This window comes from Streptomyces sp. UF-297, assembly GCF_058245575.1.
Window position 1 is genome coordinate 1 of record NZ_JBSIBZ010000059.1, and the last position, 55,533, is coordinate 55,533.

At 71.5% G+C, this 55,533-nt stretch carries 54 protein-coding genes and 1 pseudogene (1 of these 55 only partly in view); 28 read left to right on the forward strand and 27 right to left on the reverse strand.

What is annotated here, in order from left to right; all coding sequences use genetic code 11:
- Positions 1–394 (forward strand): alpha-isopropylmalate synthase regulatory domain-containing protein (locus AC4IJH_RS28135; RefSeq protein ID WP_490854688.1); only part of this gene is annotated, 394 nt, incomplete at its 5' end.
- A 20-nt stretch (positions 395–414) separates the two neighbouring features.
- Here the strand turns inward: AC4IJH_RS28135 and AC4IJH_RS28140 are convergent.
- Positions 415–1,635, reverse strand: coding sequence for an amidohydrolase family protein (locus AC4IJH_RS28140; RefSeq protein WP_490854689.1), 1,221 nt, complete (start codon positions 1,633–1,635; stop codon positions 415–417).
- Positions 1,636–1,856: 221 nt separating this feature from the next.
- On the opposite strand from AC4IJH_RS28140, the gene afsR reads away from it, so the two are divergent.
- From afsR to AC4IJH_RS28155, 3 genes are all read left to right on the forward strand, one after another.
- Complete coding sequence (afsR, locus tag AC4IJH_RS28145; protein ID WP_490854690.1) at positions 1,857–4,790, forward strand: SARP-family global regulator AfsR; 2,934 nt, start codon at positions 1,857–1,859, stop codon at positions 4,788–4,790.
- 211 nt (positions 4,791–5,001) lie between these two features.
- Positions 5,002–5,196 carry a hypothetical protein gene (locus tag AC4IJH_RS28150; RefSeq protein WP_490854691.1) on the forward strand — a complete coding sequence of 65 codons (195 nt, stop codon included), beginning with the start codon at positions 5,002–5,004 and terminating at the stop codon, positions 5,194–5,196.
- A 246-nt stretch (positions 5,197–5,442) separates the two neighbouring features.
- Entirely contained in the window at positions 5,443–5,781 is a 339-nt protein-coding gene (locus AC4IJH_RS28155) for a laminin G (RefSeq protein WP_490854692.1), read from the forward strand.
- A gap of 104 nt (positions 5,782–5,885) precedes the next feature.
- Here AC4IJH_RS28155 and AC4IJH_RS28160 read toward each other — a convergent pair whose 3' ends face one another.
- The gene (locus AC4IJH_RS28160) at positions 5,886–6,314 is read right to left on the reverse strand and encodes a pyridoxamine 5'-phosphate oxidase family protein (protein ID WP_490854693.1); all 429 of its coding nucleotides are present in this window, start codon (positions 6,312–6,314) and stop codon (positions 5,886–5,888) included.
- 172 nt (positions 6,315–6,486) lie between these two features.
- Between AC4IJH_RS28160 and AC4IJH_RS28165 the strand changes: the two genes are divergently transcribed.
- Positions 6,487–8,184 carry a class I adenylate-forming enzyme family protein gene (locus AC4IJH_RS28165; RefSeq protein ID WP_490854694.1) on the forward strand — a complete coding sequence of 566 codons (1,698 nt, stop codon included), beginning with the start codon at positions 6,487–6,489 and terminating at the stop codon, positions 8,182–8,184.
- A gap of 23 nt (positions 8,185–8,207) precedes the next feature.
- Here AC4IJH_RS28165 and AC4IJH_RS28170 read toward each other — a convergent pair whose 3' ends face one another.
- A complete protein-coding gene (locus AC4IJH_RS28170; protein WP_490854695.1) occupies positions 8,208–8,696 on the reverse strand; it encodes a MarR family winged helix-turn-helix transcriptional regulator in 489 nt (162 codons plus the stop codon).
- Between the two features lie 197 nt (positions 8,697–8,893).
- On the opposite strand from AC4IJH_RS28170, the gene AC4IJH_RS28175 reads away from it, so the two are divergent.
- Positions 8,894–9,724 carry a TIGR03619 family F420-dependent LLM class oxidoreductase gene (locus tag AC4IJH_RS28175; protein WP_490854696.1) on the forward strand — a complete coding sequence of 277 codons (831 nt, stop codon included), beginning with the start codon at positions 8,894–8,896 and terminating at the stop codon, positions 9,722–9,724.
- 28 nt (positions 9,725–9,752) lie between these two features.
- Here AC4IJH_RS28175 and AC4IJH_RS28180 read toward each other — a convergent pair whose 3' ends face one another.
- Complete coding sequence (locus AC4IJH_RS28180; protein WP_490854697.1) at positions 9,753–11,558, reverse strand: FadD3 family acyl-CoA ligase; 1,806 nt, start codon at positions 11,556–11,558, stop codon at positions 9,753–9,755.
- A gap of 73 nt (positions 11,559–11,631) precedes the next feature.
- Between AC4IJH_RS28180 and AC4IJH_RS28185 the strand changes: the two genes are divergently transcribed.
- Genes AC4IJH_RS28185 through AC4IJH_RS28195 form a run of 3 tightly spaced genes read left to right on the forward strand, consistent with a single transcriptional unit; the run spans position 11,632 to position 14,063 of the window.
- Positions 11,632–12,783 carry a lipid-transfer protein gene (locus AC4IJH_RS28185; protein WP_490854698.1) on the forward strand — a complete coding sequence of 384 codons (1,152 nt, stop codon included), beginning with the start codon at positions 11,632–11,634 and terminating at the stop codon, positions 12,781–12,783.
- 6 nt (positions 12,784–12,789) lie between these two features.
- Positions 12,790–13,254: a Zn-ribbon domain-containing OB-fold protein gene (locus tag AC4IJH_RS28190; RefSeq protein WP_490854699.1), complete on the forward strand. Its 465-nt coding sequence runs from the start codon at positions 12,790–12,792 to the stop codon at positions 13,252–13,254.
- Positions 13,251–14,063 carry an enoyl-CoA hydratase/isomerase family protein gene (locus AC4IJH_RS28195; RefSeq protein WP_490854700.1) on the forward strand — a complete coding sequence of 271 codons (813 nt, stop codon included), beginning with the start codon at positions 13,251–13,253 and terminating at the stop codon, positions 14,061–14,063. Before AC4IJH_RS28190 ends, AC4IJH_RS28195 begins: the two co-directional genes overlap by 4 nt.
- A gap of 31 nt (positions 14,064–14,094) precedes the next feature.
- On the opposite strand, the gene AC4IJH_RS28200 is transcribed toward AC4IJH_RS28195, so the two are convergent.
- The gene (locus tag AC4IJH_RS28200; RefSeq protein WP_490854701.1) at positions 14,095–14,715 is read right to left on the reverse strand and encodes a hypothetical protein; all 621 of its coding nucleotides are present in this window, start codon (positions 14,713–14,715) and stop codon (positions 14,095–14,097) included.
- Between the two features lie 223 nt (positions 14,716–14,938).
- Here AC4IJH_RS28200 and AC4IJH_RS28205 point away from each other — a divergent pair, with 223 nt between their 5' ends.
- The gene (locus AC4IJH_RS28205; protein ID WP_490854702.1) at positions 14,939–15,580 is read left to right on the forward strand and encodes a hypothetical protein; all 642 of its coding nucleotides are present in this window, start codon (positions 14,939–14,941) and stop codon (positions 15,578–15,580) included.
- 150 nt (positions 15,581–15,730) lie between these two features.
- Here AC4IJH_RS28205 and AC4IJH_RS28210 read toward each other — a convergent pair whose 3' ends face one another.
- Positions 15,731–18,511, reverse strand: coding sequence for an outer membrane protein assembly factor BamB family protein (locus tag AC4IJH_RS28210; RefSeq protein WP_490854703.1), 2,781 nt, complete (start codon positions 18,509–18,511; stop codon positions 15,731–15,733).
- Between the two features lie 865 nt (positions 18,512–19,376).
- Here AC4IJH_RS28210 and AC4IJH_RS28215 point away from each other — a divergent pair.
- Complete coding sequence (locus AC4IJH_RS28215) at positions 19,377–20,024, forward strand: TetR family transcriptional regulator (protein WP_490854704.1); 648 nt, start codon at positions 19,377–19,379, stop codon at positions 20,022–20,024.
- Positions 20,025–20,232: 208 nt separating this feature from the next.
- Here the strand turns inward: AC4IJH_RS28215 and AC4IJH_RS28220 are convergent, their stop codons facing one another.
- Entirely contained in the window at positions 20,233–20,706 is a 474-nt protein-coding gene (locus AC4IJH_RS28220) for a nitroreductase family deazaflavin-dependent oxidoreductase (protein ID WP_490854705.1), read from the reverse strand.
- Complete coding sequence (locus AC4IJH_RS28225) at positions 20,703–21,914, reverse strand: acyl-CoA dehydrogenase family protein (protein WP_490854706.1); 1,212 nt, start codon at positions 21,912–21,914, stop codon at positions 20,703–20,705. The genes AC4IJH_RS28220 and AC4IJH_RS28225 overlap by 4 nt, the downstream gene beginning before the upstream one ends.
- Before the next feature lie 198 nt (positions 21,915–22,112).
- Here AC4IJH_RS28225 and AC4IJH_RS28230 point away from each other — a divergent pair, with 198 nt between their 5' ends.
- A complete protein-coding gene (locus AC4IJH_RS28230) occupies positions 22,113–22,292 on the forward strand; it encodes a hypothetical protein (RefSeq protein ID WP_490854707.1) in 180 nt (59 codons plus the stop codon).
- A 34-nt stretch (positions 22,293–22,326) separates the two neighbouring features.
- Here the strand turns inward: AC4IJH_RS28230 and AC4IJH_RS28235 are convergent, their stop codons facing one another.
- Positions 22,327–23,355 (reverse strand): winged helix-turn-helix domain-containing protein, encoded by a 1,029-nt coding sequence (locus AC4IJH_RS28235; protein WP_490854708.1) that lies wholly within the window; start codon positions 23,353–23,355, stop codon positions 22,327–22,329.
- Positions 23,356–23,476: 121 nt separating this feature from the next.
- On the opposite strand from AC4IJH_RS28235, the gene AC4IJH_RS28240 reads away from it, so the two are divergent.
- Complete coding sequence (locus AC4IJH_RS28240; RefSeq protein WP_490854709.1) at positions 23,477–24,715, forward strand: thiolase C-terminal domain-containing protein; 1,239 nt, start codon at positions 23,477–23,479, stop codon at positions 24,713–24,715.
- A 94-nt stretch (positions 24,716–24,809) separates the two neighbouring features.
- Here the strand turns inward: AC4IJH_RS28240 and AC4IJH_RS28245 are convergent, their stop codons facing one another.
- Complete coding sequence (locus tag AC4IJH_RS28245; protein ID WP_490854710.1) at positions 24,810–25,361, reverse strand: MarR family winged helix-turn-helix transcriptional regulator; 552 nt, start codon at positions 25,359–25,361, stop codon at positions 24,810–24,812.
- Between the two features lie 121 nt (positions 25,362–25,482).
- Here AC4IJH_RS28245 and AC4IJH_RS28250 point away from each other — a divergent pair, with 121 nt between their 5' ends.
- Positions 25,483–25,983 (forward strand): cupin domain-containing protein, encoded by a 501-nt coding sequence (locus tag AC4IJH_RS28250; RefSeq protein ID WP_490854711.1) that lies wholly within the window; start codon positions 25,483–25,485, stop codon positions 25,981–25,983.
- A gap of 113 nt (positions 25,984–26,096) precedes the next feature.
- Here AC4IJH_RS28250 and AC4IJH_RS28255 read toward each other — a convergent pair whose 3' ends face one another.
- The 3 genes from AC4IJH_RS28255 to AC4IJH_RS28265 form a co-directional block, all read right to left on the reverse strand.
- Positions 26,097–26,864, reverse strand: a complete 768-nt coding sequence (locus AC4IJH_RS28255) for a GNAT family N-acetyltransferase (RefSeq protein ID WP_490854746.1) — start codon at positions 26,862–26,864, stop codon at positions 26,097–26,099.
- A 197-nt stretch (positions 26,865–27,061) separates the two neighbouring features.
- A complete protein-coding gene (locus AC4IJH_RS28260; protein WP_490854712.1) occupies positions 27,062–27,757 on the reverse strand; it encodes an antibiotic biosynthesis monooxygenase in 696 nt (231 codons plus the stop codon).
- 154 nt (positions 27,758–27,911) lie between these two features.
- Positions 27,912–29,033 (reverse strand): questin oxidase family protein, encoded by a 1,122-nt coding sequence (locus tag AC4IJH_RS28265; protein ID WP_490854713.1) that lies wholly within the window; start codon positions 29,031–29,033, stop codon positions 27,912–27,914.
- Positions 29,034–29,112: 79 nt separating this feature from the next.
- On the opposite strand from AC4IJH_RS28265, the gene AC4IJH_RS28270 reads away from it, so the two are divergent.
- The 3 genes from AC4IJH_RS28270 to AC4IJH_RS28280 all read left to right on the forward strand — a co-directional run bounded on the left by AC4IJH_RS28270 (position 29,113) and on the right by AC4IJH_RS28280 (position 32,920).
- Positions 29,113–29,640, forward strand: coding sequence for a MarR family winged helix-turn-helix transcriptional regulator (locus AC4IJH_RS28270; protein WP_490854714.1), 528 nt, complete (start codon positions 29,113–29,115; stop codon positions 29,638–29,640).
- 231 nt (positions 29,641–29,871) lie between these two features.
- Entirely contained in the window at positions 29,872–31,110 is a 1,239-nt protein-coding gene (locus AC4IJH_RS28275) for a sensor histidine kinase (protein ID WP_490854715.1), read from the forward strand.
- A 268-nt stretch (positions 31,111–31,378) separates the two neighbouring features.
- Positions 31,379–32,920 carry a carotenoid oxygenase family protein gene (locus AC4IJH_RS28280; RefSeq protein WP_490854716.1) on the forward strand — a complete coding sequence of 514 codons (1,542 nt, stop codon included), beginning with the start codon at positions 31,379–31,381 and terminating at the stop codon, positions 32,918–32,920.
- 34 nt (positions 32,921–32,954) lie between these two features.
- Here AC4IJH_RS28280 and AC4IJH_RS28285 read toward each other — a convergent pair whose 3' ends face one another.
- Positions 32,955–33,146 carry a DUF397 domain-containing protein gene (locus tag AC4IJH_RS28285; RefSeq protein WP_490854717.1) on the reverse strand — a complete coding sequence of 64 codons (192 nt, stop codon included), beginning with the start codon at positions 33,144–33,146 and terminating at the stop codon, positions 32,955–32,957.
- Positions 33,143–33,958, reverse strand: coding sequence for a helix-turn-helix domain-containing protein (locus AC4IJH_RS28290; protein WP_490854718.1), 816 nt, complete (start codon positions 33,956–33,958; stop codon positions 33,143–33,145). The genes AC4IJH_RS28285 and AC4IJH_RS28290 overlap by 4 nt, the downstream gene beginning before the upstream one ends.
- Before the next feature lie 82 nt (positions 33,959–34,040).
- Between AC4IJH_RS28290 and AC4IJH_RS28295 the strand changes: the two genes are divergently transcribed.
- From AC4IJH_RS28295 to AC4IJH_RS28310, 4 genes are all read left to right on the forward strand, one after another.
- Entirely contained in the window at positions 34,041–34,337 is a 297-nt protein-coding gene (locus tag AC4IJH_RS28295) for a hypothetical protein (protein WP_490854719.1), read from the forward strand.
- Positions 34,338–34,462: 125 nt separating this feature from the next.
- Positions 34,463–34,888, forward strand: a complete 426-nt coding sequence (locus AC4IJH_RS28300; protein ID WP_490854720.1) for an RICIN domain-containing protein — start codon at positions 34,463–34,465, stop codon at positions 34,886–34,888.
- 124 nt (positions 34,889–35,012) lie between these two features.
- Complete coding sequence (locus AC4IJH_RS28305; RefSeq protein ID WP_490854721.1) at positions 35,013–35,228, forward strand: hypothetical protein; 216 nt, start codon at positions 35,013–35,015, stop codon at positions 35,226–35,228.
- A 76-nt stretch (positions 35,229–35,304) separates the two neighbouring features.
- Positions 35,305–35,877: a dihydrofolate reductase family protein gene (locus tag AC4IJH_RS28310; protein ID WP_490854722.1), complete on the forward strand. Its 573-nt coding sequence runs from the start codon at positions 35,305–35,307 to the stop codon at positions 35,875–35,877.
- A 64-nt stretch (positions 35,878–35,941) separates the two neighbouring features.
- Here AC4IJH_RS28310 and AC4IJH_RS28315 read toward each other — a convergent pair whose 3' ends face one another.
- A complete protein-coding gene (locus tag AC4IJH_RS28315; protein ID WP_490854723.1) occupies positions 35,942–36,847 on the reverse strand; it encodes an alpha/beta fold hydrolase in 906 nt (301 codons plus the stop codon).
- A gap of 156 nt (positions 36,848–37,003) precedes the next feature.
- On the opposite strand from AC4IJH_RS28315, the gene AC4IJH_RS28320 reads away from it, so the two are divergent.
- The 3 genes from AC4IJH_RS28320 (at position 37,004) to AC4IJH_RS28330 (ending at position 39,852) form a co-directional block, all read left to right on the forward strand.
- The gene (locus tag AC4IJH_RS28320; RefSeq protein WP_490854724.1) at positions 37,004–38,269 is read left to right on the forward strand and encodes an FAD-dependent monooxygenase; all 1,266 of its coding nucleotides are present in this window, start codon (positions 37,004–37,006) and stop codon (positions 38,267–38,269) included.
- Between the two features lie 92 nt (positions 38,270–38,361).
- Positions 38,362–39,048 carry a pyridoxine/pyridoxamine 5'-phosphate oxidase gene (locus AC4IJH_RS28325; RefSeq protein WP_490854725.1) on the forward strand — a complete coding sequence of 229 codons (687 nt, stop codon included), beginning with the start codon at positions 38,362–38,364 and terminating at the stop codon, positions 39,046–39,048.
- Positions 39,049–39,093: 45 nt separating this feature from the next.
- A complete protein-coding gene (locus AC4IJH_RS28330) occupies positions 39,094–39,852 on the forward strand; it encodes a class I SAM-dependent methyltransferase (protein ID WP_490854726.1) in 759 nt (252 codons plus the stop codon).
- Here the strand turns inward: AC4IJH_RS28330 and AC4IJH_RS28335 are convergent.
- The 4 genes from AC4IJH_RS28335 to AC4IJH_RS28350 form a co-directional block, all read right to left on the reverse strand.
- Positions 39,836–40,249 carry a cupin domain-containing protein gene (locus AC4IJH_RS28335; protein ID WP_490854727.1) on the reverse strand — a complete coding sequence of 138 codons (414 nt, stop codon included), beginning with the start codon at positions 40,247–40,249 and terminating at the stop codon, positions 39,836–39,838. The two genes, AC4IJH_RS28330 and AC4IJH_RS28335, sit on opposite strands and share 17 nt — an antisense overlap.
- Before the next feature lie 55 nt (positions 40,250–40,304).
- A complete protein-coding gene (locus AC4IJH_RS28340) occupies positions 40,305–43,085 on the reverse strand; it encodes a trypsin-like peptidase domain-containing protein (RefSeq protein WP_490854728.1) in 2,781 nt (926 codons plus the stop codon).
- A 15-nt stretch (positions 43,086–43,100) separates the two neighbouring features.
- Positions 43,101–43,406 carry a CU044_2847 family protein gene (locus tag AC4IJH_RS28345; RefSeq protein WP_490854729.1) on the reverse strand — a complete coding sequence of 102 codons (306 nt, stop codon included), beginning with the start codon at positions 43,404–43,406 and terminating at the stop codon, positions 43,101–43,103.
- A gap of 161 nt (positions 43,407–43,567) precedes the next feature.
- Entirely contained in the window at positions 43,568–44,302 is a 735-nt protein-coding gene (locus tag AC4IJH_RS28350; protein ID WP_490854730.1) for an SDR family NAD(P)-dependent oxidoreductase, read from the reverse strand.
- A 278-nt stretch (positions 44,303–44,580) separates the two neighbouring features.
- Here AC4IJH_RS28350 and AC4IJH_RS28355 point away from each other — a divergent pair, with 278 nt between their 5' ends.
- Positions 44,581–45,249, forward strand: a complete 669-nt coding sequence (locus AC4IJH_RS28355; protein ID WP_490854731.1) for a hypothetical protein — start codon at positions 44,581–44,583, stop codon at positions 45,247–45,249.
- Between the two features lie 125 nt (positions 45,250–45,374).
- Here AC4IJH_RS28355 and AC4IJH_RS28360 read toward each other — a convergent pair whose 3' ends face one another.
- Together AC4IJH_RS28360 and AC4IJH_RS28365 are read right to left on the reverse strand one after the other, a co-directional pair.
- Positions 45,375–46,370: a hypothetical protein gene (locus AC4IJH_RS28360; protein WP_490854732.1), complete on the reverse strand. Its 996-nt coding sequence runs from the start codon at positions 46,368–46,370 to the stop codon at positions 45,375–45,377.
- Between the two features lie 9 nt (positions 46,371–46,379).
- Entirely contained in the window at positions 46,380–46,835 is a 456-nt protein-coding gene (locus AC4IJH_RS28365) for a Zn-ribbon domain-containing OB-fold protein (RefSeq protein WP_490854733.1), read from the reverse strand.
- Between the two features lie 144 nt (positions 46,836–46,979).
- On the opposite strand from AC4IJH_RS28365, the gene AC4IJH_RS28370 reads away from it, so the two are divergent.
- Positions 46,980–48,167 (forward strand): flavin-containing monooxygenase, encoded by a 1,188-nt coding sequence (locus tag AC4IJH_RS28370; protein ID WP_490854734.1) that lies wholly within the window; start codon positions 46,980–46,982, stop codon positions 48,165–48,167.
- A 194-nt stretch (positions 48,168–48,361) separates the two neighbouring features.
- On the opposite strand, the gene AC4IJH_RS28375 is transcribed toward AC4IJH_RS28370, so the two are convergent.
- The 4 genes and pseudogenes from AC4IJH_RS28375 to AC4IJH_RS28390 all read right to left on the reverse strand — a co-directional run bounded on the left by AC4IJH_RS28375 (position 48,362) and on the right by AC4IJH_RS28390 (position 51,205).
- Positions 48,362–48,805 (reverse strand): HIT family protein, encoded by a 444-nt coding sequence (locus AC4IJH_RS28375; RefSeq protein WP_490854735.1) that lies wholly within the window; start codon positions 48,803–48,805, stop codon positions 48,362–48,364.
- A 213-nt stretch (positions 48,806–49,018) separates the two neighbouring features.
- Positions 49,019–49,875 (reverse strand): annotated as a pseudogene (locus AC4IJH_RS28380) (IS5 family transposase).
- A 14-nt stretch (positions 49,876–49,889) separates the two neighbouring features.
- Complete coding sequence (locus AC4IJH_RS28385; RefSeq protein WP_490854736.1) at positions 49,890–50,300, reverse strand: RacP protein; 411 nt, start codon at positions 50,298–50,300, stop codon at positions 49,890–49,892.
- 2 nt (positions 50,301–50,302) lie between these two features.
- Positions 50,303–51,205, reverse strand: coding sequence for a DUF6192 family protein (locus AC4IJH_RS28390; RefSeq protein ID WP_490854737.1), 903 nt, complete (start codon positions 51,203–51,205; stop codon positions 50,303–50,305).
- 422 nt (positions 51,206–51,627) lie between these two features.
- Here AC4IJH_RS28390 and AC4IJH_RS28395 point away from each other — a divergent pair, with 422 nt between their 5' ends.
- On the forward strand, positions 51,628–53,907 hold the full coding sequence (locus tag AC4IJH_RS28395) for an acetate--CoA ligase family protein (protein WP_490854738.1): 2,280 nt from the start codon (positions 51,628–51,630) through the stop codon (positions 53,905–53,907).
- Between the two features lie 211 nt (positions 53,908–54,118).
- Positions 54,119–54,997 (forward strand): enoyl-CoA hydratase/isomerase family protein, encoded by an 879-nt coding sequence (locus AC4IJH_RS28400; RefSeq protein WP_490854739.1) that lies wholly within the window; start codon positions 54,119–54,121, stop codon positions 54,995–54,997.
- Positions 54,998–55,431: 434 nt separating this feature from the next.
- Here AC4IJH_RS28400 and AC4IJH_RS28405 read toward each other — a convergent pair whose 3' ends face one another.
- A protein-coding gene (locus AC4IJH_RS28405) for a hypothetical protein (RefSeq protein WP_490854740.1) crosses the window boundary here: on the reverse strand, positions 55,432–55,533 show its 3' end. 519 nt of this gene lie beyond the right edge of the window; 102 of the gene's 621 nt are visible here — the last part of the coding sequence; the start codon falls outside the window, past its right edge — the gene reads right to left on this strand; its stop codon occupies positions 55,432–55,434.

Here is a 55,533-nt window from a genome sequence, read left to right on the forward strand (position 1 = left end):
GCGGATCATCCAGGACAAGACCGATGCCGAGGGCGGCGAGGTCACCCCCGCCGACATCTGGACCGTCTTCCAGGACGCCTATGTCGCCCCCGCCCAGGACTCCGGCGCGCTCACCCTCGATACGGTCCTGGACGGGGCCGAGGCGGTGCCGTCCGGCACCGGCAACGGCCCGCTGTCCGCGTTCGTCGACGCGCTGCACGCCCGCGGCGTGGACGTACGCATCCTGGACTACGTCGAGCACACCCTCAGCGAGGGTGCCGACGCCCGTGCCGCCGCCTATGTCGAATGCGGCGTCGGGGAGCGGGCGTTGTGGGGCGTGGGCATCGACACCAGTACGGCGCGGGCCGCGCTGAAGGCGGTGCTCTCAGCAGTGAACCGCGCTCGCCGCGCCTGAGCCCGCACACCCCGCGGCGCTCACGCCCCCGCCCACAGCCCGTCCTGCGTCAGCCCCAGCAGCTCGATGGCGTTGCCGCGTACGATCCGCTCGACCACCTCCGGCGCGAGATGCCCCATCTGCGCCTGGCCCACCTCCCGGGACTTGGGCCAGGTGGAGTCGGAGTGCGGGTAGTCGGTCTCGTACAGGACGTTGCCGACGCCGATGGCGTCGAGGTTGCGCAGCCCGAAGGCGTCGTCGAAGAAGCAGCCGTAGACGTGCTCGGCGAACAGTTCGGAGGGCGGGCGCAGCACCTTGTCGGCGACGCCGCCCCAGCCGCGGTTCTCCTCCCACACCACGTCCGCGCGTTCCAGGACGTAGGGGATCCAACCGATCTGGCCCTCCGCGTACATCACGCGCAGGTTCGCGAAGCGGTCGAACTTGCCGCTCAGGAGCCAGTCGACCATCGAGAAGCAGCAGTTGGCGAAGGTGATGGTGGAGCCGACGGCGGGCGGGGCGTCCGCCGAGGTGGAGGGCATCTTGCTGGAGGAGCCGATGTGCATGGCGACGACCGTGCCGGTCTCGTCGCAGGCCCGCAGGAAGGGGTCCCAGTAGTCGGTGTGGATGCTGGGCAGGCCCAGGTGCGGCGGGATCTCGCTGAAGCACACGGCCCGTACGCCACGGGCCGCGTTCCGGCGAACTTCCTGAGCCGCCAACTCCGCATCCCACAGCGGAATCAAGCCAAGTGGAATCAGGCGTCCTGCCGCGGCCGGTCCGCACCACTCCTCCACCATCCAGTCGTTGTACGCGCGCACCCCCAGCAGACCCAGTTCGCGGTCCTTGGCCTCGGTGAAGGTCTGCCCGCAAAAGCGCGGGAAAGTGGGAAAGCACAGCGCCGACTGAACGTGGTTCACATCCATGTCCGCGAGGCGGTCGGGCACGCTGAAGGATCCGGGGCGCATCTGCTCATAGGTGATGCCCTCCAGCCTGATGTCGTCGCGCGCGTATCCGACGGCCGTGTCCAGCCGGGTCAGCGGTCGGTGCAGGTCCTCGTACACCCACCAGTCCGCTATGGGGCCGTCCTCGCCCCGCTCCCCCATCTTGGGAGCGAATTTGCCGCCCACGAAGGTCATTTCGCGCACCGGTGCCCGCACGATGCGCGGGCCGGTGTCCTGGTACTTCGACGGGAGGCGGTCCCGCCAGACGTTGGGCGGTTCAACCGTGTGGTCGTCCACCGAGATTATCTTCGGGAAGCTCTCCATCCCCACAAGGTAGCGTCGATCTGACGATCCGTCAGCTAGTGGCTTTCCGGAAGCCTGCGCCGGGAGCGGGCGAGGCCGGGCAAAGGGTTCAGAACCCTCGCTCTCGCGCGTCGTAAATCCCTGCGGAGGGCCTGTGCAGAGTCCGGACCCCTACTGACGCAAGGGCTTGCAACAAGGCAGACTGGCCGTTGCGAACGGAATGCACAGGGCAGGGGGACACCATGGACGACGGTCCGAGGCCGGAGCAGGGACGGCTCCGCTTCACCGTGCTCGGTCCCGTACGGGCCTGGCACGGCGCGACACCGCTCGCGACCGGTTCTCCGCAGCAGCGTGCGCTGCTGGCCGCGCTGCTGCTGCGGGGTGGACGTACGGCCACAGCGCCCGAGCTGGTGGACGCGCTGTGGGGAGACGAGCCGCCGCACGCCGCCCTCGCGGCGCTGCGCACCTATGCCTCGCGGTTGCGCAAGGCGCTGGGTCCCGATGCGGAGACCCTGGCCAGCGAGTCCGGCGGCTACGCCATCCGCCCCATCGGTCCCCAGGCGCTGGACCTGGATGTGGAACGCGCCGAGCAGTACGCGGCCGAAGCCGAAAAGGCCAAGGCCTCCGGAGACCGCTGCCGCGCCCGCGAACTGCTGGACGCCGCCCTGGACCTGTGGGACGGCGAGCCGCTGGCCGGGCTGCCCGGTCCGTACTGCGAGACCCAGCGCACCCGCCTGGAGGAGTGGCGGCTCTCCCTCATCGAGACCCGCCTCGAACTGGACCTGGAAGTCGGCTGCCACGCGGAGGCGGTCTCGGAACTGACCGCGCTGACCGCCGCCCACCCGCTGCGCGAGCGCCTGCGCGAGCTGCTGATGCTGGCCCTGTACCGCAGTGGACGCCAGGCCGAGGCGCTGGCCGTGTACGCCGACACCCGGCGGCTGCTCGCCGACGAACTGGGCGTGGACCCCTGCGCGTCGCTGACCGACCTGCACCAGCGCATCCTGTGCGCGGACGCCGAGCTGGACGCCCCGGTGACCGAACACCTCTCGGCCGCCGAGCCCGTGGTCGTACGGCCGCAGCAGCTGCCCGCCACCGTCGCCGACTTCACCGGGCGGGCCTCCTTCGTCTCCGAGCTGAGCGATCAACTCGCCACCGCCGAGGGCAGCGTGATGGCGGTCTCCGCCGTCGCCGGCATCGGCGGCGTGGGCAAGACCACCCTCGCCGTGCACGTCGCGCACGCCGCTCACCACCACTTCCCCGACGGGCAGCTCTACATCGACCTCCAGGGCGCGGGCTACAACCCCGCCGAGCCGGAGGCCGTGCTCGGCGCCTTCCTGCGGGCCCTGGGCACCCCGGACGCCGCCATTCCCGACGGGGTGGAGGAACGCTCCGCCCTGTACCGCTCCACCCTCGCGGGCCGCCGCATCCTGGCACTGCTCGACAACGCCCGCGACGCCGCCCAGGTGCGGCCGCTGCTGCCCGGGGCGGAGGGCTGCGCCGCCCTGATCACCAGCCGTGCGCGCATGGTCGACCTGGCCGGTGCCCACCTGGTCGACCTCGACGTGATGAGCCCCGAAGAGGCCCTCGCGCTGTTCACCCGCATCGTCGGGGAGGAGCGGGTGGGCGCCGAGCGCGAGGCCTCCATGGACGTGGTGGCCGCCTGCGGCTTCCTGCCCCTCGCGATCCGTATCGCCGCCTCCCGCCTGGCGGCCCGCCGCACCTGGACCGTCTCCGTCCTCGCCGACAAGCTCGCCGACGAGCGCCGCCGCCTGGACGAACTGCGCGCCGGCGACCTCGCGGTGAAGGCCACCTTCGAGCTGGGGTACGGCCAGCTGGAGCCCCACCAGGCGCGCGCCTTCCGCCTGTTGGGCCTGGCCGACGGCCCGGACATCTCGCTCGCCGCCGCGGCGGCCCTGCTCGACCTGGACACCGAGGAGGCCGAGGAGCTGCTGGAGTCCATCGTGGACACCTCGCTCCTGGAGTCCGCGGCCCCCGGCCGCTACCGCCTCCACGACCTCGTACGCCTCTACGCCCGCTCCTGCGCCGAACGCGACGAGCAGCCGGCCGAGTGCGACGCCGCCCAGTCCCGCCTCCTGGACTTCTACCTGGCCACCGCCGCCCAGATGTACCGCCTGGAGCGCCCCGGCGACCAGTTGGTCGACCACATGGAACAGCCCAGCTACCCGGGCCTGACCTTCGCCGACCGCGCGGAGGCCCTGAACTGGCTGTTCAGCGAGACCAGGTGCCTGATCGCCTGCGCACGCCAGAACGCCGGTCCGCACACGCTGCGCCGCGCCGTCGATCTGCTGCTGCTCACCCGGGACATGGCCGAGTCCGGTGCCAACGACCGCCAGTACCAGCAGGCCAATCTCGATCTGCTCAGCGCGGCACGCCGGTCGGGGGACCAGCACGCCGAAGGGCGTATCCACTGGGCGCTGGTCCTCATCGACATCCGATCGGGCCGGCTCGACGAGGCCGATGAGCACGCCAAGCTCGCCACGCTGCTCGGGCACGCGGCCGAGGACGAGTTCTCCATCGCCAACGGTCTGAACGAGCGCGGCATCATCGCCGGCATCCAGCATCGTCACGAGGAAGAAGAGGCCTATCTGGAACAGGCGCTGGCTGCCTTCCGTGAGAGCGGCAACATGCAGTCCGAGGCGTCCGTGATGGGCAACCTCTCGCGCACGTACCTGGACACCGGTCGTGTGGAGCGCGCGGTCCAGCTCGCCGAGCAGGCCGTCGTCTGCTACCGGCGCAGCGGTGCGACGCGTCGCATGGCCAACGGCAACTACATCCTGGGAATCGCCCTCACCCACGCGAACCGCCTGGCCGAGGCCGCACAGCGGCTCAACGAAGCGCTGGCCATCTTCCGCAACAGCCGCCAGCGCTTCTGGGAGGGCATGACCTATCTCCGGCTGGCCGAACTCGACTTGGCCGCCCGCCGCCCGGCCAGCGCGGCCAACTACGCCGAGCAGGCCCTCAGCTCACTGCGCGGCATCAGTGGTGACTGGTGGCGCGCGGACGCCCTGTCCACGCTCGGTCGCGCATTGAGCGAAATCGGGCACACTGGGCGCGCGAAGGTGTGCCAGCAGGAGGTCGCGGCCATCCGAGAGCGCCTCGGATCGGCCGAGAGCAGCGGCGTACGCAATCTGCTCACCCCTGCCGCGGTCGCATAACCGCAGGTCGGCAACGGGTTCTCAGGCGTTTATCGATCGTTCATCGCCACCCGTCACTCTCTTACTTACCGAACCGCCGCCTCGGGGGGCAAGCGGCTCGGTGACGTGGCCCCACCGTTAAGGTGTTCGGCCCTGGTCCACCCGTCCGGCGGCCCACGGGGGAGTCGCCGGCCGGATGGGCCACAAGCGCCCACACACAGGAGTTGATCACGTGACCACCGAGAACAAGCCCAAGGGTCTTGGCGACAAGGACGTCCTCAAGCCGCTGGACAGCACCCGGCCGATCATCGGGGACGGCATAGCCGCGGCCGCTGCGGACAGCACGCGCCCCAGCCCGGGCAGCGATGGCGTCATCGAGACGAAGGACAGCACTCGACCGATCGCTGACCCCAAGAAGAAGAAGTAACCGCATACGTAAGGCCCGCTGATCCAGGGGGACCCGGGGGAAGTACGGGGGAGTACGGGGGACCGGGGGATCAGCGGGGAACCGGGGGATCGCAGGGGCCGGTTTCGATGGCAGGGAGGGGACGCCATCGAAGCCGGTCCCTGCGGCGCATTTCGGCTGAAAGGGGTCCGTAATGGGCCCCTTAGCGTTAACTTTCCCAGGGAGTAAGGAAATCCCTTCCCTCGAAAAGGAGTTCAGATGTCCCGCGTGAAGAAAGCATTCCTCAGCCTCGCCATCGCGGCCGCAGCCGCCGGTGGCGCGGCCGCCCCCGCTCTGGCCGACAGCCGCGGACCGAACCCGGGCGATGGCACCCGCCCCATCACCGCCTTTGACGGCACCCGCCCGATAGCCGCGGGCGACGGCACCCGCCCCATAGCCCAAAGCGATGGCACGCGTCCCATAGTCGAGGGCGACGGAACGCGCCCCATCACCAAGGGCGACGGAACGCGTCCCGTGACGCAAAGCGACGGCACGCGCCCCGTGGCCGCGAGCGACGGCACTCGGCCGGTCGTCGGCTTCGACGGCACCCGCCCCGCCCTTCCGTAACTCCCGCAGAACGGGACCGCATTGCGGCAGTCCCGAGATCCACCCCTCTCGGGGGCCAGGTCATCACCGACCCGGCCCCCGGTCTGCGTTATGGCCGTGCCGACTCACACCGTCCCGAGATCCGCGGAGTACCAGCGCCGGGGGCGGAGGCGGATCGTGACGGCCTCCTCCAACTCGCTCTGCATGTGCTCCACGTACGCGGCGACCTTCTCCTTGGGCAGGTAGCGGGAGGCGACGAAGGTCAGTTCGTCCTCCGTCATGGGCTCGATGGAGGTGACCTCACCCTCCACCGAGACATAGCGGACGGTGGGTTCCAGGCGGTCCACCATCAGGGAGAAGCGGCCTGCGGCGGCGATCAGGCGGCCCTTGGGTGAGTTGCGTTCGGTGGTGATCCACAGTTCGCCGCCGGGCTCGTAGACGTACCAGATGGGCAGGGTGAGCGGGCCGCGGTCGGGCTGGTCCGAGGCCACGGACAGGGCTCCGATGTGCGGTTCGGCCAGAAACTGATCGCGCTCTTCGACGGACAGCGGCATACGAACTCCTGACGGGATGGGTACGTAAGACGTGCGTACGGTCAGTGGTCGCCTGCACAACGCACGCCGCGGGGTGAGAATTCCGGGGCCGCACGAGCCATGACGGTCCGTCAGATTCGGTGTTACAGTCGGCCACCGTCCACCGCTCACTCAGCCGCCCCGGGGGTGCGCCGTGTTTGAGTCCTCTCGTATACGTACGCTCTGGGAGCTGGTCGAGTACCGGGCCGGGGAGTCCGGCGGGGCGCCGATGTTCCACGACGGGGAGGGGCGGACCGTCACCTTCGGGCAGGTGCGGGACGAGGCGCTGCGCGCCGCGGCCGGATTCGCGCGCCTGGGAATCGGGCCCGGCACGCGGGTCGCCTGGCAACTGCCCACCCGCATCGAGACGGTGATCGCCTCGATCGCGCTGGCCAGGCTCGGCGCCGTACAGACACCGATCATCCCGCAGCACCGCGAGCGCGAGGTCGCCTTCATCGTCCGGGAGTCGGCGGCCGCATATCTGCTCGTGCCGGGGCGGTGGCGGGGCCTCGACTACACGGAGATGGCGCAACGGGCCGCGGGCGGGGCGCGGATCATCTCCTTGGAGGACGGCCTGCCGACCGCCGACCCGGACCGGCTCCCGGACCCGGACCGACTCCCGCCCCCGGACCCAGGCCCGGACCCGGACCCGGACCCAGACCCGGACCGGCAACGCCCACACCAACAGCAGGACCAGAGCCGGGGCCAGGACCAGGGCCAGAGTCAGGACCAGGACCAGAGTCAGAGTCAGGGCCACGGCGGGGGACGGGATCAGGACCATCTCTTCACCTCCTGGATTTACTACACCTCCGGCACCACTTCCGTTCCCAAAGGTGTAGAGCACACCGATGCCACGCTCATCGCGGGCGGCGTCGCGCTGGCCAACGCGCTGGGCATGTCCGAGACGGACATCGGCTCCATCGCCTTCCCGTACGCGCACATCGCCGGCCCCGACTACCTCATCGCCATGCTCGTCAGCGGCTTCCCCGCCGTCGTGCTGGAGACCTTCGAGCCGTCCCGCGCCGCCGAGGTGTTCGCCCGCCACGGCGTGACCATGGCAGGCGGCAGCACCGCCTTCTACCAGGCCTTTCTGGACGAGACCCGCAAGCAGGGGGCCGGGCCGGGGCAGCTCGTCCCGTCACTGCGGCTGCTGTCCGGCGGGGGCGCCCCGCTGCCGCCGGAGCTGTACGCGGAGGTCCGGGCGGAGCTGGGCTGCGCGGTGGTGCACGGCTACGGCATGACCGAGTGCCCGATGATCGCGATGGGCACCCCGTACGACTCCGGCGAACAGCTCGCCCACACCGTCGGCAGGCCGGTGACCGGCGCCGAGGTCCGGATCGTCACCCCGCAGGGCCGCGAGGCGCCGACCGGCCAGGAGGGGGAGGTCACGCTCAAGGGGACGATGCTCTTCCACCGCTATACGGACCCGGACCTGACCGCCGCGGCCTTCGACGCCGACGGCTACTTCCGCACCGGTGACCTCGGACTGCTGCGCCCGGACGGACACCTCGTACTCACCGGCCGGCTGAAGGACATCATCATCCGCAAGGGCGAGAACATCTCCGCCCAGGAGATAGAGGAGCTCCTGCACGGCCACCCGGCCGTCGCCGAGGCCGCCGTCATCGGCCTCCCCGACCGCGAGCGCGGCGAGCGCGTCTGCGCGGTGATCACCCTCACCGACCCCGCCGCGGCGCCCCCCACGCTCCGCCAACTCACCGACCACCTGCGGCAGTCGGGCCTGATGCCCCAGAAGCTCCCCGAACAACTGGAGATCACCGACCGTCTCCCCCGAGGCGGTCCCCTGGACAAGGTCCTCAAGTCCGCTCTGCGAGACCGCTATTCAGCGGACTGAGGCAGCCACCGATCGCGGCCCTCTCACACCTCGGCACCCACATTCCGCATCATCCGCCGCAGCACCTTCAGCGTCGTCACATAGTCCGCGTCGTCCACGCCCTCGTGAATGCGCGCCACCATGCGCGGCACCTCCGCCTTCACCCGCAGCCGCCCGGCCTCCCCCGCCTCGGTGATCCGCAGCCGGCCGCCCTCGTCCCGCGTGAGCCACCCCCGCTCCACCAGGTCCGCGCTGTCGGTGCGGAGGTCGTCGAGCTCACCGATGAACGCCCGCATGGCCTGCTCCAGCTCCCCCACCGTCAGGCCTCGTTCGTCCTCGCCGTGCGTGGCGAGGTCCGCGGGCGAGAGATACCGCAGAATCCAGTACTGCGGCTGTGTCAGCCCGAGCTTGGCCTGCTCGGCCCGTATGAACCCGATCACCGCCCGCTGCGCGAGCCCGGTCCAGTACCCCACCGGCTGCTTCGCCAGCTCCGCATCGGTCATCTCCGCATCGGTCATCTCCCCATCACCCATGCCGCTCCCCATCCCCTCGTCCCCCGCACTCCGCTCCCGCCCGGGCCCACCCCGACCGGCACTCCGCACGCTAGGACCTCAAGGCACCTTGAGGTCAAGGTGGCGGCGGCACGCCCTTGACCTTCACATCCATGTGAGGGGCTACAACGGTGGCGCGGGGCCAAGGCGGCGCCTGGTGTGCGGGAGAGGAGAAGTCGGTGCGGGTGCATGTCGTTCTGCCGTCGGAGTCGGTCTCGGTGGGGGTGCAGCGGGTTGCTGAGCTGGCCCGGGAGGCGGAGGGGCTGGGGTATGCGGGGGTGTGGCTGCCGGATCATCTGCTGCCGCCGGCGCCGTACGGGAAGGAGACCGGGTACGGAGGGGTCTACGAGCCGCTGGTGACGCTGGCCTATCTGGCGGGGGTCACGGAGCGGGTGACGCTCGGGACGTCCGTGGTGATCGCCCCGCTGCGGGATCCGCTCACGCTCGCCCGGCAGTCGGCGACGCTGGCGCAGGTCAGCGGGGGCCGGTTCGTGCTCGGTGTCGGAGTCGGCTGGCAGCGGTACGAATTCGAGGCGGCCGGAGAGGACTTCGGCAGGCGGGGTGCGCGTACGGACAGCGCGCTGCGGGTCGTGCGGCATCTGCACACGCACGGCGGCGGGCCGTACCAGGACGCGTTCCTCTCCTTCGACGAACGGGCTGTCTTCGAGCCGGTGCCCGAGGAGCCGGTGCCCTTCCTCATCGGTGGCAACTCCGATGCGGCGCTGCGCCGGGCCGCCCGGATCGGCGACCGCTGGCAGGCGGTGGGGCTGAGCCCGCAGGAGTTCAGCAGGCGCAGGCAGTGGCTGCTGGACGAGGCGCGGCGGCCCGTATCGGCGGGTGCCCGGATGGACTGGGCGGAGGACGGCGGTGACCTGCGGGAGGCGCTGGCCGAGGTCAGGGAGTGGGAGGCGGCCGGGGCCGAGGACCTGTATGTGTGGTTCGGGGATGCGGGGGCGGGCTTCGGGGAGCGGATGCGGGCGCTGGCGGAGGGGGTGGGGATGGAGGTGTGAGAGGGGATGGAGGTGTGAGAGGGGTCCTTCAAGGGCGATCGGGTGGTGCGGGGCGGGCGCGCAGGTGGTTCTTGAGGACTTTGCCGGCGGCGTTGCGGGGGAGTTCGGGGAGGAATTCGACCTCTCTGGGGACCTTGTAGTTGGCCATTTCGCGGCGGGCCCAGGCGATGAGTTCGTCGGCGGTGAGGGCGGCGCCGGGGCGGCGTACGGCAAAGGCCTTGCCCGCCTCGCCCAGGCGGGGGTCCGGGATGCCGACGACGGCGACGTCGGCCAGGCCGGGGTGGCGGGCCAGGAGTTGCTCTATTTCGGCCGGATAGGCGTTGAAGCCACCGACGATGAACATGTCCTTGACGCGGTCGGTGATCCGCAGATTCCCCTCGGCGTCCAGGACGCCGATGTCGCCGGTGCGCAGCCAGCCGTCGGGGGTGACGGCGGCAGCGGTGGCGGCCGGGTCCTCGAAGTAGCCGGACATGACGTGGTAGCCGCGCACCAGCACCTCGCCGGGCTCGCCGGGCGGCAGCGCGGACCCGGTGGCGCCGACGACGCGTACCTCGGTGTCCGGTATGGCGCGGCCCGAGGTGGCCGCGATGACCTGGGGCGCATCGCCGCGGCGGCACATCGTGACCACGCCGGAGCTCTCCGAGAGGCCGTACGCGGTCAGGACCGTGGCGATGCCCAGCTCGTCACGGAGGCGTTCGATCAGGTGCAGGGGGACCACGGCGGCGCCGGTGACGACCAGCCGCAGCGCCGAGAGGTCGTGCTGGGCCCGGGCGGGGTGGTCCAGGATCTGCTGGTGGAGGGTGGGCGGCCCGGGGAGTACGGAGACGCGCTCGGCGGCGATATGGGCGAGCGCCGCGGCCGCGCTGAAGACGGGCTGCGGGATCATCGTCGCGCCGCGCAGCAGGCAGGCGATGACGCCGGCCTTGTAGCCGAAGGTGTGGAAGAAGGGGTTGACGATGAGATAGCGGTCGGCGCGCTCCAGTCCGGCCAGTTCGCTCCAGGTGCCGTAGGCGCGCAGGGTCTGGGCGTGGGTGATCACCACGCCCTTGGGGTGGCCGGTGGTACCGGAGGTGAAGACGATGTCGCTGGGGTCGTCGGGACCGATGGCGTCGGCGCGGGCGCGGACCGTGGCGCCCGCCACGGCCTCGCCGCGGGCCAGGAAGTCCTTCCAGGTCAGAAAGTCGGCGGGGGCGTCGTCGGAGAGGACGACCACCTGGTGCAGATGCGGGAGGCCGGGCAGCGGTCCGCGCCCCTCGCCGTCCTTGGCGGCGCGCCGCAGCGAGGCGACGTAGGACGTGCCGAGGAAGGTGCCGGTGATGAACAGCAGCTTGGCGCGGGTGCGGTGGAGTACGTAGGCGGCCTCGGCGCCCTTGAAACGGGTGTTGACCGGTACGAGGACGCCGCCCGCGGTGACCGCGCCGAGGGCGGCGACGATCCAGTCCAGGGTGTTGGGCGCCCAGACCGCGACGCGGTCGCCGGGGCGGAGACCGGCGGCGACGCAGCCCGCTGCGGCCCGCTCGACCCGCTCCCCCAGCTCGGCGTACGTCACGCGGGTACGGCCCTCGACCACGGCCTCGTGCTCGCCGTTCCGCCGCGCCGCCGCCCGTACCAGCCGGGGAATGCTGCCGTACGCGAGGTCGGCGCGCCAGGGCGAGGACCCGCCCGCAGACTGCGTCAAGGCATCCCGCAGCTTCGGGACTTCGCCCGCCCCGGGAGTATCGAGCGACTCGGGGGCATCGCCCGCCTCGGGGGCATCGATCGGCTCGGCGCCTTCGCGCAGCTCGCGGTCTTCACGCAGCTCCGGGTCCTCGCGCATCGCACTGCCTCCCGCCACATAGCTGACTGTCCGTCAGATTAGCGGTAGCCTCCTCGGCTGTCAGTACTGAGGAGCGACCACGGAGGTGGCGATGGGGGCGGCTCTCAAGGACGCCACGGCGATAGCCGGCATCGGGCAGACGGCGTTCGCCCGGCAACTGCCCGAGTCCGAGAAGGCGTTGGCCTGCCGGGCGATCGTCGCGGCGCTTCAGGACGCGGGCATCGCCCCCTCCGAGGTGGACGCGCTGGCCTCGTACACCATGGAGGAGACCGACGAGGTCGAGGTGGCCAAGGCGGTCGGCTTCGGCGACCTCACCTTCTTCTCCAAGGTCGGCTTCGGTGGCGGCGGTTCCTGCGCGACCGTGGCCCATCTGGCGGCGGCCGTCGCCACCGGCCAGGCGAGCGTGGGCGTCGCCTGGCGCTCGCGCAAGCGCGGCAGCGGACCGCGCCCCTGGAAGAACACCACCGCCCAGCTCCCCACCCCCGCCCAGTGGACCCGCCCCTTCGGGCTGCTGCGCCCCGCCGACGAGATCGGGATGCTGGCGCGCCGCTATATGCACGAGTACGGCGCCACCCGCGACCACCTCTTCAACGTCGCCCTGGCCTGCCGCAACCGCGCCAACCAGAACCCGGCCGCGATGATGTACGAGCGCCCGCTGACCCGCGAGCTCTATATGACCTCGCGCTGGATCAGCGAACCGCTGTGCCTGTTCGACAACTGCCTGGAGACCGACGGCGCACTGGCGTGTGTGGTCGTCTCCGCCGAGCGGGCACGCGACTGCCGACAGCGGCCCGTGTACGTCCACTCCGCGGCCCAGGGCCTGCCCGCCCAGCACCACGGCATGGTCAACTACTGGAACGACGACCCGCTCACCGGCCCCGCCTGGACCGCCGCCCGCCAGCTGTGGAAGACCGCCGACTTCGGCCCGCAGGATGTCGATGTGGCGCAGATCTACGACGCGTTCACCCCCCTGATCCCCCTCTCCCTGGAGGGCTACGGCTTCTGCGGGCGCGGCGAGGGCGCGGCCTTCACCGAGGGCGGCGCCCTGGAGATCGGCGGCCGGCTCCCCCTCAACACCGGCGGCGGCGGCCTCTCGGAGGCGTACGTGCACGGCTTCAACCTCATCACCGAGGGCGTCCGGCAGCTGCGCGGCACCAGCACCGCGCAGGTGCCCGACGCCGCGACCTGCCTGGTCACGGCGGGCGAGGGAGTCCCCACTTCGGCTCTGCTGCTGAGGAGTTGAGCATCCATGTCCTCCATGATGACCACCCCCACTGACAACGGCCCGCTGCTGCCCGTCGCCGACGAGGACGGCGCCCCGTTCTGGGAGTACGCGGCCCGGGGCGAGCTGCGCGTCCAGGCCTGCTCCGACTGCGGCCAGCCGCGCTTCCCGCCGCGCCCCTGCTGCCCGCAGTGCCAGTCCTTCGACAGCCGGTGGCAGCCGACCGGCGGCCGCGGCCGCATCTGGTCCTTCGTCCTGCCCCACCCGCCGCTGCTCCCGGCCTACGCCGAACAGGCCCCGTACAACGCGATCGTGGTCGAGCTGGCGGACGCCCCGCGCATCCGGCTCGTCGGCAATCTCGTCACCGCCCCCGACGCGGCCCTGAATTCCGTGGACCCCGCCCGCATCCGTATCGGCGCCGCCGTCAAGGTGTGCTTCCACGAGATGGCGCCGGGCGTGACCGTTCCCCGCTGGCTCCTGGAGCGGCCGTGACCCCGGGCCCCGCGGACCGCGCCGCACCGGAGCCGTCCACAGCGACCGTACGGCGGGAAACCGCAGCCGACGGCGTCGCCCTGATCACCCTCGACCGCCCCGAGCGGCACAACGCCATCGACCTGGCGACCGTCGACCGACTCTCCGCCCTATGGCGGGAGTTGAGACACGGCGAGGACATCCGCGCCGTGGTGCTCACCGGCGCCGGCGGCCGGGCCTTCTGCACCGGCATCGACCGCTCGGCCCACGTCCCGCAGCCGTCCTCCCCCTACTCCCAGGACGACCCGCTGCTGCGCATCGGCCCGAAGGCGAACGACCTGTGGAAGCCGGTGATCGCCGCGGTGGAGGGCATGGCCTGCGGCGGCGCCTTCTATCTGCTGGGCGAGAGCGAGTTCATCGTCGCGTCCGAGTCCGCCACCTTCTTCGACCCGCACACCACCTACGGGATGGTCAGCGCGTACGAGACCATCCATATGGCGCAGCGGATGCCGTACGGAGAGATCGCCCGGATGGCGCTGATGGGCTCGGCGGAGCGGCTGGGGGCGGCGCGCGCCCACGAGATCGGCCTGGTCTCGGAGTTGACGCCGCCGGGCGGCGCGGTGGCGGCGGCCGTGCGCGCCGCAACCGCGCTCGCGCGGCAACCGACGCGGGCGGTGCAGGGCACCGTACGGGCGCTGTGGGCGGCCAAGGAGGCGGCCCGCACCCAGGCCCTGGCGCACGCCCCGCACCTCATCGCGCTCGGCAACGCGCCCGCAGGACAGCAGGCCGGGCTGTTCGCCGAGCGCACCCGGGAGTACCGGGTGCGCTGACCAGGTGCGGCGAACAAGCCCGTGCGGCGCGTCAGTTGGCCGTGCGGACCACGTTGGTGATCTCGCAGCGGTAGGTGCCCGCCTGCGGCTTGCCGAAAATCGTCTGCGAGGTCGTCCACGACTCCGTGGCGCCCGGACGGACCATCATGATGCTGGGGTTGCGGTCCATGCCGCCCACCGTCTGCCCGTCCGGGCCGGTGAAGTGCAGCGTGAACCTGTAGTTGTACGTGGTGCTCGGGCTGCTGTTGGTGACGCTGAACTTGGCGGTGACGCTCACGTCGCTCGCCTTGCAGCTGTCCATGCGGACCTCGCGCATCGGAGGCTTGCTGCTGCTGGAGCCGCCCGTGACGCCCGAGGTGGTCGAACCGCCGCTGTAACCGCCCGTGCTGGTCGAGCTGCTGTCGCTGCCGGAGCTGGTCGTACCGCTGGTGTAGCCACCGGAGCTGGTCGTACCGCTGCTGTAGCCGCCGGTGCTGCCGCCGCCGTACGACCCCGAGCCGGCGTCACCGCCACTGGTGGTGGTGCCGCCGCTGGTGCCGGAGCCGTGGCTGCTGCCACCGCCGCAGCTGCCTCCGTGCGAACCGCGCGCGCCGGTCAGTGCGACCAGAACGACACCGGCAAGTGCGACCGCGCGGACATGGCGAAGCTTCATGCGCTGGAACCCCCGTGAACCCCGTTGAAAGGTGAAATGAAAGCGCGCCGTACCGATCGCCCATCGACCGTCTTGACGCGTGCACGGCACCCTAGCAAGATCAGGCCACTCTCCAAAAACACCTCCTTGACCTGCCGGGACGCTCTGACATAGCGCGTCGGCGGAGTCGGGCGTAGCGTCGAAATCAGAGGAAGTCAGGACGAATCGAAGCGAGGCGACGCCCGTGGTGCGCAACGTACTCGGATCCCTGATCGCCCTCGTCGGAGCGACGGCCGCCGTCTGGAGCCCCTTCCGTGCCTGGTACGACGGCCGTCACGGCAGCGCGATCCGCATCGACGACCTCTTCAACGGCATCACCGACAACAAGGCCGAGCTCTTCGGCTCGCTCTTCCTGCCGATGGCCTTCGCGGGCCTGCTCACCCTGCTGGGTCTCGCGCTGCGTTCGCGGCTGCTGGTGGGCCTGGCGGGCGTGGTCGCGCTCGGCTTCACCGTCCTGTGGATGGTGCGCCAGGGCCAGGCGGCGGGCAGCCTCACGGCGGGCGGCGACGGGCTGGGCCTGGGCGTGGCCGGAGCCGTGGGCGGCGGGGTGTTGCTGCTGCTCGGGGCCCTCGTGATGAGGGGGCGCGGTGGCCGCGGAGACCGCGGCGGGCGGCGGGAGCCCGGCTTCTCGGAGCCGGAGCCGTTCGCGCCTACGGCGCCTGAGCCGTGGGATTCCGGGCGGCCGGCCGCGCAGGAGTGGCGGCCCGGCCCGGGGCAGGGGCCGGGCGGCGGCGCTGCGGGCCCGGACCCGTCCGCGCCGTGGCCGGATTCCGGCCAACCTGATCAGTCTCCGGCGCCCGGAAAGTCCGGGGAACCGCGCCCCTGACGCGCCGCGTCGGTTGCGCGCTCCTCGTCACGCCGCAGGCCGGTGGGGGCCGGTCGCGCCCACGCGGCGCAGCCTCATATCGGCACAGCCCCGCGCCCCTTGAGGGGCGCCCGCTCGGCGCGCGTCCGCCCCTGATCCACCGAACAGCTCCTAAGAACGCCGCGCCAGCCCCGTCCCCTTGGCCGCGTCCAGTGCGTAGACGCAGCGGTCCTTGCTGCAGGCGTAGACGACGCCGGCGACCGCTACCGGCGAGCCGGTGATCTCGCCGCCCGTGGCCAGCTTCCAGCGCAGCTGTCCGCCGACCGCGTCCAGGGTGTAGAGGCAGTGGTCGGCCGAGCCGAAGTGCACCCGGCCGTCGGCGACGACCGGTGACCCGATGACCTCCGCGCCCGCCTGGAAGCGCCAGCGGGGTGTGCCCGTGACGGCGTCCAGGGTGTAGAGGGCGTTGCCGCTGCCCAGGTGGACCGCGCCGTCCGCGACCAGCACCGGCTCGGTGGAGCCGCGCGCCTCGGTCGCGATCCGCCAGCGGTCGCGGCCGTCGGCGGAGTCCAGGGCGTAGACCGTGCCGAGGTAGTCGGCGAGGTAGATCCCGCCGCCGGTGACGGCCGGGCCCGGGGCGTACGCGGGCGGGCTCAGGAACGCCGCGGGCGCCTCGAAGTGCCACCGCACCTCACCGCGCGCGATGTCCAGCGCCAACACCCTTGTCCCCGCGGCCACATAGACCACACCGTCGGGCGCGGGCAGCAGCCGCATCGGCACCCCGCCGCAGGACGCCGCGTCCCCGACCGGATAGGACCAGCGCTCCGCTCCCGTACGGGCCTCAAGGGCCTTCAGCCGCCCCTCGGCCCACACGAACACCGTGCCGTGGTGGACGACGGGACCGGCCTCCGCGGTCTCGAACTCGCTCTGCGCGCCGCCGATCTCCCACAGCCGCTCACCGCTCGCGGCCTCCCAGGCCTGTACGCCGCCGCCGCGGGTGCCGGTGACGACCGTGCCGCGGTCGACCTTGAGGGCGTAGACCCAGCCGTCGGTGGTCAGCCGCCACAGCTCGCTGCCGTCGGCGGCGTCCAGCGCGTACAGGCTGGGGCCGTCGGAGGCGTGGATCCGGCCGTCGGCGACCGCCATCGCCCAGGCCACCTCGCGGGTCTTGAACTGCCGCCGCCCGCTGGCCACATCGAGCGCGTGCACCTCGAAGGAGGTGACGTAGAGCAGGTCGCCGAGGACGGCGGGGGTGCCCCACACGTCGTTGGACATCCGGAAGCGCCAGGGGCGCCAGCGGCCCGCGTCCGCGCCCTGCGCACCGGCGGCGGGCGTCTCGGCGGGGACCGCGCCGGGCCCGGACGTGCCGGGTCCGGCCATCCCCTGGCCGCCGTTGGGCGCGCCCTGCGGGGGCACCGCCGAGGTGCCGCCCGGCGGGCGCACCCAGTTGGTCCCGGCGCCGGCCTGTGCCTGTGCCTGTGCGCGCGCCTGCGGCTCCCGGCCGTCCGCCGCACGCGGCCCCGGCCCTATCGGAGCGGGCGAACCCGCGAGCCGTACGGGGCCGTCGACGCTCTCGCCCTCCGCATGCCGCGGCGTTACGGGAGGTACGGGAGCGGCCTGGGGGTAGCCGGGTGCCTGATGGGCCGAGGAGACCTGGGCCATCGGCGCACCGGGACCGCCCTGTGCGACCCGGGCCGCGCCGCGCGGATCGCCGCGGTGCGCGCCGGGTCCGACGCCCGCGCCCGCGGCCCAGCCGCCGTCGCCACCGGGCGGGCGCGGCGGCGCGGACACCGGCTCCTGCTCGGGGACATGGGCGGCGGCCCGCATCGGCGCGCTCTTGGGCCGCGGCGGCGGGCCGCCCGGCGCGGGTGTCATGGGGGATACGGGAGCCACCGGGGCCATGGGGTGTACGGGCCTGCCGTGCTGACCGCCCGGCGCACCCTGGCCACCGGAACCGCCGTGCCCGCCGTGCCCGCTCTGCCCCGTAGGACCGGGCCGGCCGGCGCCTCGTGCGGTCCCGGACGCACCGCGCCCGGTGTTCTTCGGCGCCGCCGACCGCCCGCCGCGCCGCCCCTCGATGAGCGCGACCGCGCTGCCCGGCAGCCAGGCCGAGGCCGTACCGCTGTCGTCGCTGCCGGAGCCGAACAGATGCGGTGCGAGCTGCGACTGGAGGTCGGCGGGGCTGGGGCGGTTCACCGCCTCCATCTGCATGCAGGACTCCAGCAGCGGCCGCAGCTCGTCCGGCAGCCCCGTCAGGTCCGGGCCCTCGCGCAGCAGCATGAAGACCGTCTCGACGGGGTTGGCGCCGTGGAAGGGCGCATGGCCCGTCGCGGCGAAGACCAGGGTCGAGCCGAGCGAGAAGACATCGCTGGCGCCGGTGACGCTACGTGAGTCACGCGCCTGCTCGGGCGACATGTAGGCGGGCGTGCCGACGGCGACGTTGGTCATCGTCAGCCGGGTGTTGGAGACGCCGGAGGCGATGCCGAAGTCGATGACCCGCGGGCCGTCCTCGACGACGAGTACGTTCGACGGCTTCAGATCCCGGTGCACCAGGCCCGCACCGTGGATGGACTGCAGCGCCTCGGCGATCCCCGCCGCCAGCCACCGCACCGCCTGGGCCGGGAGCGGCCCGCACTCATTGACTATTTCCTCGAGCGAGGGAGCGGGCACGTACGCGGTCGCCAGCCAGGGCACCGCGGCCCGCGGGTCGGCGTCCACGACGGCGGCGGTGTAGAAACCGCTGACCGCGCGGGCCGCCTCGACCTCGCGCGTGAAGCGGACCCGGAACAGCTGGTCCTCGGCGAGTTCGGTGCGTACCGTCTTGATCGCCACGCGCCGGCCGGACGCCGAGCGCGCGAGATAGACCAGCCCCATACCGCCGGCGCCGAGTCGGCCGAGCACCTCGAACGGGCCGATCCGACGGGGATCGTGCTGCGTCAGCTGCTCCACCACTTGCCTGCCACCTCCCCGTGGGGCGTCAATGAGACTCTCTCAAGCCATGAAAACCGCGCCGGAGCTGCTCCCCATGGTCGTGGAGAGCACACAGGACACGGGCTGAAGCCAAGAGCCGCCGAGAGCCGCTGCCCCGTGCAGCGTCTCACCGCCTGGCCGATTCGGCCGTACGCGTGCTGATTCTTCCTGGCGAAGCCGACGGTTGCGAACCCGGGGGCGCCCCGTCGTGTCCCGGCGCGCGGCCCGCGGTGCGCGCCGGGACCGTTACATGCCGTTACGCACCCTGGAACAGCCCGCTCCGCTTGGCCGTTATGCGACCGTTGCGCGCGCCGTCCCGCGCAGTGTCACACGCGCCGCCGCGCACCCCCTCGCGGGCGCCCTCGCCCCGGCCCTGCCGTCCCGGCCACCTCATGTACGTAACTCCCCGTAGTCGCTCGCGCATGGCAGCCCGGGAAGCGCATGCCCCGGGGCACCCGCGGTCCGGCCGTGCACACAGACCCGCTGCCGGACTGCGCCGCCCGCGGCCCGGCAGCGGGAACCGCCACTGATTCAATTCTGCTGTGCCGCGGCCCACTTCGGGGCCATGACGGCAAAGGTCGCACGCGGTTTGTCGGCGGGCGGCCCGACCCACCGGGGGCGCCCGGCGGCGCGGCGCCCCCAGGGACTTCGCACCCTCCGCGCACTTGTCCACCGAAGTTGTCCACAGCCTGTTGATAAGACCATTCACCAGTTCGGGCCACGCTGCCTTGCGGCCCCGTCCAGCGCCGCTACCAGGGACGTACCGCATCCGTACGGGCCGAACTCCCCCATCCCCATTTGCAGGCAGCCAAATCGCGCTCCGATCACCCCTCGGTAAGCTGACGGCATGACAGGACAAGTTCGAACCGTCGACGGCAGAGTCGCCGGGCGCCGTGGACAGGCGACCCGGCAGAAGCTGCTCGACTGCCTCAGCGAAATGCTCAGTTCGTCCCCGTACCGGGACGTCAAGGTCATCGATGTGGCGCGCAAGGCGGGCACTTCGCCTGCGACGTTCTACCAGTACTTCCCCGATGTCGAGGGTGCCGTCCTAGAGATCGCCGAGGAGATGGCCAAGGAAGGCGCGAGCCTGACCGACCTGGTCGCCGGGCGCTCCTGGGTCGGCAAGTCCGGCTGGCAGACGGCCGAGGAGCTGGTCGACGGCTTCTTGACCTTCTGGCGCAAGAACGACGCGATCCTGCGCGTGGTCGACCTGGGCGCGGCGGAGGGCGACAAGCGGTTCTACAAGATCCGCATGAAGATCCTCAACGCCGTCACCAACTCCCTCACGGACTCCATCCAGGAACTCCAGTCCAAGGGCAAGGTCGACAAGGACGTGAGCGCGGCGGCCATCGCCGGTTCGCTCGTCGCCATGCTGGCCGCGGTCGCCGGACACCAGAAGGGCTTCACGAGCTGGGGCGTCAAGCAGGCGGAGCTCAAGCCGAATCTTGCGCTGCTGGTGCATCTGGGGATCACCGGCAAGAAGCCGACGAAGTAAGCGCTCGGCGCGCTCACTTCGGCGTCCCGGCTCGGCCGGGAGTCCACGAACCGTCCTGCCATATGCACGTGATGCATCTATCGGGCGTCGTTCGGTCCCTTTGTGGGGTCGGGCGGCGCCCGATGTGCTGTCGCGGTCATGGATCTGCCGGCCGGTCGCGCCCACGCGGCGCAGCCGCATATCGGCACAGCCCCGCGCCTCTTACGGACTATCGCCGCTCCAGGCGGAAGAGGCGGATTTCGCGGGTGATGCGGGACTGGTAGGCGGCGTAGGGGGGCCAGAAGGCCAGGGCGGCCTGCCAGGTGTGGTCGCGTTCGCGGCCTTCGAGCAGGGTGGCGCGTACGGGGATGTCCGTGCCGCGCCAACTGATCTGCGCCTCGGGGTTCTTGAGGAGGTTGGCGGTCCAGGACGGGTGGCCGGGGCGGCCGAAGTTGGAGCCGATCAGGATCCAGGTGCCGTCCTTCTCGGGCATGCAGGCCAGCGGTGTGCGCCGTAGCCGGCCACTGCGGGCGCCTTTCGCGGTCAGTATCAGGCCCGGCAGCATCCGGGCGCTCAGCAGGACCCGGCCGCCGGTCAGGCGGTGGACGGTGCGGTCCAGGGACGGCACGACGTGCGGGGCGATCCGCGCGAAGGTACGGGTCGCGGAGAGCTTCTGCACCAGTCGCAGGGCCGCGGCGCTCACGCGGACGCCCCGGTGGCGGCGAAGAGCCCGGCGTCCTCGGCCGCCTGTGCGCGCAGCCGGTGTACGGGCCCGAAGAGCAGTTCGTCCGAGGCCGCCCGCTTGAAGTACAGATGTGCGTCGTGCTCCCAGGTGAAGCCGATGCCGCCGTGCAGTTGTACGGCCTCGGCCGCTACCGCGCGCTGGGTCTGCAGGCCCTGCGCGAGCGCGAGGGCGCCCACGCCCGGTTCGGGGTGGCCGCAGCCCGCCGCCCAGGCCGCGTAGTACGCCGCCGAGCGCGCGGCCTGCACCGTCACGTACAGGTCGGCGAGCCGGTGCTGCACCGCCTGGAAGGAGGCGATGGGCCGCCCGAACTGCTCGCGCTCCTTGAGGTAGCGCACCGTACGGGTGAGGGCCTCGTCCGCCGCGCCGACCGCCTCGGCCGCCAGTACGGCCGCCGCCTCGGCCCCGGTACGGGCCAGGGCCTCCCCTACCGCTCCCGCACCGTCCGGACCGGAAAGTTCCGTGCCCAGCAACTCGGCTTCCACGTCCCGCAGTTGGACGCGCGCCTGGGACCGGGTCTCGTCCAGTGCGGTGAGCCGGGTGCGCGCCAGGCCGGGTGCGTCCGCCCGTACGGCGAAGAGCAGGGTGCGGGCGCGCGCATAGCCGCCCATGTGCGCGGCCACCAGCAGCAGGTCTGCGCTGTGCCCGGACAGCACCTGCCCGGCCTCGCCGTACAGCCGCCAGCGCTCGCCCTCCCTGCGGGCCTGCACGCCGCCGGCCCTCCCGCCGCCCGCCCAGTCGCCGTCGCCGCGCCCGGTCAGCGCCAGCGCGCGGGCCAGCCGGCCGCCGGGGACGGCGAGCGCCGCGGTCGACTCCCCCGCCGCCAGCGGCGGCAGCAGCACGGCGCGCTGGGCCGGGCTGCCCAGGCGCAGGATGAGGGGTGCGGCGAGCGCGGCGGTGGCGATCAGCGGCGAGGGCAGCAGGGCGCGGCCCGTCTCCTCGCAGGCCAGGGCGAGTTCGGTGGGGCCGCAGCCGACGCCCCCGCACGCGGCGGGCAGCGCGATGCCCGGCAGGCCCAGTTGCTGCGCCAACTGCCGCCACAGCGGCTCGTCGTAGCCGTGCGGGGTGAGCACCGCCGCCTTGACCTCGTCCGGGCCGCAGCGCTTGTGCAGCAGTTCGCGCAGGGTGCGGCGGATCTCGTGCTGCTCCTCGGTGAACGCGGCGTCCATCGTCGTTCCCCTCCCGGCCGTACGGACACGGACGTACGTATGCGCCGTCACACCCCTGGGATCTGACGGACCGTCATAGTAGGGATGACCACGGTACTTTCCCAGGGCTCGCGGGAGGGTGAAGCGGACCTGCCGATTCCGGCCCCCTGTGACGGATTCTTGCGATAGAACAGAAGAGCTACACAACACAGAGGCTGGGTGATCAGCATGATGTGGCTCAAGCGCCTCACCATCGCCGCCGCGGCAGCCGCGCTCGCCGGCGGCCTCGCCCTCGCGGCTCCCGCACCGACCCCCGCCGACGCAGCACCCATATCGCTCGCGTCAGCGGCGGACACGCACAAGCCCGACTGCACCACCGACGGGTGCGTCTGCTGCTGAGGGCGGCGCGGCAGGGCGGTCATCGACACACGGTTCAGGTCTCCGCGCCGGGCGGGCGCCGCCCGCGCGGGGACTCCAGGAGCGCCTTGCCCAGTTCGGTGATGCTGTGGAGCGCGGTGTTGCGGTAGCGCATGGTGCGGATCAGCCCGGCCTCGCGCAGCACCGTGGCGTGCTCGCTCGCACTGGCCGGTGCGATCCGGGCATCGGCCGCCAGTTCCGTGGTGGTGCACCCCGGGTGCTCGGCGATGGCGTTCAGCACGGCGGCCCGGGTGCGGCCCAGCAGCGCGGCCACCGCGGCCGTGGTTCCCGGCCCGGTGAGCCGGGGCGGCGGGGTCAGCAGGGAGAGCCGGCGCAGCGGCTGCCCCTCGCCGATGGGGTAGGTCAGGGTGGGCTGCTCGGGGTCGTCGTGGACGAAGGCGCGCGGGGCGAAGACCGAGGGCACCAGCAGGAGGCCCTGGCCGCCCAGGTGCAGGTCGGCGCTGACCCCGTTGACCATACGGATCTCCAGTACCGGCGCGTTCCACCTGATCCACTGCGGGTTGGCCTGGGTGAGCACGGCCTCCACCCCGCCGGTCAGGAACCGGCGCATGTGCCGCGTCCGGTCGGCCGCCACGTCACCGGATATCTGCGTCCAGTGGGGCGCCAGCAGCAGTTCGTAAAGCTGGTCCACCCCGTCGAAGAACTGCCCGTGGACCTCCGCGTCGTCGGGGACCAGATGCGCCCACGCAGGCAGGGGCCCCTCCTCGGCGATGTCGGCCAGGTCCCCCTGGAGCACCGCGCGGGGTGTGGCACGTACCCGCTCCAGCGCTTCCTCGGGCGGCCCGGAGCAGGCGGGCTGGAGGAAGCCGGGCATATAGCCGACCGGTGGGATCAGGGAGAGCACGGACCGCGCCTGGGGCGAGAGTTGCGACCAGGCGCGGCGCCGCCAGGCATCGAAGGACACCGGCCGGCCCCGGCCCTGGAGCAACCTCGCTGCCGCCGCCAGCTCGTGCAGCGGGAAGGGCGCATCGGCCACGCGTGTCCTGGCCAGGTCCTGGGCGGTGAAGTGAATGCGGTAAACCACCGGTCTCGCCCTCGCCCACCGTGCCGTCCGCTTTTCCTCGATGGTTCCAGATCGTCGTTGTTCGGCCCAGACCGAAACAGGACGAGACACGGCTCAGGCTTTCTGATGTACCGTCAGATCCATGTCACGGCAACGGACTTCAGTCGCGCGCAGGGTCGCCGTAGCGGGCATCTCCCTAGCCGACGGCGGACGTACGGATGACGGCGGACGTACGGATGACGGCGGACGTACGGGCGACGGCGGACGTACGGACGACGCCACCCCCTACGCCCTGCACGCCCGGGCCGCCCGCCGCGCCCTGGCCGACTCGGGCCTGGACCGCTCCCTGATCGACGGCTTCGCCTCCGCCGGGCTCGGCACCCTCGCCCCCATCGAGGTCGCCGAATACCTGGGCCTGCGCCCGACCTGGGTGGACTCCACCTCGGTCGGCGGCGCCACCTGGGAGGTCATGGCCGCGCACGCCGCCGAGGCGATCGCGGCCGGGCGCGCCAACGCCGTACTCCTGGCGTACGGTTCCACCGCCCGCTCCGACATCAAGGCCGGGCGCCGCACCGCCAACCTGTCCTTCGGCGCCCGCGGCCCGCTCCAGTTCGAGGTCCCCTACGGGCACACCCTGATCGCCAAGTACGCGATGGCCGCCCGCCGCCATATGCACCAATACGGCACCACCGTCGAGCAGTTGGCGGGCATAGCCGTCCAGGCGCGCGCCAACGCCGCCGACAACCCCGAGGCGATGCACCGCGCGCCGATCACCACCGACGACGTGCTGTCGGGCCCGATGATCGCCGATCCCTTCACCAAGCTGCACTGCTGCATCCGCTCCGACGGAGGCTGCGCCGTCCTCCTGGTCGCCGAGGACTACGTCCCCGATCTGGCCAAGCCCCCCGTCTGGGTGCTGGGCACCGGCACCGCCGTCTCGCACTCCGCCATGGACCAGTGGCCGGACTTCACCACCTCCCCCGCCGCCGTCTCCGGGCGCCTGGCCTTCGACCGCGCGGGAGTGCGCCCCGCCGACATCGACCTCGCCGAGATCTACGACGCCTTCACGTACATGACCCTGGTGACCCTGGAGGACCTGGGCTTCTGCGCCAAGGGCGAGGGCGGCCCGTTCACCGAGCAGGGCCGGCTGCTCAACTCCGGGGCGCTGCCCACCAATACCGACGGCGGCGGGCTGTCCGCCTGCCACCCCGGGATGCGCGGCCTCTTCCTCCTCGTCGAGGCCACCCGCCAGCTCCGCGGCGAGGCGCCTGCGCCCCGGCAGGTCCGCCGGGCCGACGGGCGGCTGCCCCAACTGGCCGTCGCCTCCGGCACGGGGGGCTGGTTCTGCTCCTCGGGGACGGTGATTCTGGGCGCCGCCTGAGTGCCCCGAAGAGGCGCGGGGAACTGCGCGACCAGCCACGACGTGCCCGCAGACGACACACCACCCCTCCAGCCCCTACGCGATCGCCCGCGCCCTACTCGATCGCCTGCAGCAGCGCACGCAGCGCACGGTCCAGCGTCTCCCGCTCCCCGGCCGTCAGGGAGGACAGCAGCCGGGTCTCGTTGGCCGCGTGGTCGGTCACCGCAGCGTCCACGACCTCGCGGCCGCGCTCGGTGAGCGCCACCTGGAAGCTGCGCCGGTCCCCCGGGTCCAGGGTGCGCTCCACCAGCCCTGCCGCCTCCAGGCGGTCCAGACGGTTGGTCATCCCGGCGCGGGAGAGCATCAGCGTCTTGGACAGCGCCGAGGGGATCAGGGTGTACGGGGGCCCGGAGCGGCGCAGGGCGGCCAGGACGTCGAACTCGCCGCGCCGCAGGCCGTGCCGGGCGAAGACCTCCTCGATGGCGGGCGCCAGCAGGAGGGTGAGCTGCCCCAGCCTGCCGAAGACCCCCATCGCCGAAACGTCCAGGTCGGGGCGCTCCGTGCGCCACTGGTCGAGGATCTCGTCCACCGTGTCGGGCTGCGCCGCCCCGCGCGTCTGCGCGCCTGCCGCCCCGCGCTTCTTCTGAGTCTCGGTCTCCTTGGTCACCTCACCATCGTAAGCGACCTCGTTCGACAGCAGATAGTTTGGCGCCTTACTATCTGACCATGAACTACCTTGGCCGCCGCGGGCGGACGGCCGGGGCGGCACACAGGAACGGGAGCGGCAGATGTCCTTGATCACCCCGGGTGACCGTGGAGCGGTGTTCGTCCGCGAGGCCGAGGCGGAGACCTTCGGCGACGCGAACAGCACGGTGCGGCTCTTCGCCGACGCCAGTACGACGGGCGGGGCGCTCAGCAGCCAGCGGGTGACGCTGCGCCAGGGGGCGAACGGCGCGACGCCGCACCACCACAACAGCTCCGCCGAGCTCTTCTTCGTCCTCGGCGGGCGGCTCCAGGCCCTCGCGGGGGACCGCGTGATCACCGCGGACGAGGGCGACTTCCTCGTCGTACCGCCGGGCATGCCGCACGCCTTCGCCGCCGAGCCGGGCTCGGACGCGGATGTGCTCGTGGTGATCACGCCGGGGGTGGAGCGGTTCGAGTACTTCCGGCTGCTGGACCGCGTGCGCAAGGGGACCGCGGATCCGCAGGAGATCCTGGACGCGCAGGAGCGGTTCGACAACCACTTTCTGGAGAGCCCCGTTTGGCAGCGGGTGCGCGCCGTCCACTGACCGTTTCGCTGGGCGGCGCGGTCATGCATCCGCGGGCCGGCAAGCAGGGCTGGTCGCGCCCACGCGGCGGAGCCGCATCTCGACACGGCCCCGCGCCCCTAAAGAAGAGCTGCTTACGCAGGCGGTACGGCGTACTCCGTGAAGCGGCCGCAGGGCTTGAAACCCAGGCGGCGGTAGACGGGTTCGCCCTCCTCGGAGGCCTGGAGGACCGCGATCCGTACGCCCTGGTCGCGGGCGGCGTGGAGGGCGGCGAGGGTCATGGCGCCGCCGTAGCCGCGGCGGCGGTGGGAGGCCAGGGTGCAGATGTTGTAGATGCCCGCGACGCCCGCGTGGAAGGTGATCTCGGCCGAGGCGACGGGCTGTCCCTGGTGGTGACCGACCAGGAAGCGGACCGGGCAGTCGGCGGCGAGCGCCGAGGGCGCGGCGTCGGCGTAGTAGCGCAGGACGGTGGCGGCGGGCGGGTCCCAGTTGGCGGCCAATACGGTGGCGCAGTCGGCCAGTTGGGACGGTGTGGTCACCGCTGCGATGTCCAGTGACACTCCGTCGGGGCGGGGCGGCAGGTCCGCCAGCTCGGCCCACATCGCCCTCTCGCTCTCGGTGGCCCGCAGTCCGGCGGCGGCCAGCCGCGCGCCGAGGTCGGCGGGCCGCGAAGCGGGGCCCACCCACCAGGAGAACGGCCGCCCGGTCGGCGCCAGTTCGCGGAGTGTGTCGGCGATACGGGCGTCCGCGGTGTCCGGGGAGAAGCGGGCGGTGGCGACGAGGTTGAAGGTGTCGTCGTCCAGACCGCTGTCGGCGACGAGCAGGTCCTCACCGTCCAGGACCCTGGCTCCCGGCAGGCTCCGATGGAGGTGGCTGGCGTGCTCGGCCAGATTGCGTTCCATCCTGGCCAGCAGCTCCCGCTCGCCGAGGGCGGGCGGCGGCTCGGCGGTGTTCCGGTCCTTCATGGTGGTCAGTGCACCACGAAGGACCGGGCCCCGGCATCCGGGATTTCCCCGACGGGGCCCGCCCGACCTGACGGGCCCCGACGGGACCAGCACGCCTCCACGGGACCGGCACGCCTCGGCAGGACCGGCACGCCTCACACCCGCGCCGGCGACTCGGCGCCCCAGGCCGGGAGGTAGCGCTCGAAGGTGACCTGCTTGACGCCGGGGTGGTTCATCAGCCGGTCCCCCTCGGGGTTCCCGCCGACGCCGGCCCCGCCCTGCTCGCCGAAGGCGTCGATGTGGGCCTGCTCGCTGGTCCATTCCGTGAAGTTCAGGACGCGGGTGCCGTCGTCGCTGAGGTGGAAGTGGGACTGGATCAGGCCGGGCAGCGGCTGCTGCGTGGACTCGTCCAGGGCCGGCGTGGCGTCCACCCACCCGCGCAGGCGCTCGGCGTCGGGCCCCTCGAACTCGACGGTGACGGCGACCACGGCTCCGGTGGGCGGGGCGCTCAGGTCGCGCGGGGTGCTGCGGTAGCGCTGGAAGCGGTTGATGCCCAGCCGCTCGATGCCGGGCACCGCGGCGTCGATCTCGTCGACCCGCACCTGGCGCTGGGTGTGCAGGAAGCGGTCGTAGGCGGCGCCGCTGGTCCAGTGGGAGCTGTGCAGCAGCGTGGTGCCGTCGGAGCCGATGAAGGTGTTGTACGAGAGCAGGTCGGCGTCGGGCCAGGGCTTGCTCTCCCAGGTCGAGGCGATGGCGTCGACGGATGCCCACTGGCGCTCGGAGGTGCCCAGCCGCCACTGGCTCAAGAGGGTGGTGCCGGCGTCGGGCTGGATGAGAGGCGTCGTGGCCATGGTGCACTCCTTGCTGCGCCGGGGCGGTGGCGCTGGGCCGCCACCCCGGACCGGTTTCGGCTTCGGATGCAATCCTGTGACCTCAACCAATATTGAGGTCAAACGGCTGCCGAATTCCGGTGTACGCACCTCGCGCACCCCAAGGCCGTACGCCTCACACCCGCACGGTCGACACCCCTCCCCCGTCATCCAGCCGCTTGATCCGCCGCTGCGCCGCGCAGGCCGCCCCCAGGTAGCGCTCGTCCGGGCGCAGCGCGTACTCCCGCAGGCAGGCCTCGGTGAGCTTGATGACGTGCTCGTCGCCGTGTTCGGCGGCCCGTGCGCCCAGTTCGGACGCCGACGGCAGGTCGGGGACCTCCGCGCGCCAGGCGTCCGTCCCCTCCTCGCGCCGGTCGGTGGTGAAGGCCATCAGGAAGGCGGTCTGCATCTGCCAGAGCGCGGCCACGCTCGGCCCGTGCAGCCGTACGGGCAGGTGCGGCAGGACGATGCGCACGGCGGCGGGGGCGGTGATGCCGTGGATCAGCGGGACCGGGTAGACCTCGGGGTGCCCGAGGTAGACGTCGGCGAACTGGGCCGTCATCTCGCTGATCAGCCGGGGCGCCTGGTCGAAGGAGAGCTGGTCCAGCGCCTCGGTGTAGCCGGGCGTGCGGTCGAGGTTCTTCAGGCGGCCGAGGACGACGCCGGGGCCCATCGGCCCGTCCAGGGGCGGGCGGGGCAGCGCGGCGACGGCGGCGGACAGTTCGTGGGAGCCGCGCAGGCTCGGGCGGCCGGGGAGTTCGGTGTAGCGGGCCGCCCAGTACGCCAATCCGCGTGCCAGTTCTGCCAGTTGGAGCGGTGTGGGCCGCTCGCTCGCGTACAGGCCGCGGACGGCGTGCGCGGTACGGATGACGCCGTGCGTGAGCCCCGCGAACAGCCCCGGCAGCAGCCGCGGCCACCAGCGCACCAGCACCTCGCGCCAGTGCGCCTCGGCCAGTTCGCGCCCGAAGAGCCGCTCCCAGTCCCCGGCCCTCTCGAACGCGCCCAGCGCCGCCCGCCAGGAGGTCTCGTCGGCCGGGTCGATGGCGAAGCGGGCGGCGGGCGGCTCGTGGTGCTCCATGGCCTTGCGGTAGCGCACCACCCACCGGGCGACCTCGTCCTCCTGCCCCAGCAGGGCGAGCGCCTCGGCGCCCATGGGCCCGTGGTTGGCCAGGTCGACACCCACCCCGCGCTCGTATCCCAGATCGTCCAGACGCTCCAGGGCGTCGTTGACCGCATCGCTGTAGGTGACCGAGGGCATGGGACCAGCACCTTTCGGGAAGACGGATAGATTCGGAAAGCCAAATAGTTTGAATTTCCGAACAGTCTAGACTCGCAGTATGCCCCACACGAGCAAGGACGCAAAGGCCGCGGTGAAGTCCGCGGGAAAGGCCTGCGCGACACCCCGCGTCCCGACCCCCGCGGAGATCGAAGTCATCGGCCTGGTACCGCTGTTGGCCCCCTACTTCCGCCCGGGTTCGGTGGCGGAGGTGATGCCCGAGCCGCTGCTCGGCGCGATGGAGTCCAACGGCCTCACCGCGCGCCACGGCGCCGTACTCCCGCAGTTGCTGGCCGCACAGCCGCTCACCGTCAGCGAGCTGGCCCGCCGCCTCCGGGTCTCCGTCCCCACCGCCAGCGAGCTGGTCGGCGGCCTGAGCCGGGCCGGGATCGTGCGCCGCGAGGAGGACCCGGCCAACCGGCGCCGCATCCTGGTCACGCTCGCCGAGGACTACCGCCCCGCCTTCGAGACCTTCATCGCCGCCCGCTCCGAGCCCCTGCTGCGCGCCCTGGACGGCCTCGCCCCGCGCGACCGCGACGGCTTCATGGCGGGACTGGCGGCCTGGGCGCGCGAGGTGCAGGGCGGCTGAGGCGGCGCCGTACGGGGCGGGTACGCGGGCGGGACGAGGGCGGGTACGCGGGCGGGACGGGCACGCGCCCAAATACCGGCGCCGACACCGGCCCGTACACGCACACCCCCGTGGCCCGCGTCACCTCCCCCCTCCCCGGGGAACGCGAATCGCCCGATACCCGTCTTCCCCCTCATCAGAGCTCATCAGGGCTCATCAAGGGCGAACGGCGGAGGCGGCAAGGTGGCGAGGATGGGCATCCGCGGCCGGATCGCGCTGGCGATCTCGGCCGTGGCGGCGGTCGCCGTCGTCGTCTTCGGGCTCCTGGTGCAGTTCGCCCCCGGCGTCGGACTCACCCAGCAGGACCGTGCCCGTACGCACCAGTCCTCGCTCCTGGACTCGGCCCGCGCCCTCTACCAGCGCAGCGGCGCGCTGACCTCGGGCGCGCACCTCGACGACGAAGCGCTGCCCGAGCCGCTGGAGCAGGTCGCCAGGACGGGCCGCAGCGCCACCTACATCACCGACGGCAGCGCCCCGCGGATCTGGGCGGCGGCCCCGGTCGACGGCAAGGTCCTGTCGATCTCGGCGGACTTCACCCGGCCCGGCCCCTGGCACGCCGCCCTGGACCGGGCCGTGCTCCCGGCCTGCGCGCTGACGGCCCTGCTGATGGCGGTGGCGGCGTTCGGCGCCGCGCAGGGCCTGACGCAGCGGCTGCGGCTGGGCGCGGTCGCGGCCCGCCGGATCATCCCCGGCGAGCCGCCGCCCGAGCCGCGCCCGGTGGCGGCCGCGGGCCAGGACGAGATCGCCGAACTGAACCGCTCGGTGCACAATCTGGCCACGCTCCTGGCCTTCCGTACGGCGGCGGACCGCGAGCTGACCGCGGGCATGGCGCACGAGCTGCGCACGCCCGTCACCGGCCTGGTCGCGGCGGCCGAACTGCTGCCGCACCCGCGCGCGGTGGAGATGGTCCAGGAACGCGCCCGGCGGATGCGGCAGCTGGTCGAGGACCTGACGGAGATCGCCCGCCTGGACACCGGTACGGAGCAGGCGCAGCCGGAGCCGGTGGACCTCGCGCCCTGGGTACGCAGCATTGTGGCGCGGGTGAGCCAGCAGCACGGCTGGGGCGCCGAAGGGGACGCGGTGACGGTGGCCGTGACCGGCCCGAGCCCGGCCGTGCACACCGACACCCACCGCCTGGAGCGCATCCTCGGCATCGTCCTGGACAACGCGGCCCGGCACGGCGCGCCCCCGATCGAGGTCACCGTGGCGGGCACCCGTATCTCCGTACGCGACCACGGCCCCGGCTTCCCCGAGGAGTGGCTGGCGCGGGGCCCGCGCCGCTTCCGTACCGGCGCCGCCGACCGCAGCGCGGGCCAGGGCCTGGGCCTGGCGATCGCGGTCGGCCATGCGCAGGTGCTCGGCGCGCGGCTGTCCTTCGCCGCCGCGCCGGACGGCGGCGCCGAGACCGTCCTCGAACTCCCCGCCCGCTGACGCCGCCCACGGAGACGGCGGCTGGACCCCCCGGCCCAGGGTGGGGTTTTCCCCACCTCAGCCTGGGTGTTCAGGCCCAGTGATCTCCCCGCGCGCCCGCAGCAGACTTCTGGGTGTCAGCCACCAGGCGACCAGCCGTCGGACGACCAGCCGTCAGGCGACCACCAGCCATCAGGCGACCAGCCATCAGGCGACCAGCCGTCAGGCACAGGACATCAGGCACCGGACATCCGGACGCGAGCGCACAGCGAAGGCGGGACGAGCAGCCATGACCCAGCAGGCACCGGCACAGCACCACGTAGAGCTCCAGGCACAGACTCCGTACGGCACGCGGGACGCGAACACGGCAGGCGCCGACAGGGCAGGCGCGCACCAGCCAGGGCCGGACAGGGCAGGCGCGGACACCGGCCGACGCACCTTCCTGGACGGCCCCTTCGCCCCCGTCACCCAGGAGGTCACCGAGTTCGACCTCGCCGTCACCGGCCGCATCCCCGCCGAGCTCGACGGCCGCTATCTGCGCAACGGCCCCAACGCGCTGGGCCTGGAGGACCCCAGGGCGCACCACTGGATGCTCGGCGAGGGCATGGTGCACGGCATCCGTCTGCGCGACGGCCGCGCCGAGTGGTACCGCAACCGCTGGGTCCGCTCGTCCTCGGTGGCCCGTCAGCTCGGCGAGCCGTACGGCGGCCCCGTACCCGACAACGACTTCGCGCCCAACACTCATGTGATCGGGTACAAGGGCCGGATCATGGCTCTCCAGGAGGCCGGTCCGCTGCCGTACGAGCTGGACGGCGACCTGAACACCATCGGCCCCTACGACTTCGGCGGCTCGCTGCACGGCTCGTTCATGTCGCACACCAAGTACGACGCGCAGGCCGACGAGCTGCACGCGGTCACCTACTTCCCCACCTGGGACCACGTCCGCCACCTCGTCGTGGACCGGACCGGCCGGGTCGTCCGCACGACGCGCATCCCGGTCTCCGACAGCCCGATGCTGCACGACTTCGCGCTCACCGAGAAGTACGTGGTCCTCTTCGACATACCGATCACCTTCGACCCGCAGGCCGCCGGCGACGGCACCCAGGTGCCCTACCGCTGGAACGAGCAGCACCCGGCGCGGGTCGGTGTGATGCCGCGCAACGGCGGCGCGGTCCGCTGGTTCGCGATGGACCCCGTCTACTACTCGCACACCCTCAACGCCTACGACGAGGGCGACCGCGTCATCGTGGACCTCACCACCTTCCCCGCGCCCTTCCTGGTCAACGGGCGCGGCGCGTACGGCCCCAGCTCCAACGGCGCGCCCTCGCTGGAGCGTTGGACCATCGACCTGGCGGCGGGCCGGGTGCACACCCGCCGTCACGACGACCGCCCGCAGGAGTTCCCGCGCCTGAACGAGTCGCTGGTCTCCCGCCCGTACCGCTACGGCTATTCGGTGTCCACCGCCGAGCTGTACGAGGCGTACGAGGCCACCGACGGCGTCCCGACAGGCCAGGTGTTCACCAACGCCCTCATCAAGCACGACCTGCTGCGCGGCAGTTCACAGGTGCGCGAGCTGCCGCGGGGCGCCACGGCGGGCGAGCCGGTGTTCGTCCCGGCGAGCGGCCACGACTACGGCCACGGGGCCGACGCGGCGGCGGCCGAGGACGACGGGTACGTCCTGGCGTACGTGCACAACCCCGACCGGGGCGCGGCGGACCTGCTGATCCTCTCCGCCCAGGACTTCACCGGCGAGCCGGTGGGCACCGTCCACCTGCCCGGCCGCGTCCCCTTCGGACTGCACGGCAGCTGGGTGGCCGACGAGGCACGGTAGGCGGCGCCTCTTCAGGCCAATTGCTCCGACAGCGTCACCGTCGAGCGACAACCCTCGACACGAACTCGGCCCAGGCCTCGGGATGTACGCGGAGGCTTGGGCCGGGTGGGTTCTTGGAGTCGCGTATGTGTATCGCGGTGGGGGTCATGGCGACTTCGACGCAGTTGGTGTCCGGAGATTGTTCGCCGCTGTAGCTGCTCTTGGCCCACGCGAGTTCTATGGTCATAGCTCACCTGCCAGTCTTTCGATCAATTCCACAGACTCGTACGGGGAGAGAGCCTGTGCCCGAATTGCGCCGTATCGCTGAACGTACTGGTTGGCTTCGTCCGGCCTTGTGAGCAACTTACCCCTGCCTTGTGTGTCCAAGTACACGCTGGTCCGCCCGTCAGGGGAGAACAGCAGGTGCAATGAACCGCCAACTCCTGCGTGCGACTTCACGTACGTTGGCATCACCTGCAACGTGACGTTGTTGAAACCGCGAACACACTCCAAGACGTGGAGCAGCGCACCCTTGAGCACCGCCTCGCCGCCCAGCGGCCGCCTAAGGGTCGCTTCCTCCATAACGAAGCTCACGGTCGGCGCCGGAGTGCGAGAGAGAACGGGATGCCTCTCCAGCCGCATCTTCAACAGTCGCTCGACCTCGTCCTCGCTGTAGGCAGGCACGGCGCTGCGGAACAACTCTCGCATGTAATCGGCAGACTGCAGCAGCCCGGGAAACACATCGCCGACATACCCGCCGAGACTCAGCGCTTCGGCTTCCAGCCGCCTCCACTCCAGGAAGTGCGCGCGCGACGGCTCAGCCTCCATCAAGTCGACGCAGGACGCCAAGGCCCCTTCGGCGTCCGTCAATTGATCGGCATCGATGAGGAAGCCCGCGCTCGGGATGCGCTCAGCCCTCTCGTACGCCCCCTCCAGGGACTCCGACACATGCACCTGCTTGGCCAGCTGCTGCTGCGTCAGGCCCGCCCGCTGACGGAAGAGCCTGATCAGTAGCCCGACGTGCTGCCGCACCGCCGACGGCTCCTCGGCCTCGTCCATGACGACCACCACCCTCCCCACAGAACGACTGTGGTCCGCGTACTACTGGTCACGCTAAGCAATCAGCGGCAGCGTTGCGGGCATGACGACGGAAATTCCCCCCACCGAGCCCCGCCTCCTCCCCTGGTCCAGCGTGGACGGCAAGCCCTGTTACGTGATCGGCGAGCGCGGGCGGTACGTGACGAACCTCGCCGACCACACCGAGCGCCTCCAACTGTGGCTGGGAACGCAGGTGTTGGAGAGTTCGCGGACCACCCTCCGAGGGAGCGACGTACCGGATGCGACCGAACTCCTCTTCCTGGCGCACCGGTTGGCCGAATCGCTTGACGACGTACTTCGAGTTGCCGACAGTCGCGGGCGGCGACTCGCCGCTCAGTGAATAACTCTTTCACCAGAGGTATTCAGCTCGGTGTACGGCCGAAAGCGGGTGTTTCCCAAACGTTCCACTGCGCCTACGGTGTGGCACGTTCGACAAGTCGCCCGTCTCCGTCTCTTGGAGGACTGATGGAACCGGTAATTACTCCCGGCCTGTACGTCATCAAGAACGTCGAGTACGAAGACCGCGTCTTCGACGTGAGTGGCTCCGACAAGCGGCCCAACACGCCCGTCATCGGCTACCACTACCACAAGGGCGAGAACCAGCAGTGGCAGCTGGAGCCGGTGAACAACTACAACGAGTTCATCATCAAGAGCAAGCTCGGTGATCTGTACCTGAACATGGGGCTCACAAAGCAGTACCCGCCCTCGATCGCCGTCCAGCCGCACTATGTCGTGTGGTCGATCGAGCCCGCCGGCAACGGCGTGTACCGGATTCACTTCCCGTATCAGGACGGGGTCATCGACCTGTCCAGCGGGCAGGAAAGGACGCAGCTCACCCTCCCCACGTGGCATGGCGAGCGCCACCAGCAGTGGATCTTCGAGCAGGTCTGACAGATATCGTTCGACCGGCCGCTCACAGCGGCCGGTCGACACGCATTTCCGGCGGCCGGAGAATTGTCCGGCGCAATGGCCGTCTCCGGTAGCGCACCGACCGGGCCTGGGGTCTCCTGGAGAAATGGACGACCACCCCGTGGTGCTCTTCACCAATCAGCTCGCCGCGCGCAGCGACCTCGACCACGCCGCGGCGGGCGAATTCGTATCCGAGGTCTTCCGCGCCGGGGTCGCCCAGGGCGAGCGCCAGATGGCCATGACGCTCGCGGGCAAAGACCTGCGCATCCACCAGCTGGAGCAGCAGCTGGCCCGCCTCTCGGGTGGCGGGGGCGGCTCCTGACCCCCGAAAACTGGGGATTGCCCTTTCGCTGATCCTGGATGACTCTCTTGGAGAATCAGCGATCCAAGGGGGACCCATGCGCAAGCTCGTGTACTACATCGCCTCGTCCGTCGACGGTTTCATCGCCGGGCCGCAGGGCGAGATCCAGGACTACCACCTCGACGCGTCGATGGCCGGGTATCTGACCGCCCACTACCCGGAGACCCTTCCGACGCACCTCCACAAGCACCTGGGCGTCGAGGGCGTGGCCCCCCGCCGTTTCGACACCATCGTCATGGGCCGGGCCACTTACGACCCGGCGCTCAAGGAGAACATCACCAGCCCGTACTCCCATCTGCGGCAGTACGTCGTCTCGCGCAGCCTCACCGAGAGCCCCGACCCGGCGGTGACCATCGTCCACGACGACCCGCTGGCCACGGTCCGCGAGCTGAAGGCCGAGGAGGGGGACAAGGACATCTACCTGGCGGGCGGCGGGCAGTTGGCCGGTGCGGTGATGTCCGAGATCGACGAGTTCATCGTCAAGCTCTACCCGGTGGCGCTGGGCTCCGGCATCCCGCTGCTGGGCGGCGCGTACGCGCCCACGCAGCTCAGGCTGACCGAGTCGCACGCCCTGGAGGGCGGCCTCGTCCTGACGTACGTCAAGAAGTAGCGGCAGCGTCCCGACCGGGCGCCCGGAACCCTTCCGGGCGCCCTTTCGCGCGTCCGGCGGCTCCTTATCCGTCCAGCAGCGCGCGCAGGATCCGCTCGGCGTGGGTCCACAGGAGATTGCCGCCCGCTTCGGCCACCAAGTGACGGCGGGCGGTGGGAATACGGGCGGCGAGCCGCTCCCCGTGGTCCGGGGAGTGCGTCGGATTGGTGTCCTGCGCGCCGTACCAGAGGTCGACCGGGGCGGTGATCCGGCCGAGATCGAAGGGCCAGCGGGACATGGCCAGCAGGGTGTCGCGGGCGTAGCCGTCGGGGCCCTGGGCGAAGGCCTCGGCCATCGCCTGCCGGAACGCCTCGGTGAACAGGGGCTGTTGGAGCACGGCGAGGTCGATCTCGCCACTGCCGTGGGCGATCATCTCGTACAGCGCCTCGGGGCTGCCGAAGCCCGCGAAGGAGCGCTCGGCGGCGGCCGGGTCGGCCGCCGCCCGACCGGTGAGGAAGCGGACCTCCTCGGGGAGCAGCGCGTCGAAGGCGGGCAGCGCGATCTCGTCCGTGCCCGAGACGACCGCGAGGCGGGCGACGATGCCGTCGGCGGCCAGGGCCAGCGCGAACGGGCCACCCTGGGAGAAGCCGACGGCCCGCAGCGCGCCGCCGTCCAGCTCGCGCAGCGCGGCGAAGTGACGGATGTCCTGCGCCCAGTCGGTGAGGGTGCGGCCCGGCGCCGGGTCGGAGGCGCCCAGGCCGGGGCGGTCCACGGAGATCAGCCGTACGCCCAGGGCCTCCAGCGCGTCCAGGCCGAAGCCGAGGCGGCGGCTGGTGGCCGCGCCGGGGCACAGCAGTACGGGGGCGCCGGATGCCGGGCCCCACTCCGACCAGGCCAGCCGGCGCCCGCCGGGGAGGCGGGTGGTCCCCAGGCGGGCGGGTGCCTCGACATTCACAACGGCGGTCTGCGCGGCGCGCGGCATTGATGACATGCGCTCAAGGATGGGCGGCCGACGCCCTGCGCGCACCACGTTTTCCCAGGCCGTGCGCGGTTCATCGACCATCCATACGCTTGTCATAGACAGATGTTCAAGACGCTCGTATAGTCGTGGCCTCGGCAGCACACCGGCGATGAACGGGAGACCGCTATGTCCAGCGCGCACCGCACCCCTGGCGCCACCGCCCGCACCAGCGTCCTGATCTCCGGCGCGAGCATCGCCGGGCCCGCCCTCGCCTACTGGCTCAGCCGGTACGGCTTCGCCGTCACCGTCGTCGAGCGCGCCCCCGCGCTGCGTACCGGCGGCTACAAGGTGGACATCCGCGGCGTCGCCATCGAGGCGGCCGAGCGGATGGGCATCCTGGCGGACATCCGCCGGGCCAGTACGGACATGCGGACCGGCGCGTATGTGAACGGCGACGGCAAGCGGGTGGCCACGGTCCCCGCCGACATCTTCGGCGCCCGCACCGACGGCGACGACGAGATCATGCGCGGCGAGCTGGCCCGCATCGTGTACGAGCGCACCCGCGCGGACGTGGAGTACGTCTTCGGCGACTCGATCGCCTCGCTCACCGACGACGGCGCGGGCGTGGACGTCACCTTCGAGCGGGGTGCGCCGCGCCGCTTCGACCTGGTGGTGGGGGCCGACGGGCTGCACTCCACCGTGCGCCGCCTGGCCTTCGGCGACGCAGCACGTTTCGTACGCCATCTCGGCGCCTACATATCGGTGTTCACCATGCCCAACGAGCTGAACCTGGACCGCGAGGAGGTGTACTACGCCGAGCCGGACAAGCTGGTCTGCGTCTACAGCTCGGCGGGCGAGCGGACGGCCAAGGGCATGCTCTGCTTCCGCGCGCCGCGGCTGGCCTACGACCACCGCGACACCCAGCGCCAGCGCGAGCTGCTGGCCGGGGCGTTCGCGGGCTCCGGCTGGCTGACCCCACGGCTGCTCGAAGCCTCCCGCCAGGCCCCCGACTTCTACTTCGACGCGATGCAGACCGTCGAGATGGACCGCTGGTCCACGGGCCGCACGGTACTGCTGGGCGACGCCGCGCACTGCGCCTCGCCCGCCTCCGGCCAGGGGACGGGGATGGCGCTGGTCGGCGCGTACGTCCTGGCCGGTGAGCTGGCGGCCTCGGACGGCGCCCCCCGGACGGCCCTCGCGCACTACGAGGCGGCGATGCGCGGCTATGTCACCGTGAACCAGGCGATGGCGCGGAAGATGATCGGCGAGATCACCATGAGCAGCCGGGGCAAGATCCGCTTCCGGCACGCGATGCTGCGGATGCTGCCGCACCTGCCCTGGAAGAACCTCGTCGCACGGAAGATCGCGGAGGATGTGCAACGGGGCGCCAACGCCATGACGCTGCCGTCGTATGCGCAGGTCCGGGCTTCCGCCCCTGTTGCCCAGGGGTAGCGCCCCCTAAGGGGCGCGGGGAACTGCGCGACCAGCCCGATTCGGCCCGCAGCCAACCGACCGCACCCAGCGGAGCGCCTACGCTGCCGGACATGGCTGCCACCCCACCCGAAGACAACACCGCCCGCTTCCGGGACCTGCTGCGCACGCTGCGCGTATGGGAGGGCGAGCTGCCCTCCGTCGACCCGGACCCGGCGCACGCCCCGGCCGATCCGCTGCCGCTCTTCCGCCGCTGGCTGCGGGAGGCCGCCGAGGCGGGCGTACCCGAGCCGCACACCATGACGCTGGCGACGGCGGACGAGGCGGGCGATCCCTCCCTGCGGACCCTGATGCTGCACGACGCCGACGAGCGCGGCTGGCACTTCGCCTCGCACCGCGGCAGCCGCAAGGGGCGCGAACTGGCCGCCCGCCCCCGGGCAGCGCTCGGCTTCTACTGGGCGGCGGTCGGCCGGCAGGTACGGGTGCGCGGGACGGTGACCGCGGCCGGTCCCGAGGAGAGCGCCGCCGATCTGCACCGGCGCTCACCGGGGGCGCTGGCCGCGGCCCTGGTCGGCCACCAGAGCGAAGTCCTTGACTCCTACGGCGAGTTGGAGCGCGCCTCCGAGGTGGCGTGGGAGCGGGCCCGGCGCGAACCGGACGCCCCCGTACCGAGCTGGACGCTGTACGTGCTGCGCCCCGAAGAGGTCGAGTTCTTCCAGGGCGATGCCCGGCGGCGGCATGTGCGTCTGAACTACCGTCGTACCGAAGATGGTTGGCAGCGCGGGCTGCTGTGGCCGTGAGGTGGTCGGCCGCGGCGGGGCCCGGCCGAGGGGGATGAGGACGGCATGGATGTACGCCGACGCGCCCGGGAGGCGAATGCCGCGCGCTACGCCGGAGGGGACGAGGTCGACGCGTACCTGAAGGACCGCTATCACTCCCTGCGGCTGGAGCTGGCGGTGCGGATGCTGGACCGCCACTGGCACCGGCTCAACGGGCGGCGCAAGGACCCGCGGATGGTGGAGATCGGCGCGGCGGGCGGCGCCACCTGCGAGCTGATGCGCGCGCGAGGGCTGGGGCCGGTGGCCGCCGACGCCGATCACGAGGCGCTGCGGGCCGCCCGCGCCCGGGGGCTGGACGCGGTGCAGCTGGACGCGACCGAAGGGCTGCCGTTCGGCGACGGGAACGTGGACGGGCTGCTGGCGGGCGAGCTGATCGAGCACCTCTACGACCCGCACGACTTTCTGGTGGAGTGCGCCCGGGCACTGCGGCCCGACGGCGTCGTGGTGCTGACCACCCCCAACCTCGCCGCCGTACAGGACCGGGTGATGTTCCTGCTCGGCCGCTCGCCGCGGCACGTCGACGCGCACCACGCCTACCGCAGGCTGCACATCCGGCAGTTCACCCACAGCTCACTGCGACAGGCGCTGGTGCGGGCGGGGCTGCGGCCACTGGAGGTGCAGGCGAACTTCGTGGTCTGGCGGCGCGGCACGACACGCCACCAGTCACGCGCGCTGGCGCGTATCTGGCCGGGGGGTGGCGCGGCGCTGATCGCCGCGGCCACCCCGATGGGCGGCGGCAAAGGGCGTACTACTCCAGGTAGTTGATCTCGCCGGGTGCGAACGCCGGGGTGAAGACCGTGTAGAAGGCGACCTCGCTGTCACCCGCGTTGACGATGCTGACCGGGGTCTTGGTCGGCACCTGGACGTAGACGGGGCCGTCGGCGTCGGTGTCGTAGGTGCGCTGCGGCCAGTCCTGCCCGGTCAGCCGGAACCGGCCGCGGTAGACGAAGATGATCTCGTCGCCGTTGTCCGGGCGCTGGTGGAGGTGGAGCGTCTGCGCCTCGTGCGGCGCCACGAAGGCCACGGTGGCCGAGGCGCGCGGGGTCGCGGCGAGCAGCACCCCGCTGATGTTCTCCTCCGCGAAATCCATCCTGGGCTGTTCGTCCACGACGACGACGGCGGGCTTCGCCGGTCCGGCGGACGGTGCGGGTGAGGTATTCATCGATCCCCCTTGTGTCGAAATCAGCAGCACGGCACACCCGGCCATGCGCGACAGGTCATACAGCCTCATCGAGTACCGCCACCAGGTCGTCCAGTTCCGGCCACCCGGCGGACCAGGGGTCCGCCTTCCGTACGGCGATGATCCGGCGCAGCGCCGGGGACACCTGCGACAGCGCCTGGCGGCAGTCCTGCCGGGAGCCCGCGCGATGGCGCCACAGATCCACGATCGTGTACAGATTGAGCCGCCAACTGCCCCGGTCCGTCTCGGTGTCGAGCTGATAGGTCAGCCGGCGAATGGTGCGTCTGCACTGCGGCAGGCCCTGGTCCGCGTCCGGCCGCAGCGGATCGAAGGGCTGATCCCCGAAGAACGTCAGATGAAATCCCACATTCACGTCGTTCTCCGGTGTGCGGCCACCGGCGATGCGCTCGCGGCGCAGCATGTCTATATACGCCGAGACATACTCATGGTTTCCACCGATCGCCAGGCCGATCGCGATACCGCGCCTGGTCCACGCATCCGACTCCTCGTCCATGATCAGGACGAGCTGCTCCGCCGCTCTCGGCGAGGCCATGGAGCCGAGATAGTAACAGAGTTGGGCCCGCGCGATACGCGCCCTGCCCTCCTGCGTCGTATGCACGGACGCGCCACGGGAACGGTTCATACGGTAGGCGGCAAGGCAGTTGTCGGCGATCACGGACGACAGCCGGCCCGATCCCCCGGCCCGGTCGATGTACTCCTTGAGGAACTCCGACACCTCGGCGCTCAAGTGGCGCCGGAACAATTCCGCGACCCGTACGGGACCGCTGACCATCGCATGGAATATCCCGCGCGCCACCAGGTACTCCTGGAACGACTTGTGCTCGAAGCGCAGTGTGCCGGGGTCGATCGAGGCGAAGAGACCCGTGTCCGTCTGGAGCAGGCTGTGCGTCCGCAGGTCCTCCACGACGTCCGCGGTGGAGACGCCGGGCGGGCGCTGGGCGCTTCCCGCGATCAGCAGTTCCAGCTCGCCCTGGGTGAAGGGGGGCGCCTGGATGTCGCCCAGATTTCCCTCGTCGTAGAAATGCCAGGCGATCTGTTCCAGATATTCCGCCTTCCGGGTGTGGGTGAGGACGCTGCCGCCCTTGCCCGCCTCGCTCACCAACAGCCGCTCCACATAGGTGTGGTAGAGACCGAGCAGGGTGGTGGCCTGGCCGAGCCGGTCACGACTGGGGCCCAGCAGGTCCAGTGCCATGTTCAGACGCAGCGGCACACTGCACATGGCGGCCAGGCTCGTCGACTGGTCCAGGTGCCTGCGGAATCGGTCCAGCATTTCCGCGCCACGCGCCGCCCCGTACAGCCTCGCGTAGTACTTCTCGCAGTACTCCAGCACGTCCTCGGAGCGCCAGGGCAGCAGATGGATGGAGGTCAGCCAGCTCACGTCCGGGAGCATCGCCAGATTCTGCTCGTAGTACAGCGTCCGGCAGCAGATCACGCCCGCCTGCCGGAAGAGGAACCGGCGCATCATCGAGTCGACGACGAACGGCGGCTTGCCCGCGAGGAATTCGTCCAGCGAGTCCAGGATGATGAACGGGCGCAGCGCCTCGGACCCGTCGCCGTCCGCCGTCAACACCCCCGGAGAACTCGCCACTTCGTCCAGTCGCGCCTGGGTCCACTCCTGCGATCCGAATTCGCTGTCCGCTCCCTGGTCGCGGTATTCGCGCAGATCGATGAGGATCGGGACGGTGGTGCTGCGGCGCTGGATGAACAGGGCCGCCAACTCCTGGAACAGCGCGGTGGAAAAGGTGCTCTTTCCCGTTCCGGGAGGCGCGATGGCCAGCATGCGGGCGCGGCCGCGCACCGGACCGGGCGGCTCTGCGCCCGGCTGTCCGTCCGCGTGCCCTCCCGCGTGCCCTCCCGCGTGTTCGCCCGCCTGTCCGCCCACGCGTTCGCACTGCGTGATGATGTGGGCGACCGGGTCGAAGATCTCCGCCTCGGCGGCAATGCTGTACGACGCGCGGAAGGGCACCAGGATTCCCTCGTCGCCGAAGAGGTCACCGACCCGGATCTGCTGCGAGCCGCTCACTCCTCGGGCGGACTGCTCGTTGCGGAAATTCCTGAGCCGGGCGATCAGGCGGGGCGGCTGGGGCGATTCCCCGTCCGGGGGCGGGGCGGGCGAGCCGGTGGCGTACGGGTCGGCGTACGGGCTCTGCGCGGCGGGCGCCCCGTTGGCGTACGGGCCCTGCGTACCGTGCACATTCGCATTCAGGGTGCGCAGGGAGAGGCGGCCCTCGGTGAGCGCGTGGGGAAAGGCGGCCAGCAGGGTCGCGCCCGGAATGCCGCGGCCGCCACCCGCCAGCCGGCGGTCCCGGGTGGTGGTCATGAGCCCGCACACCGCCTGTGTGCGCAGACTGAGCAGCGGCGCGCCACTCATTCCGGGGCGCACCTGGCCGCCCTTGAACTTCAGCAGCGGGCGCCGGGACTGGGTCAGCCCCTCGTATTCCACGGTGACCGAATCCCCGTCGGCGTATTCGTCGGTGTAGCCGAAGCTGTAGATCTGCTCGCCGAGTTCCATCGCCGGATCGATCGGAAGATGGCGGTCGCTGACGGGGGCGGCGAAGCGGATCACCGCCAGATCGTCCTCCGTGGACCAGCTGACACGCTGGTAGTCGAGCGGGAAGGACCGGCCGAGCCACACCAGATATTCCGCCGAGGGCTTTCCGGACGCGGCGAACAGCACATGGGCGCAGGTGACGACGAGATCGTCGCGCGCGAAGAATCCGGTGCCCTGTGTCGCGGCGCCGTGGACGCGTACCGTGCACGACCGGAAATAGGCGATCGCCTCGCGCTGGCTCGCCACGACGGTATGCCGTGCTCAGTCGGAGAGTTCGACGGTCACCTTGAGACTGGCCACGGCGCTGGCTTTCATCAGCACCGCCACCAGACTTCCCGAGTCGACCCCGAATCCCACCCCGAATTCCAAGGTGACCTTGCGGCCGGGGAGATCGGCCAGGGTGTCCATCACCGTCGTGGCCAGTTCCTTGATGTCCGCGATGACTTCTGCGACCGGCGGCGGGCGCCAGGCCACCTGCTCCTCACCGCCGAGATCCGTCACCGCGATCTGGATCTCCCGGCCGCTGGGCAGGGTGGCCGGAATGACCGTGGGCAGGACGTCGTCCATGGCGTGACCTCCGTGGGTGGCCGGGGCGCGTCGGGTGGGCGGGGTGGTGACGGGTGAAGGGAGGGGCGGGGTGCGTCGGGCGGTCGGGGTTACGCCGGGGGTTGTGCCGGGTGGCAGGGGCGTGAGGCCTGGGGCGTGGGGCTGTCGTCGGGCGTCCGGGGTCAGCGCAGGCCGTGGCCGCCGTCGACGACGAGTTGCTGGCCGGTGATGAAGGCCGCCGCCGGACTCACCAGGAAGGCGACCGCCCCGGCGATCTCCTCGGCCGTGCCGAGGCGCCCCAGCGGGGTCTGCTCGATCACGGCGGCGACCAGTTCCTCGCCCGCGGCCCGGGTCATATCGGTGTCGATGTTCCCCGGCTCCACGACGTTGACCCGCACCCGCGGCGCCAGCTCCTTGGCGAAGGCCCGGGTCAGCGCCACCACTCCGGCCTTGGCCGCCGAGTACGCAGCGATCGGGGCCGCCGTGATGTGCCCGTACGTGGAGCCGATGTTGACGATGCAGCCGCCCTGCTCCTCCAGCAGCGGGGAGAACTCCCGTACCGTCTCGAAGACGCTGGTCAGATTGGTGTCCAGGGCGCTGCGCCACTCCTGCTCGGTGGCCTTGCGCCAGTCGCCGGCGAAGGTGGCCCCGGCGTTGTTGACCAGTACGTCCAAGCGCCCGAACTCCTCCCGTACCGCCGCGCCCAGCTGACGCACCTCGGCCGGGTCGGCGACATCCGCGCGCACCGCGACCGAGGCGGCGCGCCGGGACAGCTCGTCGGCGAGTTCCTTGGCCCGGTCGGCGGACTCCCGGTAGTTGATCACCAGGTGAAATCCCTCGCGGGAGAGGCGCTCCGCGACCGCCCGGCCGATGCCCCGGCTCGAACCGGTCACCAGAGCCACCTTTTCTGCGCCCATGGTCTCCCTTTCCCGAAGAATTCCCGAGTCAGCGTACTGGCGTGGCCAGTTGGCCTCAAATTACGGACGGTTTACAGATGGCGGACACGCATATTGAGGTATCGGCGGATACGTAGAAAAGCGCAGGGTTTCTGATGCCGCACTCTGGCGGCCCTTCGCATTCGAAGGCTAGAATATCGAACATTCACCCCATAGAATCCGGTGGATTGCAATTCGGGACGTACCGAATTGAGGTAGGAGTTCAGTCGGCCTCCGTCCGTATGCCAGAGGTGCCGTGCATGCCCAGCCCTTCCGCGTACGAGGAATTCATCAGCGATGCCGGACGGATCTTGCAGATGTGCTGGCGGGAGCGGGCACCCACGATCCTCAAGGCGGCGGAATCGTGTCCGGCCCGCTGGCACCCCAACGGCTTCGCCGTATTCCATCTCGGCCCGGTCATAGAGGAGTTGTCCTGGGTCCGGCTGCACGCCTGGCCGAGGCGGCGGCGGGTGATCCGCAACTGGGGACCCCGCATCCACTGCCACGGCTGGCACCTGGCCAGCCACGTCATCCAGGGCACGTACCGCGACGAGATCTACCAAGTACGCGCGGCCGAAGAGGAGTTGGACGAGGGCGCGGCCGACGGCTGGCGCGAGGTCTTCTACCACTACGCCGACAACGCCCCCGACGAGACCGACCTGCTGCACTCGATGCACCGCACCGCGCAGATCCGGCTGGAGAGGTCACGGACCGTCGCGCCGGGCACCCAGCACGACATACCGTCCGGCGTCCTCCACGACACCGTCGTCCCCGACCGCGAGATGGTCGCGACGCTGGTCACCCGCTCGCCCAGGATGGGGCGTTCGCTGGTGGTGGGGCCGGTGGAGTACCGGGAGGTGGTGCGCTACCGGCGGCCGGAGGTGTCGGACGACGTACGGGAGGAGATCCTGCGGCAGGTGCGGGTGTGAACTGCCTTGGTGGGGCAGAGGTGATGGCGGGGCAGGGGATGACGGCTGGCGGTTGAGGGGATAGGGGTGAGGGGTGAGGGATCAGAGGATGGCGGGTCAGTGGCTGGCGGTTGGCGGTTGACGGGTCAGCGGACTGCGGTGGCGGGCGGGGGTGCGTACGACAGGAGGTCGCCGGTGGGGCGTACCCAGCCGTGGTCGGCGAAGATCCGGGTGGCCGCCGCGCGTACGGCGGGCTCGGCGCGAGCCAGGCGTGTCCAGGACTCCGGGTCGGGGCCCAGGAGTTCGCGCAACGCGGGCGAGGCGGCGAGCAGGCCGCTCAGGAGGGCGCGCTGATCGCCGCCGCCCGGGAGGGGTGTGCCGCCGGGCCGGTCGGTCAGTACGCCGCGCGCGCTGACGTAGAGGTACGCGCCGGGCAGCGGCTCGCCGGAGGGCAGCCGCATCGGGAAGTCCGTGCCGGGCAGCAGCACCCTGCGGTAGTTGGGGAACTCCGTGTCGTCAACTGCCTTGAGCTGTACGGAATCCAGCCAGGACAGCACCAGCAGGGTGCGCGCCGCCGGGTCCGCGTACGGGGCGCCGGCGACGTATCCGCACCGGCCGATGTGCCCGGAACAGCCCACCGCGATACCGCCGACCTCCACGGGGACCATGGGGACCAGGGCGGGCAGGCCGCGCCCGGTGAGCTTGTGGTGGACCTGCGCGGGCGAGGCGTTGGAGCCGACGGCGAGGACCGGGTGGCGGCGGGCGGTGGCGGGGTGGCCGAGGGAGGCCAGGAGCTGATCCAGAGAGGGCGGTCGCCCGCCGGACCCGGTGTCGCGTACGAGCCAGTCGCCCAGGGGGCGTTCGGCGACCCGCAGCCGCAGGAGGGAGCCCTCGGCGAGCAGCGCGGGCTCGGTGACCGGGCGGCCGGGGTAGGTCAGCGGCTGCAGCGCGGGCACTTCCGCGAAACCGAGGGCGGACAGGGTTCTGTCGGGTGGACTGAGGAGCTTCTCGTCGCCGGCGTGCGCGTTGGTGGCGTATGCGCCGCTGTCGCGCGCGCCGCTGTCGTATGCGTTGCTGTCGTAGCTGTTGTATGCGTTGCTGTTGTATGCGTTGCTGTCGTACGCATCGCTGGTGACCGGCACCGGGTGAGGCTATCCGAGGTCCGGGCGGAAGATGGGGACCGAAATACCCTCCTGGGCGCGGAAGGCGGCCCGCAGCGGCGCGCCGATGCGCAGGTGCCCGGCGTCGCAGCCGACGATCTCGGTCATCATGCGCGGCCCCTCGGCGAGGTCGACGACCGCGGCGGTGTAGGGGACCCGGGACCCGAAGGGCGGCAGGTCGTTGCGGTGCACCACGGACCATGTGTAGAGCGTGGCCCGGCCGCTCGCCTCCTCCCAGACCACGTCCTCGCTCCAGCAGTGCGGGCAGAACTCGCGGGGGTAGTGGTGCGCGGCGCCGCAGCCGGCGGCCCGGCAGCGGCGGATGAGCAGCCGTCCCGCGGCTGCCGCCTCCCAGTAGGGGCGGGTGAAGGCGTCGATCTCGGGGAGGTCGTGGCGCGCTGCGGCCGGTGGCCCGGACTTCGTGGGGTTCGTCGGCTTCCTCTGCATGGCCGGTGCCCTCCCGGGGCTCGTATCTGACGGTACGTCAGTCCAGCGGACGGCGGCCGGATAGCGCAAGAGGACGGTCACGATCGGCCATCATGGCGCCCCGCACCGGCGACACGCGGCGGCGGCGGCACTACCCTCACCGGCATGCCGGACTCCGCCGATCACCTCAACTCCCTTGCTCCGCCCCAGGTGTACGTCATCGGAGCCGGTCCGGGAGGGCTGGCCACCGCTGCCGCGCTGCGCGAGCGCGGGGTGCGGGCGGTGGTGCTGGAGAAGTCGGACGCGGTGGGCGCCTCCTGGCGCGGGCACTACGACCGGCTGCGGCTGCACACCACCCGCAGGCTCTCGGCGCTGCCGGGCCTGGCCATCCCCCGGGCGTACGGGCGGTGGGTGGGGCGGGACGACGTGGTGCGCTATCTGGAGCGCTATGCGCGGCACCACCGCATCGAGGTCGCCACCGGCGTGGAGGTGCGGCGCGTCGACCACGCCGAGCGGTCGGGGTGGCTGCTGCACGCCAACGGCGGGCGGGTGCTCACGGCGCCCGTGGTCGTGGTCGCCACCGGTTACAACCACACCCCGCACCTCCCCGACTGGCCGGGCCGCGAGAGCTACGCGGGGCACCTGCTGCACGCCGCCGACTACCGCAACGCGCGCCCCTACACGGGCCGCGACGTCCTGGTGGTGGGCACCGGCAACACGGGCGCGGAGATCGCGGTCGATCTGGTGGAGGGCGGGGCGGAGCGGGTGCGGCTGGCGGTGCGTACGGCGCCGCACATCGTGCGCCGCTCGACGGCGGGATGGCCGGCCCAGGCCACCGGGATTCTCGTACGGCGGCTGCCGCCGCGCGCCGTGGACCGGGCGGCGGCGACCATGCGCCGCCTGACCGTCCCCGATCTGACGCCCTACGGGCTGCCCTCCCCCGACAGCGGCCTGTACTCCCGCGTCCTTGAGGGCGCGATCCCCGTCCAGGACGTCGGCCTCATCGACGCCGTACGCTCCGGCACGGTCGAACCCGTCGCCGCGGTACGGTCCTTCGACGGGAGCACGGTGCACCTCACGGACGGCACCGCCATCACCCCGGATGCCGTCATCGCCGCCACCGGCTACCGACGGGGCCTGGAACGCGTGGTCGGCCACCTCGGCGTACTCGACGCCCGCGGCCGCCCCCGCGCCCACGGCCCCCGCACCCTCCCCACCGCCCCCGACCTCTACTTCACCGGCTTCACCAACCCCATCAGCGGCATGTTCCGCGAACTCGCCCTGGATGCCCGCCGCACCGCCCGCGCCATCGCCCGTGAACGCAGTCCGAGCTGTGGGCATGCGTGCCGCTGAGCGCTCCGCTGGAAGTGCGGTCATGAACCCGCGGGCCGGCGGGGGCCGGTCGCGCAGTTCCCCGCGCCCCTTAGAACCCATCTTTGAACTGCGAGCTTTGGGCATTGGTTACTGAGAGGCTCGGTCCGCAGGACACTCAAGGCAGAGCTTGGGCTCAGGCCGAAGACCGTGTCCGGACCGGAGCGCGATGGTCGTCAGCGTTGCCCGGCGTCGAGGGCAGTGAGGCCGCCACGGACGGCACCAGCCGTCTTGTCGAGTTGGTCTCGTTCCTGGACGCGCCAGTCAGCATCAATGCGAAAGGGGTCACCTGTGAAGCGGGGAAAGACATGCAGGTGCAGATGGAAAACTTCCTGGAAGGCTGCTTCCCCGTCCGCAAGGAACAAGTTGACGCCCTCACATCGCAAGCCTGATCGGCGCAGTGCGCGTCCGAGCTGATGCGCAACTTTCCAGACCTGGACACCGACGTCCTCCTGGAGATCTTCCAGTCCCACCGCGTGTGCCTTGGGGATGACTAGCAAGTGGCCTGGAGTGACGGGCTGGAGATCCATGAAAGCGATCACCGATTCGTCTTCGTGGACGATGCTGGCGTCCGCCTGACCTCTCGCTATTGCACAAAAGATGCATCCGTCGTCCGTCACCGTCTGTCCCCTCAAGACCCGAGTACCTCGTGCCGCTCACAACATCAGAAGCGGCACACGGGCGCGAGCGACTTTCACCCCACAACATCTGGCAACTCTCCCCGTTACCACCCCTCACTGCACCCACGCGACCCATCAACTTGGGCTGCTGGAAGGCGTCCTGCCGCGGCCGCTGAACAACGTCATAGCCACCTTGATGCTCAGGCGCGGTGATCAGACGGCCTGAAGGGCTGCTGTCGGCCGGGGAGCCGCAGACGTTGGGTAGGCGGGCTGCTTGGTGAGACGACGCGACATGAGCGTGATGGCGGCGAGGGTGAGCACCTGCTCGGAGTGCTCGGGCAGGGTCTCGTAATCGCGCACATTCCGGCGCGCGTGCAACAACCACGCCAGCGACCTCTCAACCACCCAGCGCCTCGGCAGGATCACGAACCCCTGCGCCCCCTTTGGCCTGGTCACGGTTTTGATCGTCAGGTGGAGGAAGGTCTTAGCCCAGTCGACGAGTGTGCCCGCGTAGGCCAGATCGGCCCAGACGATGGTGATCTCGGGGTGCATGAGACGGAGCCGGAAGAGGGCTTCGCGGGCGGCGACGCTGTCGTGCATATCGGCCGGGGTGACCATCACGAACAGCGGCAGCCCCTTGAGGTCCACGATGATGTGTCTCTTCCGGCCCGGTGTCCTTTTCCGGCGTCGTATCCCGACGTGGAGCGCGGGACGGTGGCGGCGACCTTGACGGACTGCGAATCGATCACCGCCGCCACCGGGTTCGGGGACGTACCCATCGCGCGCCGGACCCGGCGCCGCAGCTGGTCACGGATGAGGTTGAAGACCCCAGCGGCGGACCAGCGGCTGAAGAACCCGAAGACGGTCTTGAACGGCGGGTAATCCTGGGGAAGTGCGGCCCATTTGCAGCCGGTGTCGACGAGATAGCGCAGGGCATCGACAATCTCGCGTCGCGGATGGGCCTCGGGCCGGCCGCCGCGCGGAGTCTGGCAGGCCGGCACCGGCAACAACGGCTCGATGAGAAGCCATTCGAGGTCGGTGGTGTCCGAGGGATACCGGCGCCGGCGCATGACGTCCGCCCCCGTCAGGCGATCAGGTCAAGGGTGGACTCCACGGAGTTGAGCTGGGCGACGATGTGCCGCACCCGCTTGTCCTCCGGATCCAGGGCGGCGTGCGGGGCGATGGTGCCCGTGATCAGGCGGCGGACCTCGGTGAGCAGCACGTGCACCCGCGCCGTTTCGTAGGTCTCCAGCTCGTTCGGGTCCGCGGTGAACTGATAGCCGTCCGCACGGGTGTAGATCACCGGTGGCCATCCCTTCTTGCTGATGATGTCGCGCATCATCGCCATTCCCGACTGCACTTGGCTGCGGGTAAGTTCGGTGGCCCGCATCAGCTGGGGCATGTGGAGACCTGCCGGGCGGGCCTGCATGAGTGCTCTCCAGATCACTTCCGCGTGCTCGCGTGCCGCATCACCCCGGTGCCGTGACCGGGGCATTCCTACTCGCCTCGCAGGAGTTTCGCGAGTTCTTCGTCGACGTCGACCTGGCCGGTGTCCACGGCAGTGAGGATCCACTCGCAGGTGGCCCGGACCCGGTCGACGTTGCGGTGCACGGTGTCGCGTTCGTCATCGGAGAAGCGGCGCTCGCGCAGTGAGGGGACGATCCGCCCTGTGGCCGCGACGAACCGCTGACAGGCGCCGACCAGGTCCAAGAACTCCAGCGCGTGGTTGATCCGCCGCACGGTCGGCTCGAACGGCTCCGGGGCGTCTTCGAGCTGCTGCTCGTGGGCCTCGCGCAGCTGACGGGACTGCTCGACCTGAGCGTGATTTACCTGGTGACGAGCCGTCTTATCGGTCATGGCTTTGAACGCCACCGCCGGACGCCTCAGCAGATCGGTCGCCACCTGCGCGGCGACCTGCTCGTCGGCGACCAGGTCGTGCACAGCCTCGATCTTCTCCTGCGCCGTCTCTGGGCCCGGACCGTGATACCCGACCCGCTGCCGGGAGGTCTCCGGCGTCCATCGGCGTTTGCCGGTCCGCTCGTCCAGCGGCGGATTCTTGATCGCCGCCCACCGCTCCTCAGGATCCGAGATCGCGGCGAGCACCTTGTGGGTGCTGAAGGCCACCCCGGCGCACCGGTGTCGCTCGGGCCACCGACTGGCCACCCACCGATACTCCTTGATCGTGTTGTAGGGGACGTCGATGTCTTCCGACAGCCGGTGCAACCATGCCGACACCCCGAATAAGTCGTCCCCCGCGGACCGGCCGCCGTGTTCCTGCATGGGAACCACTTCCAGGGCGCCATCGCCGATGATGAACGAACTCTTCGACAACTTCTCAGCTGCCTCGCGCAGCCGTTCCACGATCTGCTCGTACCGGTCAACGCTGACGTTGCCGACCATCTCCGAACTCGGCACCACACCCACCCCCTGCCAGGCCGGAGCACGGCACCCGTGGCCGTAAAGGGGAACTCCGGCCCGCCCGATAGGGGGCAGAATCCGCCCGCCAGCGAGTGCCCGAAAGGCGCGCCACCGCGGCGCGTGAAGCGTGCGAAAGCTCTCCGCAAAGCCTCTGCCGAACTACCGAGAGCGGAGAGCCCTGTGCACACAGAGCCCTCCACCGTGGCGCCTGTACGAGATCAGCTGAGGTTCAAAGATGGGTTCTTACGGGGCACGGAAGCGCACCGGACTGCGACTGGCAGCCGCCGCCGGACTCCAGCCCTCAGTGAAGCTTTACCGTGCACCCCCATTCCTGACGAGTCGTCAGTTCAGTAACCTGACTGGGCGTCAGTTAAGTTGGCCGTCACACAGAGCGGGCGTCAGCGATGCTTGGATCGACTCACGGCACCCTCACCACACACTCCAGCCCCACCCGCGCCGTGGCCTGCGCGGAGCACCCCGCCCCGGCCGCCGTCCACAGCACGGCAGGTCCGTACGCCGAGGCAGGCAGCAGAGGCGGCCACGGGGGCGGGGGCGGCGGCACGGACCGCGACCTGGACGTCAGCGGCCGCCCCCTGCACGCCCCCGTCCCCGACCTGGACCGCTTCTTCCGGCCCGAGGCGCTGGCCGTCGTCGGCGCCTCCGACAGCGAGGGCCGTCCCAACACCGGCATCACCCGCCGGCTGATGGCCTGGGCCGAGCGCGTGGGCGCCCGTCTGTACCCGGTCAATCCGGGCCGCGAGAGCGTCTTCGGTGTGCCCTGCTTCCCCTCCGTCCCCGACCTGCCCGAACAGGTCGATCTCGCCGTACTGCTGGTCGCCGACCCGGCGGCGGTCATCGGTGAACTGGCCGACGCCAAGGTCAAGTTCGCGGTCGCCTTCGCCTCCGGCTTCGCCGAGACCGGCGAGGCGGGGGCGGCGTCCCAGGACCGGCTGGCCCAGGCCGTACGGCGCTCCGGGATGCGGCTGCTGGGGCCGAACACCAACCTCAACGCCTTCGAGGAGTTCCGCGAGGACCTGCCCGGCCCGGCCATCGCCCTGATCACCCAGTCAGGCCACCAGGGCCGCCCGGTCTTCTCCCTTCAGGAACTGGGCATCCGCCTCTCGCACTGGGCCCCCACCGGCAACGAGGCCGACTTGGAGACCGCCGACTTCATCTCCTATTTCGCCACCCGCCCCGAGGTCGGGGCGATCGCCGCGTATATGGAAGGGCTCAAGGACGGGCGCTCCTTTCTGCTCGCCGCCGACCGCGCGGCCCGTAACAAGGTGCCCGTCGTCGCCGTCAAGGTCGGCCGCACCGAGACCGGCGCCCGCACCGCCGCCTCCCACACCGGCAAACTCACCGGCACCGATGCGGTGGTGGACGCGGCGATGCGGCAGTTCGGGGTGATCCGGGTGGACGGGCTGGACGAGCTCCAGGACACCGCGGCCCTGCTGGCCCGGGCCCCCAGGCCCACCGCCGAGGGGGTCGCCGTCTATTCGATATCCGGCGGCACCGGCGCCCACTTCTGCGACCTGGCCACCGCCGCCGGGCTGCAGCTGCCCACGCTCTCCGCCCACAAGCAGGCGGAGCTGCACCAGTGGATCCCCGACTACCTCAGCGTCGCCAACCCCATCGACAACGGCGGACACCCCGTCGGCGACTGGCGCGGGCGCCGGATCATCGACGCCGTCCTGGCCGACCCGGACGTGGGCGTACTGATCTGCCCGATCACCGGCCCCTTCCCGCCCATGAGCGACAAGCTGGCACAGGACCTGGTGGACGCGGCGGAGGAGACCGACAAGCTGGTGTGCGTGGTGTGGGGCTCGCCGGTGGGCACCGAGCACGCCTACCGCACGACCCTGCTCGGCTCCTCGAAGGTGGCGACCTTCCGCACCTTCGCCAACTGCATCACGGCCGTCGGCGCCTACCTCGGCCACCACCGCTTCACCGCCGCCTACCGCTCCCCCTTCGAGGACGCCCCGCGCGCGCCGTCCCCGTCCGCCCGCAAGGCGCGGGCCCTGATGCGGCCGGGCGAACAGCTCAGCGAGCACGCGTCCAAGCAGCTGCTGCGGGCCTACGGCATCAGAGTGCCGCGCGAGCAGCTGGTGACCAGCGCGGCGGCGGCCGTGCGCGCCGCGGGACTGGTCGGCTACCCCGTCGTGATGAAGGCCTCCGCGCCGCAGCTGGCGCACAAGACCGAACTGGGCCTGGTCAAGATCGGTCTGACCTCCGCCAGCCAGGTCCGCGACGCCTACCGCGAGCTGAGCGACATCGCCCGCTACGAGGACATCGACCTGGACGGGGTGCTGGTGTGCCAGATGGTCGAGCGGGGCGTGGAGATGGTCGTGGGCGTCACCCAGGACAGCCTCTTCGGGCCGACGGTGACCGTGGGCCTGGGCGGGGTGCTCGTCGAGGTCCTGCGCGACGCCGCGGTGGGCGTACCGCCCTTCGGCGAGGACCGGGCCCGCGCCATGCTCGCCGAACTGCGCGGCCACGCCCTGCTGGAGGGGGTCAGAGGCGCGCCCCCCGCCGACGTCGACGCGCTGGTGGAGGTCGTCCTGCGGGTGCAGCGCATGGCCCTCGAACTGGGCGACGCGATCCATGAGTTGGACATCAACCCCCTGATGGTGCTGCCCCGCGGCCAGGGCGCGGTCGCACTGGACGCGCTGACGGTGTGCCGCTGAGCCACCGGGGTCCGCGCGGCGCCGTCCGGCCACCGCGCCACCCCCGCCGTCACCCGCCCACAGCCGCGCCCGAATCCGCGTCCGCACCCGAATCCGCGTCCGCACCCGTGCCCAAGCCCAAGCCCACGCCCACGCCCACGCCCACGCCCACGCCCACGCCCACGCCCACAGCAGCATTCCCACCCGCCGTACGACCTGGAGTGTCTTCTTCATGACGCCCTCCCCCGAGGCTCGTCCCGACCCTGCCGACTCCCGCGATCCCGCCCTCTCCGGCGACCCTGCCAACTCCCGTGATCGCACTGATTCCTTGATACTCCACGCCACTGACAACGGCGTCTCGTGGATCACCCTCAACCGCCCCGAGGCGCTCAACGCCCTCACCCGTGACCAGCGCGAACGCATCATCGCGCGGCTCGCGCAGGCCTCCGCCGACCCGGCCGTACGCGCCGTGGTGATCACCGCGACGGGCCGGGGGTTCTGCGCGGGCGCCGATCTGCGCGGCGGCCCCGACGCGGCGGCCGAGCGGGTGGCCGGCGACGTCTCCCGCATGATCCGCGACGGCGCGCAGCGCTTCATCGCGGCCGTACTGGACTGCGAGAAGCCGGTGATCGCCGCCGTCAACGGCACCGCGGCGGGTATCGGCGCCCATCTCGCGCTGGCCTGCGACCTCGTACTGGCCGCCGAATCGGCCACGTTCATCGAGGTGTTCGCGCGGCGCGGGCTCGTACCGGACGGCGGCGGGGCGTATCTGCTGACCCGCCTGCTGGGGCCGCGGCGCGCCAAGGAGCTGCTGTTCTTCGGCGACGCGGTGTCCGCCGCCGAGGCCGAGCGGCTGGGGATGGTCAACCGCGTGGTGCCGGACGGGGAGCTGGCCAAGACGGCCCGCGCGTGGGCCGAGCGGCTGGCCGCCGGCCCGACCCGCGCCCTCGCCCTGACCAAGCAGCTGGTGAACGCCGCGCTGGACACCGACCGCCCGGCCGCCTTCGCCGCCGAGGCCGCCGCCCAGGAGATCAACATGACCACCGCCGACGCGCAGGAGGGCGTCGCGTCCTTCATCGAGCGCCGGGCGCCCGTCTACCGGGGGCGCTGACCGGCGTACGAGGGGGCGGCGTATGGCGTACGAGGGGACGGCGCACCGGCGGCGACGACCTACGGGGACAGCACCGGCGGAGACAGCACCAGCGGAGACAGCGACCTGCGGGAACAGCACCAGCGGGGACAGCGACTTGCGGGGGCAGCGACCCGCGGGAACAGCGACCGGCGCGGTGAAGGGCCCGCGGCCTGTCGCACCGACAGACCCGGGCCCTGTTGCCCCCGTAACTCCCCCGTACTTCCCCAGCACTCCCCCGTTCCCCCGTTATGGCGCTGGGGCGCGACGGCCGCGTACCGACTGGGAGCCTGCCGGGTATCCGCACACCCGGGGTCCCGGTGATGCCCGGCAGAACTCCCGTCGGTACGCGCACCGTTCACCCGGTACACGAGGCGGACCCGCGGCCCGTATGACACGCCTCTATGTGACCTGCATCACATGTCATCGGCGGTGCAGGTGCGCACCTCGCGCGTATTGCGGGTGCGCACCCCCGGCAGCCACCCGTCCACGCCCTCGGCCGTCCTGACCAGGTACCA

Coding starts and splice junctions, on each gene's coding strand:
- AC4IJH_RS28140 (WP_490854689.1), bottom strand. CDS start 1,635: ATGGAGAGCTTCCCGAAGATAATCTCGGTGGACGACCACACGGTTGAA.
- afsR (WP_490854690.1), top strand. CDS start 1,857: ATGGACGACGGTCCGAGGCCGGAGCAGGGACGGCTCCGCTTCACCGTG.
- AC4IJH_RS28160 (WP_490854693.1), bottom strand. CDS start 6,314: ATGCCGCTGTCCGTCGAAGAGCGCGATCAGTTTCTGGCCGAACCGCAC.
- AC4IJH_RS28170 (WP_490854695.1), bottom strand. CDS start 8,696: ATGGGTGATGGGGAGATGACCGATGCGGAGATGACCGATGCGGAGCTG.
- AC4IJH_RS28185 (WP_490854698.1), top strand. CDS start 11,632: ATGGGGGCGGCTCTCAAGGACGCCACGGCGATAGCCGGCATCGGGCAG.
- AC4IJH_RS28190 (WP_490854699.1), top strand. CDS start 12,790: ATGTCCTCCATGATGACCACCCCCACTGACAACGGCCCGCTGCTGCCC.
- AC4IJH_RS28200 (WP_490854701.1), bottom strand. CDS start 14,715: ATGAAGCTTCGCCATGTCCGCGCGGTCGCACTTGCCGGTGTCGTTCTG.
- AC4IJH_RS28215 (WP_490854704.1), top strand. CDS start 19,377: ATGACAGGACAAGTTCGAACCGTCGACGGCAGAGTCGCCGGGCGCCGT.
- AC4IJH_RS28225 (WP_490854706.1), bottom strand. CDS start 21,914: ATGGACGCCGCGTTCACCGAGGAGCAGCACGAGATCCGCCGCACCCTG.
- AC4IJH_RS28240 (WP_490854709.1), top strand. CDS start 23,477: ATGTCACGGCAACGGACTTCAGTCGCGCGCAGGGTCGCCGTAGCGGGC.
- AC4IJH_RS28250 (WP_490854711.1), top strand. CDS start 25,483: ATGTCCTTGATCACCCCGGGTGACCGTGGAGCGGTGTTCGTCCGCGAG.
- AC4IJH_RS28255 (WP_490854746.1), bottom strand. CDS start 26,864: ATGGAACGCAATCTGGCCGAGCACGCCAGCCACCTCCATCGGAGCCTG.
- AC4IJH_RS28260 (WP_490854712.1), bottom strand. CDS start 27,757: ATGGCCACGACGCCTCTCATCCAGCCCGACGCCGGCACCACCCTCTTG.
- AC4IJH_RS28265 (WP_490854713.1), bottom strand. CDS start 29,033: ATGCCCTCGGTCACCTACAGCGATGCGGTCAACGACGCCCTGGAGCGT.
- AC4IJH_RS28270 (WP_490854714.1), top strand. CDS start 29,113: ATGCCCCACACGAGCAAGGACGCAAAGGCCGCGGTGAAGTCCGCGGGA.
- AC4IJH_RS28275 (WP_490854715.1), top strand. CDS start 29,872: ATGGGCATCCGCGGCCGGATCGCGCTGGCGATCTCGGCCGTGGCGGCG.
- AC4IJH_RS28280 (WP_490854716.1), top strand. CDS start 31,379: ATGACCCAGCAGGCACCGGCACAGCACCACGTAGAGCTCCAGGCACAG.
- AC4IJH_RS28285 (WP_490854717.1), bottom strand. CDS start 33,146: ATGACCATAGAACTCGCGTGGGCCAAGAGCAGCTACAGCGGCGAACAA.
- AC4IJH_RS28290 (WP_490854718.1), bottom strand. CDS start 33,958: ATGGACGAGGCCGAGGAGCCGTCGGCGGTGCGGCAGCACGTCGGGCTA.
- AC4IJH_RS28295 (WP_490854719.1), top strand. CDS start 34,041: ATGACGACGGAAATTCCCCCCACCGAGCCCCGCCTCCTCCCCTGGTCC.
- AC4IJH_RS28300 (WP_490854720.1), top strand. CDS start 34,463: ATGGAACCGGTAATTACTCCCGGCCTGTACGTCATCAAGAACGTCGAG.
- AC4IJH_RS28305 (WP_490854721.1), top strand. CDS start 35,013: ATGGACGACCACCCCGTGGTGCTCTTCACCAATCAGCTCGCCGCGCGC.
- AC4IJH_RS28310 (WP_490854722.1), top strand. CDS start 35,305: ATGCGCAAGCTCGTGTACTACATCGCCTCGTCCGTCGACGGTTTCATC.
- AC4IJH_RS28315 (WP_490854723.1), bottom strand. CDS start 36,847: ATGTCATCAATGCCGCGCGCCGCGCAGACCGCCGTTGTGAATGTCGAG.
- AC4IJH_RS28320 (WP_490854724.1), top strand. CDS start 37,004: ATGTCCAGCGCGCACCGCACCCCTGGCGCCACCGCCCGCACCAGCGTC.
- AC4IJH_RS28325 (WP_490854725.1), top strand. CDS start 38,362: ATGGCTGCCACCCCACCCGAAGACAACACCGCCCGCTTCCGGGACCTG.
- AC4IJH_RS28330 (WP_490854726.1), top strand. CDS start 39,094: ATGGATGTACGCCGACGCGCCCGGGAGGCGAATGCCGCGCGCTACGCC.
- AC4IJH_RS28335 (WP_490854727.1), bottom strand. CDS start 40,249: ATGAATACCTCACCCGCACCGTCCGCCGGACCGGCGAAGCCCGCCGTC.
- AC4IJH_RS28345 (WP_490854729.1), bottom strand. CDS start 43,406: ATGGACGACGTCCTGCCCACGGTCATTCCGGCCACCCTGCCCAGCGGC.
- AC4IJH_RS28350 (WP_490854730.1), bottom strand. CDS start 44,302: ATGGGCGCAGAAAAGGTGGCTCTGGTGACCGGTTCGAGCCGGGGCATC.
- AC4IJH_RS28355 (WP_490854731.1), top strand. CDS start 44,581: ATGCCCAGCCCTTCCGCGTACGAGGAATTCATCAGCGATGCCGGACGG.
- AC4IJH_RS28365 (WP_490854733.1), bottom strand. CDS start 46,835: ATGCAGAGGAAGCCGACGAACCCCACGAAGTCCGGGCCACCGGCCGCA.
- AC4IJH_RS28370 (WP_490854734.1), top strand. CDS start 46,980: ATGCCGGACTCCGCCGATCACCTCAACTCCCTTGCTCCGCCCCAGGTG.
- AC4IJH_RS28385 (WP_490854736.1), bottom strand. CDS start 50,300: ATGCCCCGGTCACGGCACCGGGGTGATGCGGCACGCGAGCACGCGGAA.
- AC4IJH_RS28390 (WP_490854737.1), bottom strand. CDS start 51,205: ATGGTCGGCAACGTCAGCGTTGACCGGTACGAGCAGATCGTGGAACGG.
- AC4IJH_RS28395 (WP_490854738.1), top strand. CDS start 51,628: ATGCTTGGATCGACTCACGGCACCCTCACCACACACTCCAGCCCCACC.
- AC4IJH_RS28400 (WP_490854739.1), top strand. CDS start 54,119: ATGACGCCCTCCCCCGAGGCTCGTCCCGACCCTGCCGACTCCCGCGAT.